Source organism: Pseudomonas sp. B21-053 (assembly GCF_026016365.1).
GTDB lineage: Bacteria > Pseudomonadota > Gammaproteobacteria > Pseudomonadales > Pseudomonadaceae > Aquipseudomonas > Aquipseudomonas nunensis.
Genome location: NZ_CP087205.1, coordinates 4,244,917 through 4,300,099, shown reverse-complemented (window position 1 = coordinate 4,300,099; position 55,183 = coordinate 4,244,917). Strand labels below are relative to the sequence as shown.

56 protein-coding genes and 1 pseudogene (2 of these 57 running past the window's edge) are annotated in these 55,183 nt (G+C 58.9%); 27 read left to right on the top strand and 30 right to left on the bottom strand.

Translation table 11 applies throughout. The features are described 5' to 3' along the window. From LOY68_RS19210 to LOY68_RS19200, 3 genes are all read right to left on the bottom strand, one after another. Window positions 1-707 carry the beginning of an amidase gene (locus LOY68_RS19210; protein WP_265039154.1) on the bottom strand. Its footprint begins 1,003 nt before the window's first position, so only the first 707 of its 1,710 coding nucleotides appear in the window; its start codon is at window positions 705-707; the stop codon falls past the left edge of the window. A 103-nt stretch (window positions 708-810) separates the two neighbouring features. After that, complete coding sequence (locus tag LOY68_RS19205) at window positions 811-1,305, bottom strand: PaaI family thioesterase (RefSeq protein ID WP_265039152.1); 495 nt, start codon at window positions 1,303-1,305, stop codon at window positions 811-813. Window positions 1,306-1,369: 64 nt separating this feature from the next. Further along, complete coding sequence (locus LOY68_RS19200) at window positions 1,370-2,521, bottom strand: GGDEF domain-containing protein (protein ID WP_265039150.1); 1,152 nt, start codon at window positions 2,519-2,521, stop codon at window positions 1,370-1,372. A 133-nt stretch (window positions 2,522-2,654) separates the two neighbouring features. Between LOY68_RS19200 and LOY68_RS19195 the strand changes: the two are divergent. Continuing rightward, window positions 2,655-3,089 (top strand): annotated as a pseudogene (locus LOY68_RS19195) (GNAT family N-acetyltransferase). A 20-nt stretch (window positions 3,090-3,109) separates the two neighbouring features. On the opposite strand, the gene LOY68_RS19190 reads toward LOY68_RS19195, so the two are convergent. Both LOY68_RS19190 and LOY68_RS19185 read right to left on the bottom strand, forming a co-directional pair. Continuing rightward, entirely contained in the window at window positions 3,110-3,595 is a 486-nt protein-coding gene (locus LOY68_RS19190; protein WP_265039148.1) for a GNAT family N-acetyltransferase, read from the bottom strand. A gap of 37 nt (window positions 3,596-3,632) precedes the next feature. Further along, window positions 3,633-4,013 carry a hypothetical protein gene (locus tag LOY68_RS19185; protein WP_265039147.1) on the bottom strand — a complete coding sequence of 127 codons (381 nt, stop codon included), beginning with the start codon at window positions 4,011-4,013 and terminating at the stop codon, window positions 3,633-3,635. Window positions 4,014-4,210: 197 nt separating this feature from the next. Here LOY68_RS19185 and LOY68_RS19180 point away from each other — a divergent pair, with 197 nt between their 5' ends. Further along, the gene (locus tag LOY68_RS19180) at window positions 4,211-4,570 is read left to right on the top strand and encodes a hypothetical protein (protein ID WP_239512085.1); all 360 of its coding nucleotides are present in this window, start codon (window positions 4,211-4,213) and stop codon (window positions 4,568-4,570) included. On the opposite strand, the gene LOY68_RS19175 is transcribed toward LOY68_RS19180, so the two are convergent. Then, window positions 4,565-5,500, bottom strand: a complete 936-nt coding sequence (locus tag LOY68_RS19175) for a DMT family transporter (protein WP_265039145.1) — start codon at window positions 5,498-5,500, stop codon at window positions 4,565-4,567. The genes LOY68_RS19180 and LOY68_RS19175 overlap by 6 nt on opposite strands. A gap of 74 nt (window positions 5,501-5,574) precedes the next feature. On the opposite strand from LOY68_RS19175, the gene LOY68_RS19170 reads away from it, so the two are divergent. Both LOY68_RS19170 and LOY68_RS19165 read left to right on the top strand, forming a co-directional pair. After that, window positions 5,575-6,423: a LysR family transcriptional regulator gene (locus LOY68_RS19170; protein WP_265039143.1), complete on the top strand. Its 849-nt coding sequence runs from the start codon at window positions 5,575-5,577 to the stop codon at window positions 6,421-6,423. 139 nt (window positions 6,424-6,562) lie between these two features. Next, complete coding sequence (locus LOY68_RS19165) at window positions 6,563-8,482, top strand: tyrosine-protein phosphatase (protein WP_265039142.1); 1,920 nt, start codon at window positions 6,563-6,565, stop codon at window positions 8,480-8,482. Window positions 8,483-9,039: 557 nt separating this feature from the next. Here LOY68_RS19165 and LOY68_RS19160 read toward each other — a convergent pair. Further along, entirely contained in the window at window positions 9,040-9,966 is a 927-nt protein-coding gene (locus LOY68_RS19160; RefSeq protein ID WP_413787202.1) for a helix-turn-helix transcriptional regulator, read from the bottom strand. A gap of 141 nt (window positions 9,967-10,107) precedes the next feature. After that, window positions 10,108-11,553, bottom strand: coding sequence for a transporter (locus LOY68_RS19155; protein WP_265039139.1), 1,446 nt, complete (start codon window positions 11,551-11,553; stop codon window positions 10,108-10,110). A 130-nt stretch (window positions 11,554-11,683) separates the two neighbouring features. Between LOY68_RS19155 and LOY68_RS19150 the strand changes: the two genes are divergently transcribed. Beyond that, window positions 11,684-12,163 (top strand): Lrp/AsnC family transcriptional regulator, encoded by a 480-nt coding sequence (locus tag LOY68_RS19150; protein WP_265039138.1) that lies wholly within the window; start codon window positions 11,684-11,686, stop codon window positions 12,161-12,163. On the opposite strand, the gene LOY68_RS19145 is transcribed toward LOY68_RS19150, so the two are convergent. Both LOY68_RS19145 and LOY68_RS19140 read right to left on the bottom strand, forming a co-directional pair. Next, entirely contained in the window at window positions 12,160-13,071 is a 912-nt protein-coding gene (locus LOY68_RS19145; RefSeq protein ID WP_265039136.1) for a hypothetical protein, read from the bottom strand. The genes LOY68_RS19150 and LOY68_RS19145 overlap by 4 nt on opposite strands. Window positions 13,072-13,074: 3 nt before the next feature. After that, window positions 13,075-13,236 (bottom strand): DUF2986 domain-containing protein, encoded by a 162-nt coding sequence (locus LOY68_RS19140; protein ID WP_082356710.1) that lies wholly within the window; start codon window positions 13,234-13,236, stop codon window positions 13,075-13,077. Between the two features lie 127 nt (window positions 13,237-13,363). Here LOY68_RS19140 and LOY68_RS19135 point away from each other — a divergent pair, with 127 nt between their 5' ends. Next, window positions 13,364-13,744: a hypothetical protein gene (locus tag LOY68_RS19135; RefSeq protein ID WP_265039134.1), complete on the top strand. Its 381-nt coding sequence runs from the start codon at window positions 13,364-13,366 to the stop codon at window positions 13,742-13,744. 401 nt (window positions 13,745-14,145) lie between these two features. On the opposite strand, the gene LOY68_RS19130 is transcribed toward LOY68_RS19135, so the two are convergent. After that, complete coding sequence (locus LOY68_RS19130; protein ID WP_265039132.1) at window positions 14,146-14,514, bottom strand: DUF6124 family protein; 369 nt, start codon at window positions 14,512-14,514, stop codon at window positions 14,146-14,148. A gap of 606 nt (window positions 14,515-15,120) precedes the next feature. On the opposite strand from LOY68_RS19130, the gene LOY68_RS19125 reads away from it, so the two are divergent. The 6 genes from LOY68_RS19125 (at window position 15,121) to LOY68_RS19100 (ending at window position 20,154) form a co-directional block, all read left to right on the top strand. After that, window positions 15,121-15,558: a DUF6130 family protein gene (locus LOY68_RS19125; protein ID WP_265045809.1), complete on the top strand. Its 438-nt coding sequence runs from the start codon at window positions 15,121-15,123 to the stop codon at window positions 15,556-15,558. 401 nt (window positions 15,559-15,959) lie between these two features. Further along, entirely contained in the window at window positions 15,960-16,187 is a 228-nt protein-coding gene (locus LOY68_RS19120; RefSeq protein ID WP_054051192.1) for a hypothetical protein, read from the top strand. Window positions 16,188-16,591: 404 nt separating this feature from the next. Next, window positions 16,592-17,605 (top strand): hypothetical protein, encoded by a 1,014-nt coding sequence (locus LOY68_RS19115; RefSeq protein WP_265039131.1) that lies wholly within the window; start codon window positions 16,592-16,594, stop codon window positions 17,603-17,605. Window positions 17,606-17,696: 91 nt separating this feature from the next. Then, on the top strand, window positions 17,697-18,572 hold the full coding sequence (locus tag LOY68_RS19110; protein ID WP_265039129.1) for a hypothetical protein: 876 nt from the start codon (window positions 17,697-17,699) through the stop codon (window positions 18,570-18,572). Next, entirely contained in the window at window positions 18,572-19,234 is a 663-nt protein-coding gene (locus tag LOY68_RS19105) for a hypothetical protein (protein WP_265039127.1), read from the top strand. The genes LOY68_RS19110 and LOY68_RS19105 overlap by 1 nt, the downstream gene beginning before the upstream one ends. A 53-nt stretch (window positions 19,235-19,287) precedes the next feature. Next, window positions 19,288-20,154, top strand: a complete 867-nt coding sequence (locus LOY68_RS19100) for a DUF5677 domain-containing protein (RefSeq protein ID WP_265039126.1) — start codon at window positions 19,288-19,290, stop codon at window positions 20,152-20,154. A gap of 298 nt (window positions 20,155-20,452) precedes the next feature. Here the strand turns inward: LOY68_RS19100 and LOY68_RS19095 are convergent, their stop codons facing one another. After that, complete coding sequence (locus LOY68_RS19095; RefSeq protein WP_265039125.1) at window positions 20,453-20,935, bottom strand: GNAT family N-acetyltransferase; 483 nt, start codon at window positions 20,933-20,935, stop codon at window positions 20,453-20,455. Window positions 20,936-21,116: 181 nt separating this feature from the next. Further along, window positions 21,117-21,479 (bottom strand): DUF6463 family protein, encoded by a 363-nt coding sequence (locus LOY68_RS19090; protein WP_265039124.1) that lies wholly within the window; start codon window positions 21,477-21,479, stop codon window positions 21,117-21,119. Between the two features lie 467 nt (window positions 21,480-21,946). Here LOY68_RS19090 and mqo point away from each other — a divergent pair, with 467 nt between their 5' ends. After that, window positions 21,947-23,593: a malate dehydrogenase (quinone) gene (gene mqo / locus LOY68_RS19085; protein ID WP_265045808.1), complete on the top strand. Its 1,647-nt coding sequence runs from the start codon at window positions 21,947-21,949 to the stop codon at window positions 23,591-23,593. A gap of 157 nt (window positions 23,594-23,750) precedes the next feature. Here the strand turns inward: mqo and LOY68_RS19080 are convergent, their stop codons facing one another. Then, window positions 23,751-24,308 (bottom strand): LysE family translocator, encoded by a 558-nt coding sequence (locus LOY68_RS19080; RefSeq protein ID WP_265039122.1) that lies wholly within the window; start codon window positions 24,306-24,308, stop codon window positions 23,751-23,753. A gap of 95 nt (window positions 24,309-24,403) precedes the next feature. Between LOY68_RS19080 and LOY68_RS19075 the strand changes: the two genes are divergently transcribed. The 3 genes from LOY68_RS19075 (at window position 24,404) to LOY68_RS19065 (ending at window position 26,382) form a co-directional block, all read left to right on the top strand. Beyond that, entirely contained in the window at window positions 24,404-25,294 is an 891-nt protein-coding gene (locus LOY68_RS19075) for a LysR family transcriptional regulator (RefSeq protein WP_265039120.1), read from the top strand. 124 nt (window positions 25,295-25,418) lie between these two features. Beyond that, window positions 25,419-25,811: a GFA family protein gene (locus LOY68_RS19070; protein WP_265039118.1), complete on the top strand. Its 393-nt coding sequence runs from the start codon at window positions 25,419-25,421 to the stop codon at window positions 25,809-25,811. A 157-nt stretch (window positions 25,812-25,968) separates the two neighbouring features. Beyond that, window positions 25,969-26,382, top strand: coding sequence for a hypothetical protein (locus LOY68_RS19065; protein WP_265039116.1), 414 nt, complete (start codon window positions 25,969-25,971; stop codon window positions 26,380-26,382). A gap of 62 nt (window positions 26,383-26,444) precedes the next feature. Here LOY68_RS19065 and LOY68_RS19060 read toward each other — a convergent pair whose 3' ends face one another. Beyond that, complete coding sequence (locus LOY68_RS19060) at window positions 26,445-27,860, bottom strand: purine-cytosine permease family protein (protein ID WP_265039114.1); 1,416 nt, start codon at window positions 27,858-27,860, stop codon at window positions 26,445-26,447. A 366-nt stretch (window positions 27,861-28,226) separates the two neighbouring features. Here LOY68_RS19060 and LOY68_RS19055 point away from each other — a divergent pair, with 366 nt between their 5' ends. Beyond that, entirely contained in the window at window positions 28,227-29,138 is a 912-nt protein-coding gene (locus tag LOY68_RS19055) for a LysR family transcriptional regulator (protein ID WP_054051212.1), read from the top strand. A 16-nt stretch (window positions 29,139-29,154) separates the two neighbouring features. On the opposite strand, the gene argE is transcribed toward LOY68_RS19055, so the two are convergent. The 4 genes from argE to LOY68_RS19035 form a co-directional block, all read right to left on the bottom strand. Next, entirely contained in the window at window positions 29,155-30,303 is a 1,149-nt protein-coding gene (gene argE, locus LOY68_RS19050; protein ID WP_265039111.1) for an acetylornithine deacetylase, read from the bottom strand. Further along, window positions 30,300-30,977, bottom strand: a complete 678-nt coding sequence (locus tag LOY68_RS19045; RefSeq protein ID WP_265039109.1) for a DUF1028 domain-containing protein — start codon at window positions 30,975-30,977, stop codon at window positions 30,300-30,302. Before LOY68_RS19045 ends, argE begins: the two co-directional genes overlap by 4 nt. A 139-nt stretch (window positions 30,978-31,116) precedes the next feature. Continuing rightward, entirely contained in the window at window positions 31,117-31,533 is a 417-nt protein-coding gene (locus LOY68_RS19040) for a RidA family protein (protein ID WP_054051217.1), read from the bottom strand. Between the two features lie 20 nt (window positions 31,534-31,553). After that, complete coding sequence (locus LOY68_RS19035; protein ID WP_413787201.1) at window positions 31,554-32,900, bottom strand: flavin-containing monooxygenase; 1,347 nt, start codon at window positions 32,898-32,900, stop codon at window positions 31,554-31,556. A gap of 138 nt (window positions 32,901-33,038) precedes the next feature. On the opposite strand from LOY68_RS19035, the gene LOY68_RS19030 reads away from it, so the two are divergent. Further along, entirely contained in the window at window positions 33,039-33,428 is a 390-nt protein-coding gene (locus LOY68_RS19030; protein WP_265039104.1) for an ester cyclase, read from the top strand. A gap of 148 nt (window positions 33,429-33,576) precedes the next feature. Here the strand turns inward: LOY68_RS19030 and LOY68_RS19020 are convergent, their stop codons facing one another. Next, window positions 33,577-34,005, bottom strand: a complete 429-nt coding sequence (locus LOY68_RS19020; RefSeq protein ID WP_163914230.1) for a nuclear transport factor 2 family protein — start codon at window positions 34,003-34,005, stop codon at window positions 33,577-33,579. A 100-nt stretch (window positions 34,006-34,105) separates the two neighbouring features. Here LOY68_RS19020 and LOY68_RS19015 point away from each other — a divergent pair, with 100 nt between their 5' ends. Both LOY68_RS19015 and LOY68_RS19010 read left to right on the top strand, forming a co-directional pair. After that, on the top strand, window positions 34,106-35,728 hold the full coding sequence (locus tag LOY68_RS19015) for a diguanylate cyclase domain-containing protein (protein WP_265039102.1): 1,623 nt from the start codon (window positions 34,106-34,108) through the stop codon (window positions 35,726-35,728). Window positions 35,729-35,756: 28 nt separating this feature from the next. After that, the gene (locus LOY68_RS19010) at window positions 35,757-36,179 is read left to right on the top strand and encodes an HD domain-containing protein (protein WP_163914244.1); all 423 of its coding nucleotides are present in this window, start codon (window positions 35,757-35,759) and stop codon (window positions 36,177-36,179) included. A gap of 448 nt (window positions 36,180-36,627) precedes the next feature. On the opposite strand, the gene LOY68_RS19000 is transcribed toward LOY68_RS19010, so the two are convergent. Together LOY68_RS19000 and LOY68_RS18995 are read right to left on the bottom strand one after the other, a co-directional pair. Beyond that, window positions 36,628-37,083: a GFA family protein gene (locus tag LOY68_RS19000; protein WP_265039100.1), complete on the bottom strand. Its 456-nt coding sequence runs from the start codon at window positions 37,081-37,083 to the stop codon at window positions 36,628-36,630. Continuing rightward, window positions 37,080-37,538 carry a GFA family protein gene (locus tag LOY68_RS18995; protein WP_265039098.1) on the bottom strand — a complete coding sequence of 153 codons (459 nt, stop codon included), beginning with the start codon at window positions 37,536-37,538 and terminating at the stop codon, window positions 37,080-37,082. The genes LOY68_RS19000 and LOY68_RS18995 overlap by 4 nt, the downstream gene beginning before the upstream one ends. A gap of 129 nt (window positions 37,539-37,667) precedes the next feature. Between LOY68_RS18995 and LOY68_RS18990 the strand changes: the two genes are divergently transcribed. Then, complete coding sequence (locus tag LOY68_RS18990) at window positions 37,668-38,570, top strand: LysR family transcriptional regulator (RefSeq protein ID WP_265039097.1); 903 nt, start codon at window positions 37,668-37,670, stop codon at window positions 38,568-38,570. Here the strand turns inward: LOY68_RS18990 and LOY68_RS18985 are convergent. Continuing rightward, window positions 38,564-42,625 (bottom strand): bifunctional nitrate reductase/sulfite reductase flavoprotein subunit alpha, encoded by a 4,062-nt coding sequence (locus tag LOY68_RS18985; RefSeq protein ID WP_265039095.1) that lies wholly within the window; start codon window positions 42,623-42,625, stop codon window positions 38,564-38,566. The two genes, LOY68_RS18990 and LOY68_RS18985, sit on opposite strands and share 7 nt — an antisense overlap. 572 nt (window positions 42,626-43,197) lie before the next feature. Between LOY68_RS18985 and nirB the strand changes: the two genes are divergently transcribed. Together nirB and nirD are read left to right on the top strand one after the other, a co-directional pair. Next, a complete protein-coding gene (gene nirB, locus LOY68_RS18980; RefSeq protein ID WP_265039094.1) occupies window positions 43,198-45,759 on the top strand; it encodes a nitrite reductase large subunit NirB in 2,562 nt (853 codons plus the stop codon). Continuing rightward, complete coding sequence (gene nirD / locus LOY68_RS18975; protein ID WP_265039093.1) at window positions 45,759-46,145, top strand: nitrite reductase small subunit NirD; 387 nt, start codon at window positions 45,759-45,761, stop codon at window positions 46,143-46,145. Before nirB ends, nirD begins: the two co-directional genes overlap by 1 nt. A gap of 269 nt (window positions 46,146-46,414) precedes the next feature. On the opposite strand, the gene arsH is transcribed toward nirD, so the two are convergent. The 4 genes from arsH to LOY68_RS18955 form a co-directional block, all read right to left on the bottom strand. Then, window positions 46,415-47,104 (bottom strand): arsenical resistance protein ArsH, encoded by a 690-nt coding sequence (gene arsH / locus LOY68_RS18970; protein WP_265039091.1) that lies wholly within the window; start codon window positions 47,102-47,104, stop codon window positions 46,415-46,417. Window positions 47,105-47,116: 12 nt separating this feature from the next. After that, on the bottom strand, window positions 47,117-47,587 hold the full coding sequence (locus LOY68_RS18965) for an arsenate reductase ArsC (protein ID WP_265039089.1): 471 nt from the start codon (window positions 47,585-47,587) through the stop codon (window positions 47,117-47,119). A 20-nt stretch (window positions 47,588-47,607) separates the two neighbouring features. After that, window positions 47,608-47,955 carry a metalloregulator ArsR/SmtB family transcription factor gene (locus LOY68_RS18960; protein WP_265039087.1) on the bottom strand — a complete coding sequence of 116 codons (348 nt, stop codon included), beginning with the start codon at window positions 47,953-47,955 and terminating at the stop codon, window positions 47,608-47,610. Between the two features lie 507 nt (window positions 47,956-48,462). Next, the gene (locus LOY68_RS18955; RefSeq protein WP_265039085.1) at window positions 48,463-49,095 is read right to left on the bottom strand and encodes a TetR family transcriptional regulator; all 633 of its coding nucleotides are present in this window, start codon (window positions 49,093-49,095) and stop codon (window positions 48,463-48,465) included. 131 nt (window positions 49,096-49,226) lie between these two features. On the opposite strand from LOY68_RS18955, the gene LOY68_RS18950 reads away from it, so the two are divergent. From LOY68_RS18950 to LOY68_RS18935, 4 genes are all read left to right on the top strand, one after another. Beyond that, a complete protein-coding gene (locus LOY68_RS18950) occupies window positions 49,227-49,883 on the top strand; it encodes an O-methyltransferase (protein ID WP_265039083.1) in 657 nt (218 codons plus the stop codon). Between the two features lie 135 nt (window positions 49,884-50,018). Then, window positions 50,019-50,363: a cupin domain-containing protein gene (locus LOY68_RS18945; protein ID WP_265039081.1), complete on the top strand. Its 345-nt coding sequence runs from the start codon at window positions 50,019-50,021 to the stop codon at window positions 50,361-50,363. A gap of 122 nt (window positions 50,364-50,485) precedes the next feature. Further along, on the top strand, window positions 50,486-51,157 hold the full coding sequence (locus LOY68_RS18940; protein WP_265039079.1) for an ATPase: 672 nt from the start codon (window positions 50,486-50,488) through the stop codon (window positions 51,155-51,157). A gap of 82 nt (window positions 51,158-51,239) precedes the next feature. Further along, on the top strand, window positions 51,240-52,031 hold the full coding sequence (locus tag LOY68_RS18935; protein WP_054614350.1) for a DeoR/GlpR family DNA-binding transcription regulator: 792 nt from the start codon (window positions 51,240-51,242) through the stop codon (window positions 52,029-52,031). Here LOY68_RS18935 and LOY68_RS18930 read toward each other — a convergent pair. The 3 genes in view from LOY68_RS18930 to LOY68_RS18920 are tightly spaced (each overlapping or abutting the next) and all read right to left on the bottom strand, a layout consistent with a single transcriptional unit that may run on beyond the window. Continuing rightward, window positions 52,028-52,474 (bottom strand): response regulator, encoded by a 447-nt coding sequence (locus LOY68_RS18930; protein ID WP_054050423.1) that lies wholly within the window; start codon window positions 52,472-52,474, stop codon window positions 52,028-52,030. The genes LOY68_RS18935 and LOY68_RS18930 overlap by 4 nt on opposite strands. Continuing rightward, a complete protein-coding gene (locus LOY68_RS18925; protein WP_265039077.1) occupies window positions 52,471-54,789 on the bottom strand; it encodes an ATP-binding protein in 2,319 nt (772 codons plus the stop codon). The genes LOY68_RS18930 and LOY68_RS18925 overlap by 4 nt, the downstream gene beginning before the upstream one ends. Beyond that, window positions 54,786-55,183: the 3' portion of a response regulator gene (locus LOY68_RS18920; RefSeq protein ID WP_265039075.1), read on the bottom strand. The gene runs 256 nt beyond the window's last position; only the last 398 of its 654 coding nucleotides appear in the window; the start codon falls outside the window, past its right edge; its stop codon occupies window positions 54,786-54,788. Before LOY68_RS18920 ends, LOY68_RS18925 begins: the two co-directional genes overlap by 4 nt.

Genomic DNA, 55,183 nt, shown 5'->3' with positions numbered 1-55,183 from the left:
TCGAGCACTTCGAGCAAGTCAGCCATGGTCCGCGCAAACGGCACGACCACGTCCATGGTTGGCGTCAGCGGCCAGTTGCCTCGCACCGAGATCACTCCGCGCGATGGCGTGTACGCGCACAAGCCATTGTTCGATGCCGGGCCGCGACCGCTGGACCAGGTTTCTTCCGCCAGGCCGAATGCCGCGAAACTGGAAGCGGTGGCCGTGCCGGCGCCGTTCGACGAGCCGGAGGCGAATGGTGCGGTGAGGTAGTCAGCGTTGTACGGGCTCTCGGCCCGGCCATAGACCCCGCGCTGCATCCCGCCGTTGGCCATCGGCGGCATGTTGGTCTTGCCCAGGCAGATCGCCCCGGCGCCACGCAGGCGTTCGATGGTGAAGGCATCGCGGTAGGCGATCAGGTTGGCGAACGCGGGACTGCCGGACGCGGCGGTCAGGCCTTTCACCAAGTAGCTGTCTTTGGCGGTGTAGGGAATGCCATCCAGCGGCCCCAGCGTCTGGCGTTTGGCCCGGCGGGCATCGGACGCTTGCGCTTCGTTCAGCGCTTCGGGGTTGCGCACCACCACGGCGTTGAGGGCGGTGGGCGTGTTCGGGCCGTCGTAGGCGTCGATGCGCGCGAGGTAGGCCTGGACCAGCTCAACCGCGGTGGTCTGGCCCGATTCGAGCGCAGCACGCAGCTCGGCAATGGAAACCTCGGTGACCTCGATCATGCTGTTCTCTCAAAATGGCTGTTCATGATTGTTCTCGTTGTACGGTGTTGCGAACTGGCGCTATTTAACACCAAGCGGCGAGGCGAGGCATGGGTGAAATGCTTCACCGACCGTGCGCCGCGTCCGCCAATTGCCCGGTGTCCACGCGCACGAAAGTCGAGTCACCAATCGCGGTGAGCACTTCGCCGGCGAAGACCTCGCAGACCACCCGGGTTTTGCGTCCGACTTCGCCCTCGACTTTCGCCCGCAGGGTCAGCGTCACGCCCATGGGTGTCGGTTTGATGAACTTGATCCCGAGGTTGCCCGTGACGCAGTCGATGCGCGGCAGGCTGCCCGGCTCACGCTGTTCCGCGCGGTAGTGATAGGCCATCGCCGTCCAGTTGGAATGGCAATCGACCAGCATCGCAATCAAGCCGCCGTAGACCAGGTCCGGCCAGCCGCAGTATTTGGCCTCCGGGATGTGCTCGGCGACAACATGCACGCCGTCCTCATGCCACACACTCTTGACGTGCAGCCCATGGGGATTGCGGCCGCCGCAGCCGTAGCACACACCTTCGGGGGCGGCGAGGTCTTGCAGGGGCGTTTCGGTATGAGGCATGACGATCATCCTGAACAATGTGAGCCTGACGTTGGCGGATTCTAACGCTGAATCCGCTCGGGAATTAAAGCGTCCGATCAACCAGCCGAATGCTGTTGCGCCCGCCACGCTTGGAAGCGTAGAGCGCGGCGTCGCCTTGTTCGATCAGCGCCGCAAGGCTGGCGGGTGGCTGGTTGAACAGGTCGGCGCCGATGCTCAGTGTTACCGGTTCGGGCGTGGCGAAGGTCTGTGTGGCGGTTTGCTGAAACTGTTCGCGCAGCGTGTTGCCGAGGCTGACGACTTGTTCGTTCGAGGCGTTACCCAGCAGGATCACGAACTCGTCACCGCCAAGCCGCGCCGCCAGTGACGCTTCGGGCAGCACCGCGCGAATCATCTCGCTCAGGGCGATGAGCAGCCGGTCGCCGGCGGTATGGCCGTACAAGTCGTTGACCAGTTTGAAGTTGTCGATGTCGATCAGCAGCAAGGCGCCGGGGCGAGTCGACGAGACGTCTTCCAACAGGCGCGGCGCCCGCACTTCGAGGGCGCGGCGGTTGTACAGGGCGGTCAGCGGGTCGCGGGCGGCGAGGTGCGCGATCTGTTTCTCCCGCCGATAACGCTCGGTGCCGGTCATCGACAAGGCGATCAGCATGATCGCCATCACGCCTTCGACCAAGGAAACCTGAATGATCGCGCCACGCAATGCGGCCAGGTCGATCAGCGTGCCCGGAATCACCGCCGTGAGTGCCTTGGCCACATAGAAAACCCCGTGGGCCAGCAGCACATAACGAAGCTGCACCGCGCCGACGCTCAACGACTTGCCGTGGGGGCGTAAAAGGAAACTGGCCCTGAGCGTCGACAGCGCCACCAGCAGCGAATTGACCAGCAGCATGACCTTCGACCAGATCGGCCCGTCCGGCACCAGCAGCATCGCCAGCCACGCGATAAAGATCAGCGCCCAGCCACGCGACAGACGCGTCTGCGTAAAGCGCGCGACACCGAGCAAGAACAGGAAATGCGCGGTCACCAGCAGGCCGTTGGCGAACCAGATACCGATCAGCAGAAAACCGCTGCTGCGCAACAGAGCGAGGGTCGAGCCCACGGTGATCGTGGCAAAACCCGCGCTCCAGAACAGCAGCGAAGGCTCGCGAATGCTGCGCCATTCGATCGCCAGGTACAGCGCAGCGGCCGCCGCAAGGGCGACCGAAATTGTCAACATCGTGAGCGGGTCGAGCGGCATTTCCTGGCGGGCCTGTGTTTTTGCGCTGTGGGACGGCGATTGTAAGCGTTTGGGGCTGTTTTTCGCAGAGGGCTTGTCGGCAAGCTTCTGCTAGTCTGCCAGACCCGCCGATGACCAAAGCAAGGCTCGATCTATGTTCACTCTCCGTGTCATGACCCTGGACGATTACGAGGCCGTGATCGACCTGATGAAACGCACGCCGGGCGTTTCCTTGCGGGATGCCGATTCTCGAGAATCGACTGCGAAGTATCTGGAACGCAATCCCGGGCTGAGCTTCGTGGCGGAGGTGGAGGGCGTTATCGGCGCTTGCGTCATGTGCGGGCACGATGGCCGCCGAGGGTATCTGCAGCATTTGGTGGTCCTGCCGTAGCATCGGCGGCAAGGCATCGCCAATGCGCTGGTGGCGCGCTGTCTATCGAGTCTTGAAGCGCTCGGAATTCTTAAATGTCATCTCGATGTTTTCAAGACCAACGCAGCAGCGGCCAAGTATTGGCATAGCCAGGGCTGGCAGCTCAGGACGGATATCGATCGGTATTCGTTTACCCGGTCGGGTGATGAGAATGCCTGACCGGGCGTTTTGAGGCGCAGTCAGTCTGGCGAAACCCAGAACATCGTCTGAACCCTGATATGCGGATGACTTTCCAGAGGTTCCCATTCATCCATGAACGTGAAGCCCTGCCTCAGATAGAAGTTCGCGGCCCTGGCATTGTCGGGAGAGACGTCCAGGAAAACCCGATCATACCCTCTGCTCATCGCGCGGGATTTCACCGCATCCACCAGTCGATCGGCCACGGAGGAGCCCCGGGCGGCGGGTTCAACCCACATGCCGATCAGGTTATAGCGATTCGCCTGGCTGACCGCGGCACCGATCATGCCTACCGGTTTATCGTCCTCGATGGCTAGCCAGAACTGCGTTCCGTTGCCTGACGAGGCGCGTTCTTTCCATTGTTCGTCAGTGTAATGGGCGGCGGTTTGGTAGCTCACACCAAACGCTGTCGGTGTGTCCAAAAGTGCGGCGAGGCGGATTTGCTTCAGTAGCTTCCAATCTTTTTCTTCCGTGAGTCGAATGTCCATGATTTTCCTGAGAGAGCTTGTTTACTGCGATAAGTAGTTACCGACCAACCAACGGGTAATGCTTGATACGACAAGCGTAATCATTGCCGTCGCCTTTACAGATGCCATCCAGATAACGGTAATCAATGCGCACCGACTGACCTTTTTTTGGCCACTGTCGGCGTGGCAATGTGGCTTGGTAGTCGGTCGTTTCCGGGGTGAAGGTGATCGTCGCCCCGACCTCCGGGCATTCGACCGAAGTCGATGCGGGGGTGGCTTTCAGGATCTGCGCCTGTAGTTGTGGATACGGGCGTTTCACTACCTCAGTGACACGAACTTCCATCCTGCAGATTTGCCACGTGGATGCCTGTGCTGGTTCGCACAACACGGCGAGCGGCAAAACAAATAGCACGTAGCGTGTTGCGCCAATTTTCATCATTGCGCTGGCCTGGGGTCGAGACGTCGAAGGCATGAATCGCCGTTCACTGTTTATGTTGGGCGGACGAGGTGTCAGGAGATTCTGGCAGCAACTCTTGATTAAGTGCTTTTATTTTGTGCCCTGATGACCGTGCGCTCGGTCTCAACGTGGTTCGACAAGGTCTGTCGACTGTCATTGCCCAACGATTGGATTTACGGATGAACCCAACCAAGCGACTCCCGTTCCATGCAAAGAAAATCTTCGCTATCGCCGTCACGTCTCTGTTGCTTAATGGTTGTGTCGGGGTAGTGGTTTCTGTACCGGATGAAGAGCAAAGAAGTCACGTTCCTTTGACCGAGCAGAAAACCGACAGCGACCTGACCACTCGGGCGTGGTGTGGTGTCACGCTTTGGGCAGTGGTTGTGCCGATCCCCTTGAAATTGCCGGTGTGCCAGCTTCATGTGGGGCAATCGTTGACCTCACCTTTTTATGCTTGCGGTCCGTTTATGTTCCTGGGAGGTATGTCTAACGGTTATGAGGGGCATTTCCTGTGCGGAAAGTTTCCCAAGGTGTCATGACGGGTTCTGCCGAGCCTCCGCGCGCACCACCAGCCAGATTCCAACCCCGGACACCAACATCCCGCACACCATCTGCCACGACAGGGGTTCGTTGAACATCGCCCACGCCCAAACCATCGTCACCGGCGGGCTCAGGTACAAAACGCTGGCAACCCGCGTGGCCGTCGCGCGGCGCAGGCATATCCAGTAAAGCCCATATCCGCCCACAGTCGACAATCCCACCGTCCACAGCACACTCAGTGCAAACCCGGTGCTGGGGATCGGCGCCAGGCTGCCTTGGGTTCCCTCGACGATGGCGAATGCGATGCTCGACACGAAACACTGCAGCCACAGGTTGGGCAGCAAATCCAGCGACTCCGAGGCGGGCAGATGCTTCTGCCAGAGTGTCGCGACGGCGAGGGACAGGATGCCGAGCAGCGGCAGGCCATACGCCCATAACGGCGCGTTGCCCCACGCCAGTGCGCCATGGGTCACCACGACCACGCCGATCATTCCGATGACCAGTCCGGCCCAGACTTGCCACGCCAATCGTTGCCCCAGTACCAGCGCGGCCAGCAGCGCCATGCCCATCGGCAACAGGTCGGCGAACAGTGCCGCCAGACCCGCCGGCACGCCGAGGGCGATGCCCTGAATGACGCCGGCCAGATAGCCCGCCATGGCCAGCAGGCCGATGCCGGCGTTTTTCAGCAAGACGGGCAGGGTGGTCCGGCGCAATGACCTGGCGACGAAGGGCAACAGGATGAGCGTAACCACCACGCAGCGCCAAAACACCACCAACAGGGCGGGCGCGTAATCAATCGAGAATCGTGCGCCGACAAACCCGGAACTCCAGGTCAGAATCAGCGCCGCCTCAAGTAACGGCAGTGGGATCGCCTGGCGCCAGGCTGGCGTGGCTTGCTGATGAGCGGTAAGCGGAGTGTGCTGGTTCATCACCACAGGCTACGAAACCGGCGTAGTCTAATAAATCAAAATAAAGTGCAGCAGTCATTCACGAAGGATGAACCATGACAGCGATCCTTGATATCGAGTTGGTCCGTACGTTTCACGCCGTGGCGCGGATCGGCAAATTCAGTGCGGCGGCTGAGCAACTGCATAAAAGCCCAGCGGCGGTGAGCGTGCATATCCAGCGGCTGGAGGCGGTGGCCGGAGGTCGTTTGCTGAACCGCGATAACCAGTCCGTCTCGCTAACCGCACTCGGCAAGCGGCTGCTGCTGTCTACTACCGAACTGCTGAGCACCCATGACCGGGTGCTCGCCGACCTGCACGGCACTCATTTGGCGGGACGCATTACGCTGGGTGTCCCCGATGAATATGCGGTCCATGTGATCCGCGACATCCTGCCGACCTTCGCAGCGGCGTGGCCCAATGTGGTGCTGGAACTGAAGACCGCGCCAAGCTATGCGCTGCGCGATCTGGTTCAGCGCGGCAAGCTTCAGGTGGCGGTGATTGCCCAGCCGAAGGGGCAACCGAGTGAGCAAGTGCTGGTCTTGACCACACCGGTCTGGGTCGGGCCGACTCACACCACGGTGGCCTCGATGGACCCATTGCCACTGGCCGTGCACGCGGCGCAATGCCCTTACCGGCAAGCCATGATCGAGTCGCTCAAGCACAGCGGCAGACGCTTGCGGGTGGTGCTGGAAAGTCCCTCCAATCAGGCGATCAAGGCGTGTGTCGAGGCGGGGCTGGCGATCAGTCTGATCGATCGCGCCATGGTCACGGACAACATGCAGATCCTCGACGGTTTGCCCGTGATTCCGGAGCATGAAATCGTGTTTGTGCGATCGCCATCCTCACACGACGATGAAGCGGTGAACCTGCTGGCTCAAGCCATGCAGCAACATTTTCGGCTCTGAAATTCCTCGGCGCACGGACAGAAAACGCACCCGGTGGACCAGTCGCGCACGGATTTTCATCCCACGGCAATTTGTCATATTCAGTCTTTTTTCATTGCAGATAGTGGGCAGCCCAACGCGATTTGAATGAGGCTGCACCGTGTTTCAACGTCTTCTGTGTTCGCTGTCCGTTTTGAGCCTGTCCATCGCCGCTGCCCAGGCCGCCGAAACCACCACCCTCGATACGCCGCACCTGCGCAGCATCGATAATTTCCGTGACCTCGCCGGCACCACCACCGCGTATTCCACCGCCAATGACGGCACGATGCGCGCCGGCGTGTTCTACCGCTCCAATGCGCTGACACCGTCGGCGGCGGATCTGGCGACGTTGAACGGCTTGGGGATCAAGGCTGTTTATGACCTTCGCACACCGACCGAAATTGCCGGCACCCCCGACACCATGCTCACGGGGGCGACCTACGAGAACATCGACATCATCGGCAGCACCACCTCCGGCGCGAACATCACCACGGTCTCGTTCAAGAGCGCCGCTGACGCCATCGCGATGATGCAGCAGACCAACCGCGCGTTCGTCAGCGATGCGGGGATGCGCGGCCAGTTCACCCGGTTGTTCAACGAACTCGCCAGTGTCGATGGCGCCGCGTTGTTCCATTGCACCGCCGGCAAGGACCGCACCGGTTGGACCGCTGCCGTGCTGCTGAGCATTGCCGGGGTCGACAGCGCCACGATCATGAGCAACTACCTGGCGACCAACGATTACACCGCCGCGCGCATGAAGGCGACACTGGCGGCGATGCCGGCGAGTATGGCGGCGATCTATGCGCCGTTGCTCGGGGTGGAGGCGAGTTTCCTGCAAGCGGGGCTGGATCAGGTCACCGCGCAGTACGGCAGCATGGACAACTACCTCAAGCAAGGGCTGGGTTTGTCCCAGGAAACCCTCTACGTGCTACGCGGCAAAATGGTCGAGTACAACAGCCTGCCGGGCCAGGCGGGCCTGATCGGCAACGCCGCCGCTGGTGCGCAACTGTTGCAGCAGTTGCAGGGTAGCCATCTGTCCGGCACTTACAGCGCCTATAACTATTACCTGCAATCGGCCATCGATGCCGGCAGCCTTGGCGGTGTCGAATCCACCGTCGGTGGCCAGGTGCATGCGGACGCCGCGAGTTACCTGCTGCGCCAAAGCGCGATGATCGACCAGGCAGCGGCGCCGTTCAGCAGCGGCACGGACCTCAAGGTCGGCCAATACCGTTTGTGGAGCACTGCGCTGGCGGGCTATCTGGGCACTGACGGTTCGTCCCATGTCGCCAGCAGCAATGAGCACAGCCAAGGCTTGATGATCGGCCTGACCCAGCGCTTTTCCGAACAACTCAGCGCGCATGGCGGATTCGGCTACAGCCGTGGCAACGTTGGCGGGGCGGGTGGTGAGGCCGACACCGACCTGACGTTTTTCTCCGTGGGCGCACGCTACGCGCCGGGTGGCCTGGAGCGCGGGGTGTTTGTCGATGCCGACCTCAACGCCGGTTGGCTCGACTACGACAGCAAGCGCGACCTCGGCGGCGGACTCGGTTCGGCCAAGGGCGACAGCCATGGCAATCTCTCCGGCGCCAGCCTGGCGCTGGGCTACCGTTTGCCGCTCAGCGTGATGACCCTCGAACCGAGCCTCGGGGTACGCGTCAGCCATCTGGATTTGTCGGGTTTCACAGAGAAGGGCAGCGAACTGGCTCTTGATGTCGATGGTATCCAGGCTACCCGGCGTAGTGCCGTGGCGAATCTCAAGGCTTCGTTCGCGCCGATTGGCATGGGCGCGTGGAACCTGGTGCCGGGTGTCGAAGTGGGCTACGAGCATGTGCTGGGCGATCACACGGTCGAGAGCGAAGGCCATTTGTTGGGTCTGGACATCGAACAGCGCGCCGCCTTCGACAATCGCGATCAGTTCACGGGCGGCGTCAACCTCATGGCCAATCTCGGTGCGCTGAGCGTGGGGGCTGAAGTTGGCGCCAGTGGCGGCGGCGACAGCCATGGCTTCAGCGGCGGCCTCAAAGCCAGCTACCTGTTCTGATCAGCCCAGCCAACACCACCCCCCTGTAGGAGCGAGGCTTGCCCGCGAAGAGGCCGGCACATTCAAAATGGATGTCGCCTGACCCACCGCCATCGCGAGCAAGCATCGCTCCTACATTGGATCTCCAGTGGACGCAGCATTTGTGGCCAACCCAGATCCCCTGTGGGAGCGAGCCTGCTCGCGAAGGCGGACTGCCAGCCAGCATCAATGTCGACTGACACGACGCCATCGCGAGCAAGCTCGCTCCCACATTGGATCTCCAGTGGACGCAGTATTTGTGGCCAACCCAAATCCCCTGTGGGAGCGAGCCTGCTCGCGAAGGCGATGGCACAGTCAAAAACAATATTGCCTGACACACTGCTTTCGCGAGCAGGCTCACTCCCACATGGATCTCCAGTGGACGCAGACATTTGTGACCAACCCTAATCCCCTGTGCGGGCTTGCTCGCGATGGCGATGGCACAGCCAAAAACTACATTGCCTGACACACCGCCATCGCGAGCAAGCCCGCTCCCACAATGGTTTTGTGGTGTGGCTTGGATTTTGTAAACGCTCCAATCAGCGCCGTCGGCTTTTCACTTCCGCCGGGCTGACGCCGTAGGCGTTCTGGAAGTACTGGCAGAACCTGCCGACATTGCTGAATCCATATCTCAAAGCCACATCAGTCACCGACATTGAAGCACCGCCCGCCAACGCATCGTAGGCCCGCTCCAATCGCACCTGCCGCTGATAGTCCACAATCGACATCCCCACAAACCGCCGAAACCCATCCTGCAACGCTCGCTGGCTGACGTTGCTCAGCCGCGCCAGATCCGTGCCGCTGATTAAATTATTGGGATGCTCCTGAATGTACTCGACCGCCAGCCTCACATGCCGTGGCGCGATCTGCGGGGCAGGGCGGCGAAGGGCTTGGGTGAAGTTGTGTGGCCAGGCCTCCAGCACCGCATCCACGAGCATTTCCCGCAGGCGCGAAGGCATCAGCGTGCCGGCGTTGATCAGCAGGTCGAACTCGGTCCCGGTCGCCAGATCGATCAACGCCTTGATGCCCTGGAAGGCCGCGGCATTCAAATCCACCTCCGGCTCGAAAACCAATTTTCTCAAGATCGGCTTGCCCAGCAGCGTCGACAGCCGCTCGGTAAGCAGCCCTCGCTTGATCGAAATCCCATGCTGAGCATGATTGTCGATAAAGCGCATCGAGCGCACATCGGCCTTGTCGATGGCCAGCCCGACATGCGCAACGCCCACGGACTCGACCGCGTGATTGAAGACAATCTTGCCGGCGGTAGGAATGACGAAGGTGATTTCATCCACGGGATCGGGAAACGCCACCGTGAAATCGCCCCGATAGTGCATGCGCCGAAAACTCACGCCTTCATGCCGGCCATAAACCCCGCCGATGATGATGTGCCCCGGCGGGGGCGGCGTGTCGGCGTAGCGGTTGCCGAACATCTTCGAGAACAGCGCGCCAAAGTCGTCACAGCGCATGTCGTTGGATCTAAGGATGATTTGCTGACGGGTCGAGGTTGTGAACACCTTGAGGGGCACCTTGGGTCGGGCAACGGGGGCAGGGCGTATCGCGCGGAGACGCTAGCAGCCGGGCATGACAGGTGTGTGACGGGGCGGTATTTACCACCCACTCAGCAACCCGGCGCCCAACGCGACCAACACCGTATTGAGACAGACCAGCGCGAAGCCAAACCGAACCAGTTCGCTGTCTTCCGTGGCCGTGGTTTTAGCCAGCCCCAGGATCAGCATGACGATCGACAGCGAGCCCAGCGCCGCATGTCCGGCCGAGCTGTTCTGCACCGCTGCCAGCAATAATCGAGAGGTCTCGGGGAGCATCGCGATGGCCGGCATGAAGATCGCGTTGCCGCCCACATTCGACCCGGTCATGTAGCCTGACAGCGCGCCGAGCAGGGTGACCAGCGACGTCGCGGCGCTGGGTGACAGGCCCGTCAGCAACTGCATCAAACCTGCCAGGAAACCGGCCTTCACCATCATCTGCGACATCGCGAGGAAGAAGAAAATGGTCAGCAGTGGCCGCTTCGCCCGCGCTGCCAACGCAGCAGGAACGCTGATGCCGGGCTCTGCTTGATGTCGTGGGCGGCGCGTGTGAAACCCCAACCCGATCAGCACCAGAATCAGCGCGATTCCAGGCGAGGCGAGTGGCTTCCAGCTGACCTGGGCGCCTTGAACGATCCAGAGATCCGGCCAAGCGGTGATCGTCCATAGCGTTTTCAACGCAACAATGCAGACAATCAACACCAGATACGGCCACGCCTGACGTGGCCATTGCACCGAACCGCGTTCACTGCGCCGCCGCCACTGCCCGACAGACAGCACCGCAACTGCCGTCACCAGTCCTGCCGCAACCCCGGCCACTTCCGGCCCGAGCCAGCGACTTGCACTGTAGAGCACCGCCACAAACAGCAGCCAGAAAACGCCGAGCCCGCGCCATTCCCGCGACTCACGAACACCAGCCAGGTACAGCGCCATCGCACTAAGGGCCAGAAAAACCGGTGCGCTGATCAGTGCCGAGGTTGAAGCCAGCGCAGTGGCGTCCAGATGAGCCAGCGAGGCACCAATCACCGAGGCCAGCCCCAGCGTTCCCCACGGCATGATCGCCATGCCGGTCAGCGCAATTCGCAGCGCGACCCGACGCTCGAACAGGCTAAGCAGCAGGGGCACCGTGGCGATCAATGACACACCGAAACCGGTCATCGCTTCCAGCAACGGCGCCAGCCCGAGGACGATGAACACCAGTTGATCACCGCGACTCAGGCCCAGTGAGCGCACCCATTGACTCAGCGCCAGATTGACGCCCAGGCGCTCGATAAAAATGACGAAGGCCAAACCCGGCACGATCACGAAAGCCGTACTGGCGAACAGCACCGCCGTATCTTGCGCGGCCGCCACCATGCTGCCCAGATGCCACGCATCAGCAGCGCCCGCGAGCCAGAGCAGCATGACGAGGAGAGTGCCGGCGATAGCGGCGTGAACGGGCGGCCGGCGCAGCACCACGAGCATGGCTGTGACCAACAAGACCGGGGAAAGATGAAACAAAGCGCCCATGCCAATAATATCCTTATGAATTCCCGACTCAGGCTGCGTGTGCAGACTGTGGGCAAGATAATATTTCGCATGACTGGATAAAGGGCCTCGGTTTTCTGGTAGTTTTCGAGAAAATTTCTCGCGGCCTACCATGACAAAAAACGACGCAGCATCAGACTCGCTGGACAAATTCGACCGCGCCATCCTCGACCTCGTGCAGCGCGACAACACCACGCCGCTGCGCCTGATGGCCGAGCAGGTCAACCTCTCCACGGCTGCCGTTCAGCGCCGGATCAAGCGCATGGAAGAGCGGGGTGTCATCACCGGCAATGTCACGATCGTTGACCCCACGGCGGTAGGACGGCCGATCACGATCATCGTGGAAGTCATGGCCGAGCGCACCAGCATCGAGGCGCTGGAGGCGATGAAGGCACACTTCGCGGTGCCCGAAGTTCAGCAGTGCTACTACGTCACCGGCGAAGTGGATTTCGTTCTGGTGCTGACGGTGGCCAGCATGCAGGAATACCAGGCGTTGGCGCGGCGACTGTTCGCTGAAAACGCCAACGTGACCTGGTTCAAGACCATCGTGGCGCTGGACCGGGTGAAAGTCGGGATGGCCGTGCCGAGCTAAACCAGCGTCGAAGTTTGACGTTCAGGAAGGGGCCCGACGCTGGCATGCGCCTTGTCCACCAGCCGTTGCAGCCATCCGGCGTCCTGCTGATTGACCACGGCGTAGCGATCGGGAGGGAAGAAGGTCCAGTGATGGGCGATCTCGACAAGGCGCTTGAGCTCATCGGCAGACAGCCAATACGGCGTGTTCACCAAGGGCAGCGGCGCACCGCTGAAACGCCGACCGAGAACGAGGTTAGTGCCGGGAGCAAAGGCGATTGCCAGTTCTTGGGCGGGTTGCAGGTGCTTGTCCGGCGCGGGCATTTCTCCCTCCCGTCCGTAGCTGAAATTGCCCGGAAATTGTTCCTTCAACACCAGCCAGTGGCCGGCAGCAGTCTTGGCCACAACCCATTGCGACACGCCGCTGTCTTGCACGGGTTCAAGCTTGCCGTTTTTCCACAGCATGAGGGTGTTGCAGTCCGGGTCGTAATCGGAGGACCACAGGTTGATGCCGGATTCCAGGGAATGACGCTCAAGCTCGACCAACCCTTCATCTGGCATGGACTGCCAGTAGCGTTTGGTCGGGTCGCGGGTATCGCGCAGATAGTTGCGTAACACCCAGGCTGCCATGAACAGCAACGTCGCCAACGCAAGCCAGCCGAAAGACGCGCCGATGATCTGGTCGATATCCAGGCGTGGGGCAAATAACGATTGATAGAGCAACAATCCCAACAGAAACGCGAGACCCGGCAGAACCGGGCCAAAACACAGCGGCGGCACCAACACCGTGATCCAACTGAAGCGATGCCCGCTAGCGTATACCCGCGCCCAGGCTTGTTCCTGGGCGAGCATCGGCGCCTGTTCCCGTGGGGCAATGCCGGGATCGGGCGTCTGAAAGCGAATGTACCGCGCGTAGGAATCGTCGCTCATGGATCAGCTTTCAGAGGAGCTGATGGCGTCCTGATCGGCTTCTGCCTCCAGCTTCAACCGGTCGGCCTTGCTGATGTACTTATCCTTTTTTTGCGGTGCCAGTTTGGCACTGGCCTTCTTGGCTTTAGCCTTGAACAGCTGCTGTAATTTTTTCTGACGATTCATCTCTTTCTACCGGGCTTGAAAACGCTCGAATGATAGCCGAAATAGGGGCGGATTTATTTAATGGGGCCTTTGCCAGTACTCTGAGGTCGCAGAGGTCATTTGCTGATAATCAAATGGAAGGCCACGGATGAGCACGTTTGTACGATCCCTTACTGTCGAGATTCACAATGCGAGTGATACTGAGATTGTGGTCAGCGGCTGCCTGCTGACGGGGGGAGAGTGGGCGACAGCGCCGATTCCCGGCGCGCCAATCTTCGCGACCCAAGCCTACGGCAACGGTGCATCCGATGCCCAATCGCTGCTTGGCGGTCAGATTGTGCTAATGCCCGCCTCTGGCGGCAGCATCACCTCTGCATGGAACTGGCCGTCGGGCTCCCCGGTTTTTGTCAGTGTGAGCACGGCTGCGACGAATCTCGCCGTTACCCACCAGATTTCAAACACCCAAACCAATAACCCCACGATACGGCTAGTGATCGCTAACGCGAGCAGCATCGCCAAGATCGTGTAACAACGCCAATCAAAATGTGGGAGCGGGCTTGCTCGCGAAAGCGGTGTGTCAGGCGACAGTGTCATTGACTGTGCCGACGCCTTCGCGAGCAAGCTTCGCTCCTACGGGGGATCTGTGTCGGCCATAAATTTTGCGAACGACACCCATCAAATGTAGGAGCGAGGCTTGCCCGCGAAGACAGTGTGTCAGCCAACATCAATTCAGCTGATACACCGCCTTCGCGAGCAAGCTCGCTCCCGCAGTTGATCTTGGGCGTTCACAAATACTGAGTTCGCAGCAAATCCCCATGTGGGAGCGGGCTTGCTCGCGAAGGGGCCGTCACATTCAACATCTCTGTTGGCTGGTAGACCGCTTTCGCGAGCAAGCCCGCTCCCACAGGGGATGTATATGACGGCTGGCTGCTACCCAGGCTTGTGGTTATCCAATACGCGATTGGCCGCCGCCTCTCCCATCAGGAGCGACCGATGCAACACCAACAACGTATGGCGTCGCGGGCCTTCCTCCAGCTCGACGAGATCGTTGACCATCTTGCAGGCGGTTGACAGCGACTCATAGACCTCAACCAGCAACGCTTCGTCATCCACCGCTGCGTCGATGGTGAAAATGGTGCCGGATCTGCGGGGCGGTATCTGCGCTTTCGTCGCCCCAGGGTTGAGGTAGATCTTGAGCGCGCGGTCGGCCGCCACTTTCATTTTATTGGGGTCAAGATCAAAAGAAGCGTCGTAGGGTACTGGATCAGTATTCGGGGGATTGGGCGTTACTTTGAACATAGATGAAACTCCCATTTTCGAAATTAAGATTGAGGAGCCATCACCTTCGCTACCAAACGAGGGGGTGGCGGCCATACGTGGGTTGGTAGACCGGTCGAAAACGGGAAACCCGGCGCTAACAAGGAGCCCCACGCATGACCACCATATAAAGCGGAGTCCCCAAAAGAGACTACATAAGGTGCCGCCATGCGAATGTTTTCAAGCGGGCTACCAAACCCGATCACTGTTTTGCAGTGACCCGGAAACGATATAGCCCACCCCATAGCCGCACAAGCCGGCGGATTCTGGCGTACGCGTAGGCAACGGCGCAAGGCGATGTAGCCGTTTATGACGTAACACTGAGTGTCTTTAAACACGCATCGTTAAACATGTTTATGTGGATCAAACGCTCCCCGTCGAATGGCTGAACCAAGCGCTGATTAATCAAGACGGGATTATTAACGGCACTTATTCCCTGACGAGCATCCACCACTGCAGCGAGTTGGCATGTGCGTCTTGGCGGTTTTGAATGACTGACTCTGCCTGTCGGTTCAACCGGTCGATGCGGCATAGACAATGGGTCGGTTTGATCTAGCCTTGAATAAGATCACGCTGGAGAAAAACTCCATGTCCCTCACGCTCAGAAATCTGTCTGTCTTTGCCTTCGCAAGCTTTGTTTGCATAGCTGCATTCGGTCAAGGAGAAGCAGATACCCATCACCCACCGGCAATACTCCCGCTGGAATCCGAGGCGCTGCCAACACTCACTGCCTATCCACCGCTTGCCGAGCCACTCGCCCGCGGTGTTGTCATCATCCAGTATCGAACAGAGCACGCCAGGATCATGCCGGTATTCGGCAAAGCGGCCGGTGACGTCTCACCACGTCTCGGCCACCTCCATGTGACAGTCGATGACTGGAAAGGAACATGGGCGCATACCAGTGAAGACCCGATCATCCTGGTTGGACTGACGCCCGGAACTCACAAAGTTCTTCTAGAAGTCGCCGACCCGACTCACAAAATCCTCACCAGTACGACAGTGAGTTTTATAGTGCCCGAGAAGTAACCACCGAACGCCCCCCACATCGACGACAGCCATGCGGTAAAACCATGACTGCTAAGTATCCATGGCTAACTGCTGAAGAGACGCAGCATGGACCGATTCACGAGTGGTTGCCTGTGTGGCAACTGTCCCGCTATCCAAAATTGTGTGTAGGAGCGAGGCTCGCCCGCGAAGAACGATGACGCGGTATATCAGGCCCGACGCTACTCATGCTTGTGGTTATCCAGCATGCGATTGACCGCCAGCTCACCCATCGTGATCACCCGGTGCAGCACCCACTTCATATTTCGATGGTGAAGAGGGTGCTGCGCTTGCGGGCGCTATCCCTGCCGAATAGTTGAACCAAGCACTGATGAATCAAGTCGGGATGGTTAACGGCACTTCTTCCCTGACGAGAATCAACCATGCGCTACTACACCCTGAAATACCTGTTCGACGGCGAGCCCCGCACCCACGTGTTCGATCTCAAGCAGCCTCAACTGCCCATTCACGAGGCGGCGATGCACCTGCTACAGCTGCATTTCGGGGATGGTGAGAATAGCCTGATCATGCCCAGCGCAGACGCAACGCCGGCGGAGGTTTTAGAGCAGGCTGAGCGGGTGGGGCTGACGCGGATTGTGGTGGTTGATTAATAGATCTGATGGCAGGTGCAGAGACCTGGTTTGCACCTTGTCAGCCAAGATTGTGGCGCTCCACGTTCCCTCTCACGAAACGATCTATCGCGACTCTTAAGGTGTGCGGCTTTGCGAACGCTTGACGCTATCGTTGACCGTTCGTTACTGGCTGATTGCTGTCGTTCACTTCTGGATGTTTTCGGCCAGAAGCAGTCGTCCAGAATCGCTTACGAAATCAGAACATTCAGTCGACGTCGCAGACGCACCGGGATCAAACTCGGGCAGATTGGTCTGCGGATCAGGGGGGCAAAAAGACCCGCTTGGCAAGATCTATTGCTAGGCTCTGTACGAAAAGATTTGTCGTGACATCGTGTCCGGATTTCTTGCGCGGATCCATATAATCATCGAGAGGAGATTTTCAGGTGACGCAGGACAGAGAGCATCCCCTAACTGAACTGATATCAATTGCGGCCAAAGCCGGTATAGGGCTTTTGCCTGGAGGCGGGCTGCTCACTGCTGGCTATGAAAGCTTGCAGCTTTTGAGTAAGCAGGCAGCGATTCAGATGGAGCGTCGAACTGAAAAACGCTACGAGGAGTTCATCAAGAATGTCTTTGAGGGTGAGGTCACACCAGAGGTGACCCAGCATCTCACTGCTGATGATTACACCGCGCTCCTTTCGGGCTGTATGAACGATATGGAGAACGAGAAAGCCAAATACTATGGCCGTTTGGCGGCTGCGATCGGTAGAGGTGAAATCAAGAGCAACAGCAGACGATTCATGATTATTACGCTCGGCCAACTGTCTGAGCTTCAGCTTCAAATGCTGCGAAAATCTGTCATAGCCTCCCAGTTTTCGTTACGCCCTAGCCGGGGCAGCGGGCAGTTGGATGCTATTCAGATTCTGCAGATCAGCGATCCGATTCAGCGTCATGAGTACAACGACCTCGTCAGCAGGTCACTCTACGTCACTGACAAGCTCTCAGATTTAGCAAAAGACCTAGTTAAGGCTTGTTTCGATCCGCAAGAGCTTCAGCCAGCAGCCATCGGTCATTTGGAGTGGTATTCCAGAACAGTGGATATTATTTTCGACTCGAATCAAACAGAGCTAGTCTTTTCGTTGACTAATGCTTGTTGGGCGTCAGCGATTCATTCGTCAAATCGGGGGGTTCAAATAATTGATCGACCAGTTCTAGCCAATTTCGCTAGTCCGCGCGTCATGATCATGGGGAGCGATGCTGAACCCGATTATTTACCGTCCTTGAAGGCACGAATGAAAGATAATGACATTCTTTTCGTGTGCTATAACAATCACGAACAGCTCATTCGAGCCTATTACCCCCACAGTACAGTCATCAATGCTGGTGGTTTGTCTACGGTCGAGATCACTGAGCAGGTGATGACGCGGATTAAAACGGCGAACGGTTTGGCCGTTTAACCGAAACAAGGATCGTTATGCGACGCATTTGGCGTAAAAATAACGCTACATGCGTCTCCTACATATAGTTGGCGTTTTTAAAGGATAAGTAATGAGCCTGGAAGATAAATTGTCCGGATGGACTGGCCCGTCGAGTGATACCGAGCAGGATAAGCAGGATAGAACGGAGCGGATGATTCGCCAAGCGATAGATTCACACGAACCATTTAATAATTGTTCGCTGAAGGTTTATGCAAAAGGATCTTACGCTAATAACACCAATGTGCGTTCAGATAGTGATGTCGATATATCTGTGAAATGTACAGAGGTTTTGTACTGGGAGGAGCATGAAAAAGGGATTTATACGCCAGGGAAACCATATGAGGGGATTTGGACCCCTGCAAAGCTGAGAGCCGAGCTTCTTTCTGCTATGAAGGCAAAATTTTCCGGCCATGTGGACTCCACGGGATCTACCGCAATTCAAATAAATTCCAACTCGGCGCGCGTAGATGCTGATGTCGTTCCATGTTTTAGCTATCAATATCACCTAAGCAATGGAACGAGGGATGGGACTAAAATTTTCAAGACGGATGGCAGCAGTATCGTTAACTATCCAGATCAGCAAATGGAAAACGGAATAGCTAAGAATAAACGAACTGGTAATGCCTATAAAAAAGGGGTGCGACTTTTAAAGCGCATTGAAAATGCTATGGCAGAAGATGGAGTATTTCGCGAATTGCCATCTTTCTTTATGGAGTGCCTAGCCTACAATTGTCCCGACGCTGTGTTTGCTCATTCGACATGGACAGAATGCCTCAGGGCCATGCTTATTCATATTTGGAATAATCTTCAAGGTGATGAGCCGGACGCCGAGCGCTGGGTAGAAGTGAATGAATGCTTTTACCTGTTTCATTTAAGTCAAAAATGGACTCGTGAAGATGGGCGCGAGTTCTCAAAAGCAGCTTGGAACTACTTTGGATACAGATAATGCGCAATGTGACACTTAAGAACTCGGTGTATCTGTTAGTCGGAACTTCAGCAGTTGCTTGGTTTTCGATCGCCTATTGTAGCGGGCTAGATCTATCGAAGGTGCGGAATTTTTTTGGGCTTATTCCAAAAGTGGTAAGTGCTGATCTTTTGGTGATAGCATTATTTATTAAGTGGGGATGGAAATTTAAAGTATTTAGAGGGTGGCTTGTTCCCTTTCCGAATTTAAACGGAAGCTGGGTGGGCTTTATTTATTCAGACTGGACGAATCCAGAGACTGGCGCAAAGCCACCTCCTATACCTGTAATGCTGACTGTTAATCAGTCTTTTTTCCACATTAGCTGCATGATGCGTACAAGTGAAATGGAAAGCTCTTCGTATTCTGAGGGCTTTATTATTGATCCTGATCGACAGATTAAAAGCGTAGCATATATTTTTACTAGCAAGCCCAGACTAAGTTTGAACGAGCGGAGTATTCCCCATGATGGAGCAGCCGTGTTCCAGATTATTGAGAAGCCGAAACAAAAACTAGTGGGTAGGTATTGGACGGAAAGATTAACAAAAGGTGAAATAATTCTTCAATATCACTCGAAAGAGCTGCTAGATGAGCTTCCAGGAGACCTGGGCGAGCATCCAGTAACAGAAAGTGAAAATCGACGCTAACAAGGCGCTACTATTGTGCTGGGCTAAATTGTCTCATGAAGGACTCTCAGATCTTGGTTAACATTGAACGTATTAATGATTATGCCCAGGAGCATGAAACCCACAAAGATCAACTGGAAGTATTGGTGGAGTGCCAGCGCGATATCTATAGAGTTTTAAAAACAATTGACCTCAAAGCTGCTGGAGAATATAAGTTCATCTCAAAAGTCGCGTGCTATGTCATGGCTGAAAATATCGATGACGTAAATCATGGGATGCTTAAAAGCTTAGAAATTAATTGTTATTCAGCAGTTGAGTCTTTGCCCCGAGTTTCCATTGAAAACTCAATAAATCTAATGTACGTCATAAAAGACAAGGACTCCCTCAAGCCTCGCTCACTTATTAAATCGTACCTCACGTCTTCAAGTAAACGATCAGCTCACTGGTTGAACTACGCAAAAACAATAGACGACGCCAAATATCTAGAACGAGCGAAAATCTTTTCCGCCCATATGGTGAATATTTCAGGTATATTCAAAGATATAAACAATAGCGATGCTTTTCCTCATTGGCCTGATGCCCGCAGTCGCTTCAGATCCGTTGGGTTAGAAGCTTTTTATCACATTCTGTTTGCACCGACTTCTGATTCTATTCACGGATTTTCAGAAGATATTTTTAATAGTCTTTTGATTGATCTGTCTCCTAACGAAATAGATGTCAAGCATGCGCTATTAAAAGCTCAAAAGGCTGAAAAATTATCCTTGGCTTACTATCTCACAACTAATGCGGTATTATTTTTTTGTGATGCTGCTCATAGAATTTGTTGCCGTTCGGAATGCGAGGCAGAGGCAGCAGAGTTGGATAGGATTGTGATAAAACTAAATAGTGTCATCGCCGTACACGAAAGTCTGATGGATAAATATTATGAGGATCGTGCTTAGTTAAAAAGGCAAAGCATTACTATTTTTTCAATTATAGTTTCTTGTGAGTTTCGGCGAATTATCTCGCGCGCTCTTAATGCCTAACAAATCTCGGCGAATAATAAAAAAGTCGGTAGGAGGCTTGATTGGTAAACGTTACTAAGCTTTCTCCGTTGACCGTACATTACTCATGTTAATGCGCTTGTGTCCTATTATTTTATAAAGCTCGCGACTGACAGTTATTGGCCGATAGTTGTCAGTTACGAATGACCCAGCAGAAGTCCTTCGAACCTCTTTTCACCTTTAAGGGGAGTCGCCTTTACAGACGCATTCCCATCTCGAAAGCACGAGTCTCAAACCCGAACTCTGTGTACATGCGAGCAGCACGTGCATTGAACGGCCAGACGGACAACCTCAAGTCCTGAGCGTCATTTTCGATTGCCCAGTTTTTAACGAGCTGAATAAGCCTTCGTCCAATACCTTTCCCCCAAAATTGCTCGGCAACACATATCGATCCGATGCGAACAACATTCAGCGGTTGCAACAGTGGCCCAGAGCTTGTCGACAGGCTGGCAGTAATGAAGGCTGCGGCTTGGTGACCGACATTCGCGATGAATACAACCTGACCCGGTTTCTCGAAAAGACCTGACCAGTGAGGAAGGTCGCGCGAAAAGTCTTGGGTGGAATCCGCGTAAATATCGGGACGGGCAGCGTGGTGCACGGCGTTAAGCAATTGTCCCAACTCACAAATGCTCAATGCGTCTTCTACCATTGCAGCTCGGTAAGTAATGGCTTCGTCCATGATGTGCAACTCTCCTTGATAGTGTGGCTGGCTCGCAGTGCTCCGGGTCTTTGTCTCATGGCAGAGAGGATATTCCAATCGCTTCTCCTGGACGATTTTGGCCAGTGGCGACCGGCTGACATCGACCCCGAGCGGGCGTTGAAGCCCGCGAGTGAGCGAAGCGAACGCCTTGAGCCGTTTGTCAGGCGTACAAACCATACCCTGCCGCGATGATCAGCGGAGAAACCAGCAGCGTTGCCCAGAACCCCGATTTTGGAACAGCAATGACGCAAATGATCGAGATCATAAACACATAGATGCCAACCATTTTAAGTAACGCGAGATCGCCAACGGCTACGGCGTGAATCGCTGTCTGCCCTGCGAGCATAAAAAGCGGCCCCAGCATGGTAAACCAGAGGGCAGTACGCCGACCTTCGTGCGCTTTGAATTGGTCAACGAAGCCAGAGTCTACAGCGGCTGCGAATGCTGTTTTGAATTTGATAATACCGAAAGGAATATGGAAGACGCCCAAGGCGAACAGGGTCCATGCGACGATGTTTGACATGTCTTACATGCTCCGTAACGGTAAGGTCTGGCTTAGAAGTGGTCACGGCAAATGCGACATTGCTCAGGGATAAACGCAACTTGGGTGACGGCAAGGACTGCTGCCCTCGAATGAAGCTACCCATTTGCCGTCATCGTGTCCACCGTCCACTTTTGGCCAATAAACGCCCCCCATGAAACGCTAATCTCAACCAAAACCGACGTCGCATCCGCCGACAGCCACATGAATTCAGAAATATGGCTGTAATTAAATTCAATTTGGCACAAAAAGCACGCAAACACCTGACCAGGACTCTTCGATCCTCGTTACCCTGATTCCATTGGGTGCCGAGCATGGAACCCAATAGGGATCCTGGATTCACGTGATGCTTGATCTTGAAGCTTCTCACCAGGTCTTTACCTCCTATCACCAACGATAGAGCCAACTGAGCGGTAAGGATGACCGTAAATTTGCGGGAGAAGCACAAGATGAACACGAAAAGACTGAGATACATTCTTGCCGGTTTAACGCTGTCTTTTGGCGCTGTGCATTCGCAGGCCGAAGAGGCCAAAAAGGTCGACGTACTGCTGATCGGTGGCGGCATCATGAGCGCAACCTTGGGCGTGTGGCTCAATGAATTGGAGCCGGGGCTCTCGATGGAGATGGTCGAGCGCCTCGAGGGTGTTGCCTTGGAAAGCTCCAATGGCTGGAACAACGCGGGCACAGGTCATTCGGCCTTGGCCGAGTTGAATTACACGCCGCAAGACGAGAACGGAAAAGTCACGATCTCGAAGGCCGTTGAGGTCAATGAAGGCTTCCAGTTGACCCGGCAGTTCTGGGCTTGGCAGGTCAGGCAAGGGGTGCTGAAGAACCCGCGTTCGTTCATTAATTCCACCCCGCACATGAGCTTCGTCTGGGGCGATGCCAACGCCAGCTTTCTGAAGAAGCGTTATGAGGCGTTGCAGGCTAGCCCGTTGTTTCGCGGAATGCAGTACTCCGAAGACCCGGCCGTGATCAAAAAATGGGTTCCGCTCATGATGGAAGGGCGTGATCCCAAGCAAAAAATCGCGGCCACGTGGAATCCCAATGGCACTGATGTCAATTTTGGAGAAGTGACCCGCCAACTGGTCGGTTACCTGCAAACCTCGCCGAAATTTGCCCTGAAGCTGTCAAGCGAAGTGCGCGACATCACCCGAAACGAGGACGGTAGTTGGCGCGTCAGCTACAAAAACCTCAAAGACGGAAGTGAAAACGTAACCGATGCCAAGTTCCTGTTCATTGGTGCGGGTGGTGGCGCGCTGAAGTTGTTGCAGAAATCGGGTATTCCCGAGGCCAGGGAATATGCGGGCTTTCCAGTGGGCGGCTCATTTCTGGTGACAGAAAACCCGGCCATTACAGTGCGGCATCTGGCCAAAGCCTACGGCCAGGCGTCGGTGGGGGCGCCGCCCATGTCGGTTCCGCATCTGGATACCCGTGTACTGGACGGCAAGCGCCTGATCCTGTTCGGACCATTCGCAACTTTCAGTACCAAGTTTCTCAAGCAGGGCTCCTTTCTGGACCTGCTGAGTACGACCACGGTAGACAATGTGTGGCCGATGACTCGCGTCGGCATCAAACAATATCCACTGGTCGAGTACCTGGCCGGCCAACTGATGCTGTCGGACGAGGATCGGCTCAATGCTTTGAAAGAATACTTCCCGAACGCCAAGGCCGAAGACTGGCATCTGTGGCAAGCGGGCCAGCGCGTGCAGGTGATCAAGCGTGACGAAGCTGCCGGTGGCGTTCTGAAACTGGGCACGGAGATTGTTACGTCCCAGGACGGCACGATTGCCGGTTTGCTAGGTGCCTCTCCAGGCGCGTCGACCGCGGTGCCGATCATGGTGAGCTTGCTGCAGAAGGTCTTCAAAGACAAAGTCGCGACGCCCGCCTGGCAGGAGAAACTACATCAGATTCTCCCGAGCTACGGTACCCAACTTAACGACGATCCGGCAAAAGTGGCGGAAGAGTGGGCCTATACCGCCAAGATTCTTGAGCTGATGCCGCCACCGGTGATCAGTCAAGTCGCTACGCCGAGTGCTGAAAAAGAGGAGGGCAAACCGATGGAAGAAAAGGCACCGGCTGACATGGCTCTCTGATTAACAAGACCACTCATTCGCAATGCCTGGTATCGCTGACTTAGAGAAAAAAGCCCGCTGGACGTTAACGGTCAGCGGGCTTTTTAATGGGTCGGGAGAAGCTAGCCTGAAACTTCTCAACGGTTTCCCGGCAGGGTGGCAAGTGCTGAACCAGAGGCTAAAGCCAGATTGGCACAATAGACACAGCCAGCAGCGCACCCAGCAGCATGTTTAAAAATCGCCATTGTCGTTCGCTCTTCAATTGCCGCGACAGGGCCAACCCGGCCCCGCACCACAGCGCCAGCGAACACATGCAAGACACGCCAAACACCAGGCTCAGCAGCAACGCAAGTGAAGCCGGCCCCGGTGTCAGCGAAGCGAATGATGCGGCGGCGCTGAGGGTCATCGCCCAGCCTTTGGGGTTTTGCAAAAGCATCCAGATGCCAGTGAGAAAACTCGCGGGTTTTTCGTTGACCGCGGCGTTACCGGGTTTTCCTCGCTTTGCGATCTGCCAGGCCAGCCACAGCAGATAAAGCGACCCCATCAGTTTCATCGCCAATTGCAGTGACGGCGCTGCCAGGATGAGGCTGCCCAGACCGCCAGCCGCCGCGACGGCCATCAGCGCCAAGCCAAACGAGATGCCCGCAAGCAATGGAAGTGAGCGCACCCAACCGAAATTTGCTCCGGAGGCTGTCGCCAAGGTGGTTGCGCCGCCCGGGCTGAACGTGGCGACCATAACGAAGAGTAGAAGCGGAAGTATTGAACCTGGCATGGCGAGTTTCCTTAAGTGGTCTCGACTTAATAGCCTGTTGCCAAGTAGTATTAAAGCTAATGTTTGTAATGCTCAATATTAGGAACCCTAATGCTATGCGGACTCTGGATCTGGTACTCCTGCGCAGCTTCGTCGTGGTCGCTGAAAAACGCAGCATGACGGTGGCTGCCCAGCATCTGCATGTGAGCCAAGGAGCGGTCAGTCAACAGATCAAACGGCTGGAGGACGTGCTGGGCGGGGCGTTGTTTTTACGTGATCGACGCGGCATTCGCCTCGCGCCACTTGGTGAGCGTTTGTTTACCAAGGCCCAGCAAATGCTCACGCTTAACCAGCAGATTTGGGCGGACGTGAAAGGGAGCACCCTCCAAGGGCGGGTGCGCCTGGGCGTACCTTACGACCTCGCCGGCGCGTGGATTGCGCCAATCCTCAAGGCGTTTGTCGAGGCGAATGCGCAGGTGGAGCTGTCACTCAAATGTGGCTCGTCGCTAGAGCTGAAAACTGAAGTCGACAAAGGCGCACTGGACCTGGCTATTATTGAGGAAGCGGCCGCGGGTGCTAACGGTGAATGCCTGATGATCGATCGTTTGGTATGGGTCGGCGCCAGCGGTGGAGCAGCCTTCCTGAACACACCATTGGCGGTATCCCTGGTTGCCGAGACTTGTGCGTTTCGTGAGCCAGTGATCGCTGCTCTGGAAGGCCAGGATCGACAATGGAAGATGGTCTTTGATAACGGCAACCTTGAGACAACGCGAGCGATGGTCGGCAGCGATCTGGCCGTGTCGGCGTGGTTGAAGTCGGCAGTGCCGCCAGGCCTGGAGATCTTATCTGCCGAGGCGAACTTACCGGATTTGCCGCCGTTTGCGATTTCCCTGGTGAGATCAAAAGGCACTGCGAGTGCGGCGGCTGTGGAGCTGGTCCGGCACATTCATGAGCATCTTGATCAATCCTGATTCGCCTTGATCTGCATCTGAGATCAAGGCCTCGCAGGACACTTTCTCGATACAGTGGGGCGTTCAATCTCCCCAACTGCTAGCGTTAAACATTCCAACGGTTCAACCTCCCAGGAGAAGCCCCATGAACCCATTCACCGGCGGCTGCCTATGCGGCAACGTTCGAATCGAGGCGACAGGCCAACCCTACCGCGTCGGCCTGTGCCATTGCCTCGATTGCCGCAAACACCATGGCGCGCTGTTTCACGCTTCCGCGATTTTCCCTCAGGATGCGGTGACCATCACTGGAGAAACACACGACTACGCTGGACGGTTTTTCTGCCCGCGTTGTGGCTCGTCGGTTTTCGCTCGCACTGGCGACGAAGTCGAAGTGAACCTGGGCTCTCTCGACACCCCGGATCAACTCAAACCCACCTACGAAAGCTGGATCGTCCGGCGCGAATCCTGGCTGCCAGCGTTTCCGCTCGCTAAACACTATGACCATGATCGTGAGGGGCCGGGACGGTTTGAGGAGTAAGGGCATCCAGGCGGATGCACTTCATTGATTGTGTGATGGCATATTAATATGAATACTGGCCGCCAAATGGGGCGACGCGTATAGCGACGATCCTGTGCTCACGAAAAAACAGGCGTCTGCATCTCAGGACGGCGACACACATTATGGAGACGTACAGATGGCCGAAGAGATTGTTAAGTCCAAATGGGTCAATTTTCTGGTGGCCGACGCTGAGGTGAATTACGGCCTGGCGGATGATGTTTATTCGATCGCCGGCAGCGGCAATGTCGGTGCGTTAAGCAGGGTGATGGAGGCTTTCAAGCAAGCCAACGGTGGGTTGTGGGTGGGCGGGAAGATGGCGCTGACCCGAACGTCGGTTCGCTTGAGCGCCAGTGCTTTGAACCGCCTGGTTCAGGAGGGGACCCTCGATATTGATCTGCCGCTGGCGATGATCCGCAAGGTGACCCTTGAGGGTGGGTTTGTGACCAAGATCGTTCGTCTGGATACCGACGCTGGCAGCGTTAAATTTCGCTGTTTTGGGGCAAGGGACGTCGCCGCACTGATAGAAAAGATGACCCTCTCGCAGTCCTGAACACAATAAAAAACCCGCATCACCGTGCGGGTTTTTTACGTTTGAACGTCGCGCGTTATCCCTTACACGGCGCTCGCCAGTTTCCCACTCGACAACCGACGCTTATAGGCACTGTCCCGATTCGCCAACCAGAAATACAACGGCGACGTCACCAACAACCCCACCAGCCAGGACAAATCCGCACCGTTGATGTGCTCGGAAATCGGCCCGACGTACAGCGGCGTGTTCATGAATGGAATCTGCACCGCAATCCCGATCGCATAGGCCAGCAACGCCTGCGGGTTGTAGCGACCGTAGATGCCGCCATCGACGTGAAAGATCGAGTCGATGTCGTACTGACCTTTGTGAATCGCGTAGAAGTCGATCAGGTTGATCGCGGTCCATGGCACCAGCACCACGAGCAGCACCAGCACCATGTCGACGAAGTGGCCGATGAAGTCCGCCGAGGCGCCGACGGCGGCGAAGCAGCAGGCGCCGAGGACGATGATCGAGAGCACGGCGCGGCTTTTCGCGGTGGGGATCCAGCGGTAGGCGAAGGTTTGCACCAGGGTGATCAGCGACAGCACGGCACCGTAGAGGTTGAGGGCGTTGTGGCTGATGACGCTGAGCAGGAACAGCACCAGCATCAACGGGCCGATGGAGCCGGTGGCGAGTTTGACCGCGTCCATGGTGTCCATGCCGACCGGCGTGGCGAGCACCGCGACGGCGCCGAAGATGAACGACAGGCTGGAGCCGAGCACGGTGCCCAGGTAGGTGGTCCAGAACGTCGACGCGACAGGCACGTCCGCCGGCAGGTAGCGTGAATAGTCGGAGACGTACGGCGCGAACGCAATTTGCCACAGCGCCGCCAACGATACCGTGGCCAACCAGCCGGAGATGTTGAAGCTGCCACGGGTGAGGAAGTCGGTGGTCTGCACGTGGGTGAAGATGTAGCCGAAGCCGAGCACGATGCCGGCGCCGAGCACCCAGGTGCCGATGCGATTGAGCACGTGGATGAAGCGGTAGCCGATGATGCCGATGATCCCCGAACCGAGGGCGCCGATGACGATGCCCACCGGCACCGGCACGCTGTCGACCACGCCGTGCAGCGACTTGCCGGCGAGGACGATGTTGGAGGCGAAGAAGCCGATGTACATGATGCCGGCGATCAGCACCACCAGCAGCGCGCCGAGGGAGCCGAACTGGGCGCGGCTCTGGATCATTTGCGGGATGCCCATTTGCGGGCCTTGCGCCGAGTGCAGCGCCATCAGCACGCCGCCGACCAGGTGCCCGACCAGAATGGCAATGACGCCCCACACCAGGTTCAGGTGAAACAGTTGCACGCCGAGGGCGCCGGTAACGATGGGCAACGGCGCGATGTTGCCGCCGAACCAGAGGGTGAACAAATCCCGGACCTTTCCATGGCGATCTTGCGGCGGGACGTAGCCGATCGTGTGCTTCTCGATCAGCGGAGCGGAGGTTGTTGCAGAGGTGACCATGACGAACTCCAAGGCAATGTGAGTACGTGGACGTACTTCGGTGAGCGCCGCGTGGGCGACGCTTTTCTTGTTGGAGTGATCATGTGCAAAGCCTCGGCATAGATAAATTAGTAAGTTTGTTGCTTCAAGCCTTAAAAAAAATATGCCCCGGGGTTGGGTGGGTCCGGTATGTTCTGGGTTGATCGCGGGGCGTTCAGATACCCCGCAGACTGGCGCAACCAGATCCCCGTAGGAGCTGTCGAGTGAAACGAGGCTGCGATCTTTTAATCTTGATCTTTAACATCAAAAGATCGCAGCCTCGTTTCACTCGACAGCTCCTACAGGGGAAGTGTGTGGCCATGGTTGATGTGTTTTCTGGAGGTCCGCATGGCCGCTTACAACTTGCGACAGCTGCGTTATTTCGTCACCACCGCCGAGTGCGGCAGCGTGGCGGAGGCTTCGCGCAAGCTCTATATCGCTCAGCCGTCGGTGTCGACGGCGATCAAGCACCTGGAAGAAAGCTTCGGCGTGCAGCTGTTTATCCGCCATCACGCCCAGGGTGTTTCGCTGACGCCTAGCGGCTCGCGGTTTTATCGCAAGGCGCTGGAGCTGCTGCGGGTCGCGCACGAATTTGAGCAGAACGCATTGGCGGATAATGACGTGGTGGCCGGGCAGATCGATATCGGCTGCTTTGAAACCGTCGCGCCGCTGTACCTGCCGCGTTTGATCGCCGGTTTCAAGGAGCGCTGGCCAGGCGTGGAAATCCGTATTCGCGACGGCGAACAACAGGAACTGGTGCAGGCCCTGACCGCTGGCAGCATTGATCTGGCGATGCTGTTTGAACACGATCTGGACAGCACGATTGAGACCGTTCCGCTGATGCCACCGCAGCAACCTTACGCCTTGCTGCCGGCGGACCATCGCTTCGCGCAACAGGCGAAGGTGTCGCTGGACGACCTGGTGCTGGAACCGATGATTCTGCTCGACGTGGTGCCGAGTCGCACTTACTTCGTCAGCATCTTCGAAGAGCGCGGATTGACCCCGCACATCGTCTTCAGCTCGCCTTCAATCGAGATGGTGCGTGGCATGGTCGGCCGTGGTTTTGGCTTTTCGATTCTGGTGACCAAACCCTTCTCGCCGTACACCTATGACGGGCAACAACTGGTGTGCATTCCGCTGGCGGAAACGGTGACGGGCTCGGGGTTATCGGCGGCGTGGCTCAAAAGGTCGCAACTGACCAAACCGGTGCAGTTGTTCGTGGATTATTGCCAGGAAGAACTGGCCCGACTCTACACCTGAGTGTCGGGCCTACCGCTCAACTGATCGATGCCAGCATCCGTTGCAGCAAGGCGTCGCAGCCGTCCAATTGCTCGATGCTGACAAACTCATCCGGCTTGTGGCCCTGGTCCATGCTGCCCGGACCGCAGACCACCGTCGGGATCCCCGCCGCGTCAAACAGACCGCCCTCGGTGCCAAATGCCACAGTGCCGAACTCCCGGGAACCGGAAAATGCCGCGATCAGTTCAGCGGCTTCGCTGTGGGCATCGGTGGCCAAACCGGGATAGGCCGACAACTCGCTGAAGCGGATGTCGCTCTGCTCACTCACGGCGCGCATGCGTGGCAAAACCTGTTTTTCGGCATAAGTCTTCAGTTCCTGCGCGACATCGCTTGGATCGAACGAGGGCAGGGCGCGGATTTCAAAGTCGAAACGGCAATCGGCGGGGACGATGTTCAACGCCTTGCCACCGGCAATCACCCCGGTTTGCACAGTGCTGAAGGGCGGATCGAAACGCTCGTCCTGATGCTCCGGTGCTTTGAGTCGTTGGCCAATTCGCCCGAGTTCACCGATCAGTTCGGCGGCGTATTCAATCGCGTTAACCCCGAGCGGCGCGTACGCCGAATGGCAGGCTTCACCGTGAATATCGCAACGCATCGCCAGTTTGCCTTTGTGGCCAAGCACGGGTTTGAGTTCGGTCGGTTCGCCAATGATGCACAGCATCGGTTTGACCGGGCGCTGCTCCAGCGCTTTGAGCAGCGAGCGCACGCCCAGGCAACCGACTTCTTCATCGTAGGACAACGCGATGTGCACCGGCCGCCGTAGCGTCGCCTTGACCAGCGACGGCACCAGCGCCAATACGCAGGCGATGTAGCCTTTCATGTCCGCCGTGCCACGGCCGTACAGCTTGCCGTCGCGCTCGGTCAGTTCGAACGGCGCAACGCTCCACGGTTGGCCGTCCACCGGCACCACATCGGTGTGCCCCGACAGCACAATGCCCGGCAGTTGCGCCGGGCCGATGGTTGCGAACAGATTAGCCTTGCTGCGTTGCTCGTTGTAGACCAGTTCGCACGGCACCTCGAAACCGGCGAGGTAGTCGCGAACAAACTCGATGAGCTGCAGGTTGGATTCGCGGCTCGTGGTGTCGAACGCCACCAACGCTTGAAGCAAATCGCGGCTGCTGCTCATCGGTCGTCTCCGGCAACGCCGTAGCCAGGGGCGCGATCGGGTGCCAGGGCGCGGTCGATGTAATCCTGAACCTGTGGGCGATAGGCGACCCATAGGTTTTCCAGTTCGCCGATCGGGTCTTCATCGGCCCAATCCACGCGCAGGTTGATGATCGGCCAGGTCAGTTCGCCGACCACCACCATCGCGGCAGAGTGCACCGGCCCGGCTTCACCGCCCGCGACCATCGCGGCTTGCATTGCGGCCAGCAAGCGGTCGGCCAGTTGACCCTCGCCCTGTTCGAACGCGCGGACCATGGCTTCAATCACCGAACGATCCGTGAGCATGTTGCCAGCGGCCACACACTGCTCGCCGGACACGGCGTTGTGATTGCCGAGGGTTTGCGAACCGCTGAAATGTGCGGTGCGGCCGAGGTGGTCAATCGCGGTGATCTGGCGATATTGGCTGTAGCCGTTGCGGGTCAGCACCTTGTCCAGCGCATCCGAGGGTGAAAGCCCTTGCTCCATGAGCGCGAGGGTTTCCGGGCCGAGGGAGGGCAGGGTGATGTTTTGCGTCGAGACCGCGCCGACACCTGGCAGCAACCATGGGCAGCGGGCGCCGACGGCGATGCTTGAGGAGCTGATTGCGATGCCGAACTGGCCGGTTTCGGGGCATCTTGCGGCGATGGAAAAGGTCATGGTTTTGCTCCTTGTTCAGCCTTGGAGAAAAGGGTGTCTGGGCGGGCGCCTTCGCGGGCAAGCCTCGCTCCTACATTTGGAATGCGTTCCCCTGTAGGAGCGAGGCTTGCCCGCGAAGGCCGCCCCTCGGTCTGTTTCCTTACTCAGGAATCACCGCAATCACATCAATCTCCATCAACCACTGCGGTTGTCCCAGCGCCGACACCACCAACCCGGTCGAAATCGGGAACACACCTTTAAGCCACTTGCCGACTTCCTGATACACCGGCTCGCGGTAGCGCGGGTCGATCAGGTACGTGGTGGTCTTGACGATGTGGCTCAGGTCGCTGCCGGCTTCTTCCAGCAGTTGTTTGACGTTGCGCATCGCTTGCTCGGCTTGGGCACGCGGGTCGCCGAGGCCGATCAGGTTGCCTTCGAAATCAGTACCGACCTGGCCACGAACATACACAGTGTTGCCGGCGCGGACGGCCTGGCACAGGTCGTTGTCCAGGCTCTGGTTCGGGTAGGTTTCCTTGGTGTTGAACATGCGAATACGGGTATGGGTTGGCGTGGACATGTGAAGCTCCTGAACAAGTATTAAGCGCTGACGCTGGTTTTATGGGCGACGGGGGCGGTCTCGGCTGCACGCTCGTCCGCATCGCGGTACTCGAGGTACGAACGCTGGATAGCGATGTGGTCCGCGACGTACTTGGCGTCGTGCCACACGCCCCAGATAAACGACGAGCCGCGACGGGACTGCCAAGGCAGGCCGAGGAAATACACGCCCGGCTCGCTCGACACACCGCGCTGATGCTGCGGCTTGCCGTTGTTGTCGAAGGCGTTGACCTTCAGCCAGCTGTAGTCCGTGGCAAAACCGGTGGCCCAGATGATCGAGGTCACGCCGGCCTTGACCAGGTCGAGCTCAAGAATCGGGTTGCTCACACACTCCGGCTCCGGGAAGGTGTGGCGCGCTTCGGGCTCTTCCGGCAGGTCCAGGCCATTGCGCTCGATGTAGGCGTCTGCGGCATCGAGCAGCGCGCGGTAGTTCTCGTCGCCACGGGCCAGGTTTTCCGCCAGGTTCGGCTCGAAAGACGCCACGGCGCCATTGAACGATTGAGTCAGGCCGACCAGCGTCATGCCTGCATGCGCCAGGCCCCGGAAGTCCACGGTGCGGCCGCCATGGGCACCGCTCACCGCGATGGTCACGTGTTCACGGCCAGGCTTCATCGCCGCTTGATCCCACTCGCCCAGCACACCCAGCCACCAGCAGAAATCACGGTTGCGATAGGCGCGAGGAGGGCGGTCGTGGGCGCCCACCGAGAGATAGACTTTCTTGCCGGCGCCCTGCAATTCATCGGCAATCTGCACCCCCGACGAGCCGGCGCCCACCACCAGCACCGCGCCTTCGGGCAACTGCTGCGGATTGCGGTATTCGGCGGAGTGAATCTGGGTGAACGGTGCGTCTTTCGGCGCAATCGGCGGGATCACCGGACGCTGGAATGGCCCGGTGGCAGCCACCACGCGGTTGGCTTCAATCACGCCTTCGGAGGTTTCGATGGTGAAGCCCGGGCGACCGACATTGCGCTCGACCTTCAGCACGTCCACGCCGGTACGGATCGGCGCGTTGAATTTCTTGGCGTAGGCTTCGAAATAATCCGCCACCCGCTCTTTCGGGGCAAAGCCGTCGGGGCTCAGGTCGTCGAATTCCATACCGGGAAAGCGATCGTGCCAGGCCGGACCATTGGCCACCAACGAATCCCAACGCCCGGTGCGCCAGCGTTCGGCAATGCGATTGCGCTCCAGCACCAGGTGTGGCACACCGAGTTTGCTAAGGTGTTCACTCATGGCCACGCCAGCCTGACCGGCGCCGACAATCAACGTATCTGTTTTTATTGTTTCTGTGGTCATTTCTCTACCCTTCGAAGTGGGAGTCAGGTCGGTTATGGCCTGCCATCTCTTGGGGTCAAGACTAGGGTTCACCCTGGTATCGGTAAAATATTATTAAGCTGGGAACTGAGCATAAATAACGGATGCAGAGGCTTTGACCCTGACTGAAAGGGCTCGCAAGGGAGAGATTAAGCAATGTACAAACAAGCACTCAGCGACACTTATCGCGCCTACATCGACTGCCTCAACCGTCAGGATTGGCCAACCCTGGGCCAACTGCTCGATGAAAACGTGCACTACAACGGCGAGCGCGTCGGGCTGGCCGGCTATCGGGCGATGCTGGAGCGCGACTTTCGCGCGATCCCAGACCTACGTTTCGTGATCGAACGGCTTATCGCCGACCCACCGCATATCGCCGCCAGGCTGTGTTTCGATTGCACGCCGGTGGAGGAATTGTTTGGCCTGCCAGTGAATGGGCGACGGGTGGCTTTTACCGAGAACGTGTTTTACGAGTTCAAGGACGGGAAGATTTGCGCTGTGTGGTCGGTGATCGACAAAGCGGCCGTCGCGGCACAGATTATTTGAAACATGCCAACTACATTTTTGACTTCACCTGGAAACCCTGTGGGAGCGAGCCTGCTCGCGAAGACGGTGGGTCAGCCGACATCAATGCGCAATGACACACCGCATTCGCGAGCAGGCTCGCTCCCACAGGGACAGCATTAAGGTTCGATCAGGCCTTGCTGGCCGCCAGATAAGCGCCCAGTCGGCTGCCCATCTCCGCCCCCAACGCCTGCAAACCGCTCAACGGACGCACCATCACTTCAAACTCGACGATTTTCCCTTGTTCGTCGAAGCGGATCATGTCGATGCCTTTCAGCGCTTTTCCGCCGACGTTGGCACTGAACTCCAGCACGACGTTCAACCCATCCGCCGTTGCCAGTTCGCGGTGGTATTCAAAGTTTTCGAAGACGTCGAACACGGTGTTGAGGATCATCGACACCACGGCCGCGCCTGGATAAGGCGTGTGCGCCATGGGCGAGCGGAAGACGGCTTGTGGGTCGAGCAATTCGGGCAAGGCTTGCAAGTTCCCGGTGCGGATCATCGCGTGCCACAGGGTCAGGGATTCTGCGGCTTTGGGATGCAGGTTCAGTTCAGACATTATCAACTCCTGTTTTTTGTTATTGGTCGAGCGCCGAGAGGGTAGATCAAAAGATCATAGCCTTCAGGATCATGCTGGCATATTCGGATACACTTCCGTGATGCCAAAACATCATCACTCGCCCCTGCGTCTAAGTCGAATCGCTCACAGCATCGTCACTCGACTGCTGTTGTTGGCGCTGTGCATGGTCATTTTTGGTGCCGTCGTGCGTTATTTCGTCTTGACCAATTTTTTGCGTGAAGATTTGAGCGCCGTGGTGGAAGGCCAGCAATTGACCTTGGCCACCTATGTTGCCCGGGATATCGACTACAAAATCGTCCAGCGCCAACTGATGCTGGATCGCCTGGCCGATTCCGTTCCGGTCGATCTCCTGACACAACCGCAGCAGTTGCAAGCCTGGCTGAAATCGCATTACGAGTATCAGACGCTGTTCACTGCGGACTTATTTATCGTCGGTCCAACGGGGCGTTTGCTCGGGAGTTATCCGGACCCCGTCGACACCGATTATGCCGAGCGTGATTACGTCCGGGCGGGACTGGCGGGGCGCTCCCTGATTGGTCAACCGGCGCTGGACAAGACCACCCAAGCGCCGATCCTGCCCATGTCCGCGCCCATCAAGAATGCCGCCGGTGAAGTCCAGGCCGTGCTGGTTGGCATCAGCGTGCTCGGTACGACAGGGCTTTTGGATGCACTGCTGCAAAGTCGGGTGGGCGATGCCACGGGGGATTTCCTGCTGGTGTTCCCCGACAGTCATTTGTTTGTCGAGTCGTCCAGCCGTGACGTGCAACTCAAGCCCACGTCGGCTCCCGGCGTCAACGCACTGCATGACCAGGCGGTGGCGGGGTTTCGCGGCACCGGGCTGACGCTCAATTCCCAAGGTGTCGAGGAAGTCGCCGCCATCGCCTCGGTCCCGAGCGCCAACTGGTTCATCGTCGCGCGCTTGCCGGCCAGCGAAGCGTTTGCCACGGTGACGCGCACCCAGCATTTCTTGCTGAAAGGCGCCGTGTTGTCGATTGTGTTTTTTGCCACGTTCGCCTCGATTGGTTTGTACTTTGTTTTCCGGCACCTGTTCCGTGCCGCCGAACAGGCCGACCGCATGACCCGCGATGAACTGCCCCACGCGCCCCTGGAAGTGGTGCGCGATGATGAAGTCGGGCATTTGATCTCGGCGTTCAATCGTTTGTTGGTCAAGTTGAATGACAAACAGGACGAACTGAAAAAGATCGCGCATCACGACACCCTCACGGGGCTGAGCAACCGGCATCATCTCTCCGGTCAGCTTCGGCAAGTGCTGGCGCAGGCGCGACGCACAGACACCCAAGTTGGTTTGCTGTTTATGGACCTCGACGGTTTCAAACACATCAACGACAGCCTCGGGCATGAGGCCGGTGATGAGGTTTTGCGTCAGGTGGCGCGGCGTTTTTCGTCGGTGGTGCGCGAGAGCGATACCTTGGCGCGCATCGGCGGTGACGAGTTTGTCGTGCTGCTGAGCGACCTTGGGAGTCATGCCGAAGAGACGCTGAGTACCGTGGCAACCCATTGCATCGAAGCCTTGAATGCGCCGTTTTTCATTTCCGGCACGGTGTGCATCGTCGGTGTTTCGATTGGCATCGCCTTGGGTAACGGGCAGAGCTCGGCCGATACGCTGCTGCTGGCCGCCGACCGTGTGATGTACCAAGCCAAGAAAACCGGGCGTGGGCGGTATGTGACGTACAAACTGTAGGCCGGCCTTTAACTCAAGGAGAACCGAAATGACCCAGTCACTCGAGCGTGCCATCGCCATCGCCGCTGCCGCCCACGAAGGGCAGGTCGACAAGGGCGGCGCGCCTTACATCCTGCATCCGCTGAAAGTCATGCTGCGCGTGACGACCCTGGAAGAACGCATCGTCGCCGTGCTGCATGACGTGGTGGAAGACACCGGCATCAGCCTCGAAGCCCTGCGTCAGGAAGGCTTCAGCGAAGCGGTGTTGGACGCCATTGCATCGGTGACCAAAGTGCCGGGTGAATCCTACGAAGCGTTCGTCGAGCGTGCAGCGCTGAACCCGATTGGGCGGGTGGTCAAGCTCGCGGATCTGGAAGAGAACAGCGACTTGTCGAGGATTGCCCAGCCGTCGTGGGAGGACCTTGAGCGGGTTGAGAAGTATCGGCGGGCGATTGGGGTGTTGCGCTCGTAAGGACAGCATTCCTCGAACACTGCAGGAGCAAAGCTTGCTCGCGATGGCTCAGGCACATCCAAGTTCAATGCCGACTGACACCTCGCCTTCGCGAGCAGGCTCGCTCCCACACTGGATTGAAGTCGCCCACAAAACCGGCGTCCGACGCAGATCCCTTGTGGGAGCGGGCTTGCTCGCGAAGGGGCCGGCACATCCAAGTTCAATGCCGACTGACACCCCGCCTTCGCGAGCAGGCTCGCTCCCACACTGGATTGAAGTCGCCCACTAAACCGGCTTCCGACGCAGATCCCCTGTGGGAGCGGGCTTGCTCGCGAAGAGGCCTGCTCATTCACCATCGACGGCGACTGACACTCCGCCTTCGCGAGCAAGCCCGCTCCCACAGGGGATCTGCGGAACACTGAACATTGTGGGAGCGAGCCTGCTCGCGAAGAGGCCAGCACTGCTTGCCTCAGTTCTGACCGCGCTGCGCGTATTGTTGCACCAGCGGTCCAAAGTCCTGCGGCGCAGGGAATTGCTCAAAGCCATGTTCTGCGCCGGTCGTGACCCACGGCAGTTTTTCACTCGTCCACGTTTCGATAAACGGGATGTAGCGTTGCGGGTTTTCGAGGAGGCTGGAGCGGACGCCGATCACCTGATCATTGCCTTCCGGCCGGGTAAACAACCAACTCAGGCAATGCGGGCAGAAGAAGTGTTGCGTCGGCCCATGCAAGCCACCGATGACGGGGTTGCCTTGTGTGACCACAAAGCTTTCCGCCGGCACCAGAACACTCAGGGAGAAAGCGCTGGACGCCATTTTCTGGCAACCCGTGCAGTGGCAGGCCGTGGTGATGAGCGGCGGGGCGCGCAGCTCAAAAGTAACCTGGCCGCAACGACAACTGCCTTTATCCATGACTGAGTGATTCATCGAACATCCGCTGCCGTTTCGGATGCCTGCAACGCTTGAGCGAACGCCTGAGGGGTCGGACTTTGCGGCCAGGTCGCAATACCCTCCGGCAACATCAGCCACGGTTGTTTGTGTTTGACCCAGATATGCGCGACCGGCTGCAGGGAGGGGCTGTGATCCAGTGTCCCGGCGCGCAGCACCAACATCCCCGGCGCCGCGCTGGTGGTGTTGTAGAGTCGGGTATGGCAGACGCTGCACAGCGTGTGAATGGAGTGCTGGCCGTCGGCGTCATAGGCATAGTGCGTCACCGGACCTTCATGACTGATGGCCTCCGATGGCATCAAGGCGTGGAGGGCGAAAGCGCTGCCACTCCAGGTCTGGCAATCCCTGCAATGACAGGCATAGACCGCCAGCGGCGCATCGGTTGCGAGGGTGTAGTGCACGGCGGTACAGCGGCATTGGCCGGTCAGCGTCATATGAAAAGCTCCTTTCAGCATCAGGGTCGCGGATAAAGCAGGGCGCCCGTGGGATATTCTTGGCCAGCATGACGTTGTGCTCCCAGAAAGAAAATCAGCCAAAGCTGCCCAACGGCTCATAGGAAATGTATGAACGCTCCTCAACTACAGTGGGAAACCCAGCGTGCCTTTTTGGCCGTACTGCGCACCGGCAGCCTGTCCGGCGCGGCACGTTTGTTGGGCATCGCGCAGGCGACGGCGCGACGGCGGATCGAGGCGTTGGAGCAAAGTGTCGGCGTCAGCCTGTTCATCCGTTCTCCCGCCGGATTGTTGCCGACGGAGATGGCCAAGGACCTGATCAGTCATGTCGAAGCCATGGCCATGGCAGCGAACGCATTCAATCGGGCTGCGTCAGCCGATGCGGGGCTGGCCAGTGGCACGGTTCGCCTGACCAGCAGCAAGCTGCTCGGGGTTGAAGTGCTGCCTCCGATGTTGCGCACATTGCGCCAGGCCTGTCCGCAATTGGCCATTGAACTCAGCGTGTCGAACCGTCTGCAAGCGCTGGCACGGCAAGAGGCAGACGTGGCAGTGCGCATCCGTCGGCCGACCGAGGCATCGGTGGTGACGCGCAAAGTGGGTGACTTGCGCGTCGGGCTGTACGCCACGCCTGATTTGCTGGCGGAGCAGGGCACGCCGGCTACTGCGGCGGAGTTGCATCGCTACCCGCTGATCGGACCGGATCGCAATCTGGTGGAAATAGAGTTTCTGCGCGAGAGAGGCTTCGACTGCGCGGCGGAGCCTGCACTCATTCGCACCGACGACCATCTCGCGCAACTGGCTGCACTGCGCGCAGGGCTGGGAATCGGCGTCTGTTCCAGTCAGTTGGCCCAGCGTTACGGGCTGGTTCGGGTGCTGCCTCGGCAGGTGGATTTCTCAGTCGATGTCTGGATTGCAATGCATCAAGACATGCGCCGGGTTCAACGGATTGCCCTGGTATTTGATGCACTGGGCGAAAGCCTGAGGGATTTTCTGGAGCAACCGCCCATTCAATAAACATCCCGCAAATAGCGCTTTTGCTCACTCATCTGCCGCCAATAATCCGCAGCACTTTCCTGACTCAACCCGCCATGCCGCTGCGCCACTTGGCGCAACGCCTGGTCGACATCCTTGGCCATGTGCCCGGCATCGCCGCAGATGTACACCTGCGCACCTTCCTGTAGCCAGCGCCACAGTTCGGCGCCTTGTTCGCGAATGCGGTCCTGCACGTAGATTTTCTCGGGTTGGTCCCGGGAAAACGCCAGGCTGAGTTGCGTGAGCAGGCCGTCGTGTTGCATGCCCTGGAGTTCATCGCGGTAGTAGAAATCGGTGGCGGCATGTTGCTCGCCGAAGAACAGCCAGTTGCGGCCCTGATCGCCCCGGGCGCGGCGTTCTTGCAGGAAGGCGCGGAACGGTGCGACGCCGGTGCCTGGGCCGATCATGATCATCGGCAGGTTGCCATCGGCGGGCGCGCGGAAGTACTTGGATGGCTGGACGAATATCGGGACTTCGCCGCTTTCCAAGCGGTCGGCGAGGAAGGTTGAGGACACGCCTTTGCGTTTGCCGTAGCGAACGGCGGCCACGGTGAGGTGGACTTCTTGCGGGTGCGCCTTGGAGCTTGAGGCAATCGAATACAGGCGCGGTTGCAGGCGTTTGAGCGTGCCCAGCAGCTCTTGCGCCGAGCAGTCGATCGGGAACTCCTGCAGCACGTCCGCCAATTGCCGGCCCCACAGCCAGTCTTTCAAGTCAGCTTTGCGTTCACTGCCCAGCAGGTGTTTCAACGCCGGGTTGGCACTGCGTTCGGCGATGAAAGCCAGGGTGTCGAGGTTGGGCCGGGCGATTTCCAGGTGTTCGGTCAGCGCCTGATGCAGCGCGACTTCACCGAGCTTGTCGAGGTTCACAGGCGTGTCAGCACCGAGTCGGGTCAGGTCGAGCAATTCATCGACCAGTTCCGGGCAGTTGCGCGGCATCACACCCAACGCATCGCCCGCTTCGTAGCTCAGCCCGGAATTCGCCAGGTCCAGGGAAAACATGCGGGTTTCCTTGTGGCGACTCTGTTGGTTCAGGTGACGGTTGATCAGCAGTCGTGACGCGTGTGGCTTGGCTTTGTCGGGCGTCTCGATGGGGCTGGCGGTGATGCTCGGTGCCGCCGGTTTCAGCGTTTGTTGGAATTGGCTGAGCCACGCCTCCGCACGTTCTTCGAATTCCGTGTCGCAATCGACCCGTTCCAGCAGTCGGGTCGCGCCCAATTCCTGCAAGCGTTGATCGAGTTGCTTGCCGTGTTTGCAGAACTGGTCGTAGTTGGGATCGCCCAGCGCCAGCACCGCAAATCGCAGCGACTCCAGACGGGTCTCGGCGGTCTTCAGGGTGTGCCAGAAACCTTCGCCGTTATCCGGCGGATCGCCGTCGCCGAAGGTGCTGCTGATCAGGGCCAGCGTGTGGGTGCTTGCCAGTTTGCTTGCCGGGAAATCCGCCATGGCGCTCAGTTCCACGGTGATCCCGCCGTCACGCAAACGCGCGGCAAAACGCTCGGCCAGGGCTTCGGCGTTGCCGGTTTGCGAGGCCCATAACAAGGTCACGCTGGGGCCGCTGTCAGTGTTCAGTTGTGGCGTGCTTGATTCGATACGGCTGAACAACCCGCCGAGCAAACCGTCCAGCCATAACCGCGAATCAGCGGCCAGCGGCGCATTGGCGGGCAGGGTAGGGACACCCACCGCCTGGCGCCCGGCCGGGGACTGCAAGCCGCTGAGAAAACCGGCGAGGTAGGTGCGTTCACTGTCGCTCAGTTGTGGAGAAGGCACGCGACTGATGCCGGCGAGATCGGCGAAGGCCTCGATACGCGACATGGGCAACTCCTCGGACAAGTGGGGGATTTCATTGGCAACCGGCGCCGGCACGTCGAGAAACGAATGCTCGATCAGTTCAACCCGTTGCAGGGCGACGGCGCAGAACTTGAATTCAGGCTGCAGCGAAATCGGGTCGACGGCATCGTTGGTGACCGCGTTGATCGCCAGGTTTGCACCAAACACGTCGTTCCAGTGAAAGGGCGCAAAACAGTTGCCCTGGCGCACCCGGTCGGTGACCACCGCCGGCAGCACCGCGCGGCCACGCACTGAGCGCACTTCAACGTGATCCTTGTCCTTGATCCCGAGGCTGGCGGCATCTTCCGGATGCAGCTCCACGAAGGGCCCAGGATTAAGTTTGTTCAGGGTCGCGACCTTGCCGGTCTTGGTCAGGGTGTGCCATTGGTGCTGCAAGCGACCGGTATTGAGCACAAAGGGAAAGTCCTCGCCCGGCATCTCCGCCGGTGGCATGTGCGGACGCGGGAGGAAGATGCCTTTGCCGTGCTCGGTAGCGAATACGATGGCGGGTTGGCGGCCATCGTTGTCGACCTTGAGCGTCTGGCTCACACCGTTGTTCAGGTAGCGAATCGGATTGCGATCCGCTGCCTCGCCTGTCGCGCAGGGCCATTGCAGCGGTTGGTCCCGCAGCCGCGCATAACTGGCACCGCGAATGTCATAACCGGTCTTCGGGTTCCAGGCCTGTTTGATCTCTTCGAATACCTGCGACGCACAGGTGTAGGTGAAGGCCTCGGCGAAGCCCATTTCGCAGGCGACCCGGGCGATGATCTGCCAGTCGGGCAGCGTTTCGCCGGGCGGCTCCACGGCTTTTTGCATCAGCGTCAGGTTGCGCTCGGAGTTGATCATCACGCCCTCGGCCTCGGCCCACAGCGCGCCGGGCAGGAGGATGTCGGCGTAGCGGTTGGTCTCGGTGTCGAGGAATGCATCCTGGGTGATCACCAGTTCGGCGGCTTGCAAGCCGTCGATGACTTTCTGCCGGTTGGGACCCGAGGCGACCGGGTTGGTGCAGATGATCCAGCAGGCTTTGATCTGGCCGGCGCGCATCTGCTCGAACATGTCCACGGTGCCGCCGCCGACCTTGCGCGGCAGGCTGTCGTGGGGGAGGCGCCACAGGTCTTCGATGAACTGCCGATCTGCCTCGACCAGCGCCGAGCGCTGTCCCGGCAAGCCTGGGCCCATGTAGCCCATTTCACGACCGCCCATGGCGTTCGGTTGTCCGGTCAGGGAAAACGGTCCGCTGCCCGGCCGGCAAATCGCCCCGGTGGCCAAGTGCAAATTGCACAGGGCATTGGTGTTCCAGGTGCCATGGGTGCTTTGGTTGAGGCCCATGGTCCAGCAGCTCATCCACTCGGCGGCCTGGCCGATCCATTCTGCGGCTTGGCGAATGTCGGCCTCGGGAATGCCGGTGGTTTCGGCGACGATGGCTGGCGGATAGTCTTCGAGGAACGCCGGCATGACGTCCCAGCCTTCGGTAAACGAGGCAATGAAATCCGGATCGGTGTGGCCGTTTTTCACCAGCAGATGCAGCAAGCCATTAAGCAACGCGAGGTCGGTGCCGGGTTTGATTTGCAGGAACAGGCCCGCCTTGTCCGCCGTGGCGCTGCGCCGTGGATCGACCACAACCAACTTCGCCCCGGCCTTGACCCGATCCATCATGCGCAGGAACAGAATCGGGTGACAGTCGGCCATGTTGGCACCGATCACGAAAAACAGATCCGCGTGATCAAAGTCCTCATAGGAACCTGGTGGTCCATCAGACCCGAGGGACAGCTTGTAACCGCTGCCCGCACTGGCCATGCACAGGCGCGAGTTGGACTCGATGTTGTTGGTGCGGACAAAGCCTTTGGCCAACTTGTTGATCAGGTACTGGGCCTCCAGCGACATCTGCCCCGACACATAGAACGCCAATGCATCCGGGCCGTGGGCATCGAGGATGGCGCGCAGTCGGCTGGCGGTTTCGCTGATCGCCTGGTCCATGGCGATTCGCACCGGATCACGATCGCGCTCGTGACGCAGATAAGCGTTTTCCATCCGCCCCGACTCGGCGATCGCCTGGCCGCAGGTGGTGCCCTTGGTGCAGAGTCGGCCGAAATTGGTCGGGTGCGCCTTGTCGCCGGTGACCTTGACGACCCGGTTGTCCGCGACCTGCATGACGATGCCGCAACCCACGCCACAATAAGGACAGACGCTGCGTACGCTGGTGTTTGTCATCCTCGCCCCTTGAACTCGTGCCTGCACTTGCCCGACCCGCAAGCAAAAAAAAGCGCCATGTGACCCTCCGTTAAAAAACGGGAGTTACACGGCGCCTTTGTCGTAGGTGGGCAATCTGCGTTGACTGCTTTGCTGGTGTTCCTAGCAAGTCACGCGCCAGAAGTATTGTTCAGGCTTGAGCGGCCGATAATCAGCGGGATTCGCGCTCCGGTCCGGCGAACCGCCATGCGTATTCGGTGCACTTTTATATGGCGCCGTGCACCAGTCGGAGGCGCGATATCCGCGTTTCCCATCGCTGTGACAACCTCCGAGCGCTGTAGCCACTGGCTTGCACTGGTTGGCACAATCGCTGCAAGCCCTTGTTCAAACCCACCGTCGATACACACGGTGGGTCGCCCCCTCGGTCAACGACGATCGAATGGCCAACAGGTCGTGGGCTACATCGGTGGATCAGGCATAGACGTCTGGTTTCAACACCGCAAAAGAACAGGCAAAGATGCCTGGAACCGCAAGGTTTCAGGCGTTTTTTTTTGCTTTTTGAACCGTGATTGGCCGTGCGAAGGGTGCTTCTTATGAATTCCAATGTTGCCGCGTTGAACAAATTGCAAACGCTGATCGTGATCGGCAATGGCATGGTCGGACATCATTGCGTCGAACAACTGATCGAGCGCGGGGCGCTGGACCATTACCGCCTGCACGTCTTCAGCGAAGAGCCGATGCGTGCCTACGACCGTGTGCACTTGTCCGAGTATTTCACCGGTCGTGATGCCGAGTCGCTGGCGCTGTCGGACGCGTCTTTGTACCAGACGCCCGGCGTCACTTTGCATCTGGGTGTGCCAGTGCTGGAAATCGACCGCGCTCGTTGCGAGGTGATTACCGCTCAAGGCTGCGTCGCTTACGACAAGTTGATCCTGGCCACCGGCTCCTATCCATTTGTACCGCCGATTGAGGGCGCCGAGGGCGATTCGCGACTGGTGTATCGCACGCTGGAAGACCTCGACGCGATTCGTGCCGCAGCGGCCAACGCCCGGCGCGGTGTGGTGGTCGGCGGTGGCTTGCTCGGTCTTGAAGCCGCCAACGCGCTGAAAAGCCTGGGGCTGGAAGCGCATGTCGTCGAGTTCGCCCCACGGCTGATGCCGGTGCAGCTGGATGACTTCGGTGGCCTGGCGCTGAAGGCGCAGATTGAACGGCTGGGTGTCGGTGTGCATTTATCCCGCGCCACGCAATCGATCAGCGCCGGCGCGGATTACCGCTACCGCATGAATTTTGCAAACGACGAATTCCTTGAAACCGACCTGATCGTGTTCTCCGCCGGTATCCGTGCGCAAGATGCGCTGGCTCGCCAATGCGCACTGGACATCGGCCCGCGCGGTGGCGTGGTGATCAACGACGAATGCCTGAGCAGCGACCCGAACATCTACGCCATCGGCGAGTGCGCGGCGTGGAATGGCAGCTTGTTCGGCCTGGTCGCGCCGGGTTACCAGATGGCCCGTGGGGTGGCCGCACAGGTGTGCAACCAGACCGCCGAGCCGTTCCTGGGCGCGGACATGTCGACCAAGCTCAAACTGCTGGGCGTGGACGTCGGTTCCATCGGCGATGCCCACGCCCATACGCCGGGCGCGCGCAGCTATCAGTTCATCGACGAAGCCACCGCCAGCTACCGGCGCCTGGTGGTGGACCCGACCGGCAAGTACGTGTTGGGCGCGGTGCTGGTCGGCGACAACAGCTACTACGACACGCTGCTGCAATACATGCAGAACGCCATCGCGTTGCCAGCGGAACCGGCCAGCCTGATCCTGCCCTCGTCCGAAGGCGCGCCGACCCTCGGCCCTGGCGCGTTGCCCGAATCGGCCACGGTGTGCTCGTGCCACAACGTCACCAAAGGCGCGATCTGCTCGGCCATCGACGGCGGCTGCACCGACCTCGGCCTGCTCAAGTCGCAGACCAAGGCCTGCACCGGTTGCGGTGGTTGCGCCGGGTTGCTCAAGCAAGTCTTCGAGCATGAGCTGATCGCCCGTGGTGTCAGCGTCGACAAGAGCCTGTGCGAACACTTCGCCTACACCCGTCAGGAACTCTATGCGCTGGTGCGGGTGGAAGGGGTGATCACCTTCGAAGAACTGCTGGCCAAGCATGGCCGAGGCCACACCGGTTGCGACGTGTGCAAACCGGCGGTGGGCTCGATCCTCGCCTCGTGCTGGAACCAGCCGATCATGGACCCTTCGCTGGTGCCGTTGCAGGACACCAACGACACCTTCATGGCCAACATGCAAAAGAACGGCACGTACTCCGTGGTGCCGCGTATCCCCGGTGGCGAAATCACCGCTGACAAGCTGATCGCGATTGGTGTGGTGGCGAAGAAATACGACCTCTACACCAAAATCACCGGCGGCCAGCGCATCGACCTGTTTGGCGCGCAGTTGCATGAGTTGCCGGACATCTGGAGCGAGCTGATCGAAGCCGGTTTCGAAACCGGCCACGCCTACGGCAAATCCACGCGCACGGTGAAGTCCTGCGTCGGCAGCACCTGGTGCCGTTACGGCGTGCAGGACAGCGTGAAAATGGCCCTGCTCATCGAGGACCGCTACAAGGGACTGCGCTCGCCGCACAAACTCAAATTCGCCGTGTCCGGTTGCACCCGCGAATGCGCCGAGGCCCAGAGCAAAGACGTCGGCGTGATCGCCACCGAGAAGGGCTGGAACCTTTACATCGCCGGCAATGGCGGCATGCGTCCGCGTCACGCCGAGTTGTTTGCGACCGACCTCGACGATGAAACCCTGATCCGTTACATCGACCGCTTCCTGATGTTTTACATCCGCACCGCCGACAAATTGCAGCGCACCTCGGTCTGGCGCGAGAGCCTGGAGGGCGGCCTCGACTTCCTCAAAGACGTGATCATCAGCGACAGCCTCGGGCTTGGTGCAGAGCTCGAAGCGCAGATGCAATTGGTGGTCGATCGCTACGAATGCGAATGGGCCAACGCTCTTAAAGACCCTGAAAAACTCAAACGCTTCCGCACCTTCGTCAACGACAAACGCCCGGACCCGGACATCCACTTCGTCCAGGAACGCGGCCAACGGCGCCCGATCATGGCCGCCGAACTCAACCTGATCCCGGTCACCGAGGAGATTGCCTGATGAGCCTTTCCAATACCCAACGCATGGCCGCTATGGAAAACAACGGGGCCTGGCAAACCGTGTGCGCGCAACAGGATCTGGTCGACAATTCCGGCGTGGTCGTGTGGCTCGACGGCGCGCAAGTGGCGCTGTTCTACCTGCCGCATGCCGAGGGCCAGACGTTGTTTGCCATCGACAACCACGACCCGCAATCCGGCGCGAATGTGATCGGTCGGGGGTTGATTGGCAGCATCAAGGGCGATCTGGTGGTCGCGTCGCCGATCTACAAGCAGCATTTCCGGCTGGAGGATGGTAGCTGCCTGGAGTATCCGCAACAGCGGTTGCGGGTGTGGCCGGTAAGGCTCAATGGCGGGGCGGTGGAAGTGGGAACGTTGAGTATTCGGTAAAACGAAGAACCTGTGGGAGCGAGCCTGCTCGCGAAGGCGATGTGTCAGTCAACATTGATGCTGGATGTGCCGGCCTCTTCGCGAGCAGGCTCGCTCCCACAGGGATCACCGTCGAACATAAATCCCGAGCCCACCGAAGATCCTCTGTAGGAGCGAAGCTTGCTCGCGAAGGCGGCGTGTCAGGCAACATCAATATTGACTGACCCACCGCTTTCGCGAGCAAGCTTTGCTCCTACAGGGTTTATGTGTGGCCTGAATGCCTGGTGCTATCAAATCGACCGCTGATTGACGCGCTGGGTCAGCGCTTCAGCCGACTCCTTGCGCTCCGAATAGCGGTCAACCAGATCCGGGCGCTCGCGAAGCAGGAGCGTGAATTTCACCAGTTCCTCCATCACGTCCACCACCCGGTCATACAGCGCCGAGGGCTTCATGCGGTTGTCCTCGTCGAACTCCAGAAAAGCCTTCGGCACCGAGGATTGATTGGGGATGGTGAACATGCGCATCCAGCGCCCCAGCACGCGCAGTTGATTGACCACGTTGAACGATTGCGAGCCGCCGCACACCTGCATCACCGCCAGGGTCTTGCCCTGGGTCGGGCGCACGGCGCCGATGGCCAGCGGCACCCAGTCGATCTGCGCCTTGAACACCGCCGACATCGAACCGTGGCGCTCCGGCGAGCACCAGACCTGGCCTTCCGACCATTGCATCAACTCCAGCAGTTCCTGGACTTTCGGATGATCGTTCGGCGCGTCGTCCGGCAGCGGCAAACCTGAGGGATTGAAAATCCGTGTTTCGGCGCCGAAGTGTTCGAGTAAACGGGCTGCTTCTTCTACCAGCAATCGACTGAAGGAGCGGGCGCGGGTCGAGCCGTACAACAGCAGGATTCGCGGTTTGTGCTGATCGCCATTTTCACGCTGTGCAATCAATGACGGGTCGAGGTTGGGCAGTGGATGAGTCATGGGCGGCTCCAGTTACAGCGTGCTGATGCGGTCGAGTTCACGCTTCAAGGCATCGCGATCAAGGTCGGCGAAGGGCAGGGCGAGAAAGGCAAGGCAACGGGTTTCGATACGCGCCAGGGTCGCGTGGAAAGCGGCGGATATCGCGGCTTCGTCACCCGACACATCTGACGGATCTTCCAGCCCCCAATGCGCCTTCAGCGCCGGGCCGAAGTACACGGGGCAGGTTTCACCGGCAGCCTTGTCGCAAACGGTGATGACGATGTCTGGCGGGTTGGCTTCGAAGGCGTCGTTACCTTTGCTGCTCAAGCCATCGGTGGCGATGCCGGCTGCCTGCAACGTGGTCAGGCTGCGAGGCAACACCTGGCCCTTGGGGAAACTGCCGGCACTGACCGCCTCGAAACCCGTCGGCGCCAGGTGATTGAACATCGCTTCGGAGAGGATGCTGCGGCAGCTGTTGGCCGTGCACATGAATAGAACTCGCATGGAAACTCCGTAGGGTCAGGTCAGCAGCAGGCTGCGGTATTGAGTGGGCGGTCGTGCATCTGTTTAAGCCGGGCGCTGTTTTCTTCGAGCCAATCGGCATTGGCGTGCAGGGTGGTTTCCAGCACGGCGCGCACCCAGGCCGGCAGTTCGGGGTTTAGCCGGTAATACACCCATTGGCCCTGGCGTCGATCAAGCAACAGACCGCATGCACGGAGCTGGGCCAGATGGCGGGAGATTTTCGGCTGACTGTCATCCAGCGCGCAGACCAATTCGCAGACGCATAACTCTCCTTCACGGGTGATCAGCAAAGTGGCCCGGGCGCGGGTTTCATCGGAGAGGCATTTGTAGATGGCTGGAGGACTTAGCATGGGGTGGCCGAAGATATGTGAAAGTCCGAATATACGGATATCAATATGTATTGAGCAACCCCAACTTCACATTCGATGACCGCTGAACACCGAGCGACCAACCCAATCCCCTGTAGGAGCGAGGCTTGCCCGCGAAGAGGCCGCTACATCCAAACTAATTATCGGCTGACACACCGCCTTCGCGAGCAAGCCCGCTCCCACAGGGACTATCGCCGATCACAGATTCTGAGCCCACCGAAGATCCTCTGTAGGAGCAAAGCTTGCTCGCGAAGGCGGTGTGTCAGATGACATGGTTTTTGGCTGTGACGACGCCTTCGCGAGCAAGCTTCGCTCCTACAGGGGCCTGTGTCGGCCACACATCTCGTAACCAACGCTGAACAAATGTGGGAGCGGGCTTGCTCGCGAAGGCGGTTTCACATTCAGCATTAATGCTGGCTGTCACACCGCCTTCGCGAGCAAGCTCGCTCCCACAGGTTATGCGGCGTTCAAATCATTAACCGATCAGCATCAGCGCCTGTTCAGCGCCGTGATGTAGGCACAAAACATATCCGCCATCCCATCGGAATACACCGCAATCTCATCGTGACTACGCGGGCTTCCCGAGAAAGACTTCCCCACCGAACTGAGCGTCGTGGAGACCAGATCGCAAGCCAGCGCGCGAGTTTCTTCGCAGGCCTCCGGCAACGCCTCACCCATGAAATCCTGAAAAATCTGCTGCCCCGCCGCCCGCACTTCATGAGCTTCCGGCGCATCGCGATAGAGCGGCGCGGCATCACTGAGCGCCACCCGCATCTGCGCCTCTTCGCACTCGGAACAAATAAACGCATGCACCAACGCCCGCAACCGCTCAAGCGGCGGCTTGTCCGCATCCTCCAGAATCCCGCGCAACATTTGCGTGGTCTGCTGCCACTCATCGCTCTGCAACCGGAACAGGATGGCGGCCTTGTTGGGGAAATATTGGTACACCGAGCCAATGCTGACACCGGCCTTTTCCGCCACGCGGGCGGTGGTGAAACGCGCAGCGCCTTCCTTGGCCAAAACCTGAGTAGCTGCTTGCAGAATGGCCGCCACCAACTCGGTTGAGCGGGCCTGCCGGGGCTGTTTGCGTGAGGAAATCTGCGAGGTCTGGCGGGTTGTCATGGGTGCTGCGGGCCTCGGGGCTAATGCGAATAGCGAATGTGACGAATTGTTCGCATAATTTTAATGCGACGAATTAGTCGCATCTTAGCCCCGGCGCCGACAGGCGCTCAACCTGTAAACGGGAAGCACCCATGACCACCATCACTTCGGCCCCTATGGCCTCGCTGATTGAACGCCTGTACGCAAAAGCCAATGCCGCCACCAGCCCGGTTTTCAACGACTTTTCCGCCGAGGACCGCGACCGCCTCATGCACAGCAAAACCGACTACCTCGAACTCTACGGGCTGCTCAAAGACCTGTGGCTGCCGGTCTCGCGGGACACCGGCAAACTGCTGTACACCCTGGCGCGCAGTTCAAAGGCGAGGGCTATCGTCGAATTCGGCACCTCGTTCGGCCTTTCAACCTTGCACCTCGCCGCCGCGCTGCGGGACAACGGTGGCGGTGTGCTGATCAGTAGTGAATTCGAGCCGTCGAAGATTGCCCTGGCGCGCCAACACCTCATCGAGGGCGGGGTCAGCGATCTGGTGGAGATTCGCGAGGGCGATGCGCTCGTCACACTCGCAACCGATCTGCCCGAGGCCATCGACTTGCTGCTGCTCGATGGCGCCAAAGCCCTCTACGGCGACGTCTTGGGTCTGGTAGAAAGTCGCCTCAAACACGGCGCCCTGGTGATTGCCGACAACTCCGATTACTGCCCGGAATACCTGGCCTACGTGCGCTCCCCGGCAAACGGCTACCTGTCCGTGCCTTTCGGTGAAGACGTTGAACTGTCGATACGGCTGGGTTAATCCCCCATCTGCTCAAAACCATCGCCGAGGTCATTGCTTGCAGCCCCGGCGTCACCTTTTGTCGCCTCACCGCCGATTACGTCTTTTAGGGTCTCTACTTGTAACTAGACCCTATAGGTCCACGTGGAGCGCGCAATGAGCATCGAACCGGCGGCACCCGAAACGAAAGGCGTGACGGTGATGTTGCTGGCAACGATTGACCTCGGTCCCGAGATCGAGGGCATGGCAGGGCGCCAACTCAGAATGCGCAAGGTGACCATCGAGCCCGGAGGCGTCTTCGGGCCGGTGCACAACCACATCGACAGGCCGGGAACCGTCTACATCCTGCAAGGGACCATCACCGACCATCGTAATGGCGTCGCTACGGATTACGGGCCCGGAGTGGGTTGGCCCGAGGATCGGAACACCACTCACTGGCTCGAAAACAGAGGCTCGGAAACGGCGGTGGAGATCTCGGTCGATATCGTCAGGCAAGCCTGAACGCAGGGCTTTCCTGACCATTCGTTCAATCGATAGTCATCATCAAAAAATGCGAGTTCTGTTTTTTCCTCAACGGAGGAGGATAGCGACATACCGATCTCGCTTCTGAAGGAATCTGCGCGATGAGAATTTCAACTGTTTTAGCCCTTGTCGCCGTCATCACCGGCGGTTTCGCTGCCACCGCACCGGCCTACGCCGCTGACCCGCAGGCCTGCCATTTCCTGCCAATGGGGGACAGCAGCGCCGAACTGAAGCATTCCCAATCGGTGGGCGTGCTCTACAGCGAAAACACCGTCAACACCCTCGAATACCTTGAGAACTATCACGCTGTCGCAGTCAACGGCGGCAAAAACGCCGCACTCGATTCGCGCATCAGCAACGCTTTTATCAAAAGCTCCGATCCAAAACTGGCGATCAACTGGTTGATGGGTTCGTTGCAGAAACAATTCGCTTCGGTGACCGTCTACGACAACCTCGATGCCTTGGTGCAAGCGAAGCCGGACGTGGTGGTGATGCTCGACACCTACAACCGCTTGGTGAGCAAGCGTAACAACCAGGTTGAAGCGCGGTTCCTCGCCAAGTTCTACGACTCGAACCTGCAATACATCGGCCAGGCCGAAGGTGCCCGCGCACAGCAAATGCCTTCGGTATGGGTGCAAGGCAAAGCTGCGCCGGAGATTGCCGCGCAAATCGACCAGCAGACCGAACTGCAAGTGAATGCGTTGAAGCAGTTTGATGCCTCGTTGAATGCGCTGGTGAAGTCGGGGACTGCGGCACGGATGGCGACCAACTGAGGAGGAGGTTCCTGACCTCCTCGATTGTGTTTGCGCGGTGCTTTGGCTAATCTCGCACAAACCCGCAAAAACAGGCATTACCATGCAAGACCATTCCATTGCCGAACTGCCTTCCCTGCGCCGACAAAAAATCCTGTTGATCCTCGAACGTGACGGCAAAGTCATGGCGTCCGAGCTCAGCCAGCATTTCGCCGTGTCCGAAGACACCATCCGCCGCGATCTGGCCGAGCTGGACGGCGCCGGCCTGGTCCAGCGTGTGCACGGCGGGGCGTTGCCGCGTCCCAAGGATACCGGCAAGGATTTCTTCACCCGGGTCAGCGAAACCGATGAGGTGAAAACCCACCTGGCGCAACTCGCGGCAGGGTACGTGAAGGATGGCCAGATCGTGATTTTCGACTCGGGCTCGACGACGTTGCAGGTCGCCCGTTCGCTGCCCTCCGACATCAGCATCACCGCTGTCACCGCCTCGCCGATCATCGCGATCGCGTTGGCCGAGTTCAAGGGCATCAAGGTGATTCTGGCCGGTGGTCAACTCAATCCGGCGACGATGTGCGCCAGCGGGCAAGAAACGTTGCGCCTGCTTCAGGGGATCAAGGCGGATCTGTTGTTTACCGGGGTTTGTGCGATTCACCCCGAGGTTGGCATCAGCTCTTTGCATTTCGACGAGGTGCCGGTGAAACAGGCGATGCTCGACAGCGCCGCGCATGTGGTGGCCGTGAGCATGGCGGACAAACTGGGCGCGGTAGAGCCGTTTGTCGTGGCGCCTTGCCGGCGCATCCAGACGCTGATCACCGAGCGGCATCTGGCCTCGGGCAATGTCGAGGATTACCAGCGACTGGGCATCGAAGTGGTGCAGGTCGACGCGGCAGTTTAGCGCTGGCGCAGCAGGTCGATTTGCTCGGCCGGTATCAGCGTCCTCAAGGTTTTATACAGGGCCCGGGTTTCCAACAGGTTCCACACCCGCAGCATGGTTTCCAGTGCGTCCAGCGGTTTGCTGATGAAGTCCTTGGCTCCGAGTGCCAAGGCGCGCAGGCGGGTGTCGCGAGTGGCGTCGGCGGTGAGCACCAGGATTGGCAGGTATTCGCCGCTCGGAATGCGCCGGTTGAGTTGTTCCAGCACGGCAAAGCCGTCGAACTCCGGCATGTGCAGGTCGAGAATCACCAGGTCCGGCTCGAAGCTGTTGAACAGGTCCAGGGTGCGCAGCGGCTGGGTGCTGCTCAGGACATTGGTCAGCCCTTCGCGCACCAGTAATTGCTCTACCAGATCGAGATTGGGGCGTTGGTCGTCGATGATCAGAATGCGCAGGTCAGTGTTCACGCGGGCTCCGGGAAATACTGGTCGAGGTGGGCGAGGAACGAAGGGATGTGAATCGGTTTGGTGAGTACCGCTGTCGCGCCCGCGTCGCACAAGGCCAGACGGGTGAGGTCGCTGGCGTCGGCGGTGATCATCAGCACCGGAGTGGTCCGGGTGATCGCGGACTGACGCAGGCGCTGCAACACGTTCAGCCCGTCGATGTCCGGCAGCGAAACGTCCAGCAGAATCAGTTGCGGAGCATGTTGTGCGGCGAGGTCCAGCCCCAGTTGTCCTTGCATGCTCGACAACAGTTTTATCCCGGGTCGGCGTTGCAGCAAGGTTTCGATCAGCGCCAGGCTGGAGAGGTTGTCTTCGATGCACAGCACCTTGCCCCGGACCTGAGGGCCGGGGAGCAGCGGCCGGTTATCGATGGGCGCAACCACGGCATCGACGGTTTCCTGCAACTGCGCAAATGGCAGCTCCAGGGTAAATCGCGAGCCGGCGCCGGGTTGGCTTTGCACGGTCAGGCTGCCACTCATCATTTCCAGCAGGCTCTTGCTCAGCGCCAGGCCGAGGCCGCTGCCTTCCACGTTCGGGTCGGCCTCCAGGCGCTCGAACGGCTTGAACAATTGACCCAGGCGATCCGCCGCAATGCCCTTGCCGGTGTCGCAAACCGTCACGGCAATACGCTGTTGATCAACCTCGACCTCAATGCTCACCTGACCCTCGGGCCGGTTGTACTTGATCGCGTTGGACAGCAAGTTCAACAGCACTTGGGTCAGGCGCTGCCGATCAGCGACGATCCCGCAGTCAGCGGCCAGCGTCGGCAAAGGCGCCAGGTGGATGCCGGCGTCGGTGGCCATCGGCGAGACCAGCGTCAGGGCTTCTTGCAGGGCGATCGCCAAAGGCACCGATTCGATGTTCAGCGGCAGGCGTCCGGCTTCGATCTTGGCGATGTCCAGCACTTCGTTGATCAGGGTCAGCAGGTGTTGACCCGCGCGCAGGATGTGCCCGATCTGGGCCTTTTGCCCGGCGGGCGAGTCCATGTCCAATAGTTGCGCAAAGCCCAGGATCGAGTTCAGCGGCGTGCGCAGTTCGTGGCTCATGCGCGACAGGAATTCGCTTTTGGCCCGGCTGGCACGTTCGGCTTCTTCGCGTGCGGTGCGCAGCGCAATCTCGGCCACGCGGCGGTCAGTAATGTCGCGGGTGATTTTCGAGAAGCCGCGCAGGGCGCCGGTGCTGTCGTACTGCGCGGTGATCACCACGCTGGCCCAAAAGCGTGTGCCATCCTGGCGGCAGCGCCAGCCTTCTTCCATGTAATGGCCGTCGCGGGTGGCCTCGTGCAGCGCCATGGCCGGGTGTTGCGGGCATTCTTGCGGCAGGTAGAACACCGAGAAATGCTGGCCGATAATCTCCTGCTCGGTGTAGCCCTTGATCCGCTCCGCGCCCGCGTTCCAACTGGTGACATAGCCGGCCGTATCGAGGGCGAAAATCCCGTAGTCTTTCACCCCATCGATGATCAGCCGCAGCCGTTCTTCATTGTCGCGCAATGCCCGTTCGCGCTCAGCCAGCAGCACCCCTGCTTCCACCAGACGAGTGCCCAACTGACCGATTTCATCTTGCTCCGGCGGTTGCGGCAGCAATGGTTGTCCGAGGGCAAGTCGCTGGGCATTGCCCTGGACTTGCTGCACCCGGGCGACGATGCCCTTGGACAAAAACAGCACGGCCACGATGGCGCCAAACAGCCCGCAGATGGCAGCCAGCCACGTGGACAGTAACAGCCGCTGGCGATTCTCGGACGCGGCCGCGGTGCGCTCGGCCAGCAGCGAATCCTCCAGGGTGAGCATGGTGCTGATGTGCTGACGCAACTCGTCGAGGGTGTGTTTGTTGTTGATCAGGATGGGGGTAATCGAATCGGTAGTCGTCGCCGGGTCGTTGAGCATTTCCTCCAGGCCATCGATTTTGGAGTTGATCAGCGGCGTCATGGCGGTGAGCTGTTCGCGCACGCGTTCATCGCGAACATTACTGTCCAGCCGGCGCAGCGCCGATTCAATCAACGGCTTGGCGTTCAGGTAGCCCGGCAGGAAGTCCTCACGGCGTGTCAGCAAGTAACCGCGTACGCTGGCGGCCGCCTCGGCAAGCAGAGTGTGGACGGTCTGGATGTCGCCTTGCACGCGCAATACCCGGCGCACGTCTTCTTCGGCGCGAGCGGTCTGGCGTTCGGTGATGTAAATCAGCACCAGGGACAACAACAGCACCACCAATGGCAGCGAGATCACCACCAGGGCCTTGCCTCGCAGAGGCAGGTCGGCCCAGCGTCGGGCGTAAAACACCTTCATGGTTGAGTGACCAGGCCGAGTGCAATGCCACGGACTGCGGCCTGGGTTCTATCCGCCGCGCCGAGTTTGCCGATGACCCGTTCGACATGGGCCTTGGCCGTACCGGTGGTGATGCCCAGTTGCTCGCCGATTGCGCGGTTGCTGCAACCGTTGGCTACCAGGCTGAGTACCTGGCGTTCACGTGGCGTCAGGTTTTCGGTCGGTGGGGCACCGCTGGCACTGCGCGTGGTCATGCGCCGCAGCAGGCGGGCGCTAACCGCACCATTGAGGACTTCCTCGCCAGCGGCGACCCTTTGCAACGCGTCGATCACTTCATCACGACTGGCGTCTTTGAGCAGGTAGCCGACGGCACCGGCATTCATCGCCGCTTCCAGGTGATCGGGGCTGTCGTCCA

What these genes read in the sequence shown, in the direction of transcription:
- LOY68_RS19110 (WP_265039129.1), top strand. Translation starts at nt 17,697, where the DNA reads ATGAGCCTGGAAGATAAATTGTCCGGATGGACTGGCCCGTCGAGTGAT.
- LOY68_RS19205 (WP_265039152.1), bottom strand. Translation starts at nt 1,305, where the DNA reads ATGCCTCATACCGAAACGCCCCTGCAAGACCTCGCCGCCCCCGAAGGT.
- LOY68_RS19135 (WP_265039134.1), top strand. Translation starts at nt 13,364, where the DNA reads ATGAGCACGTTTGTACGATCCCTTACTGTCGAGATTCACAATGCGAGT.
- LOY68_RS19075 (WP_265039120.1), top strand. Translation starts at nt 24,404, where the DNA reads ATGTTTGTAATGCTCAATATTAGGAACCCTAATGCTATGCGGACTCTG.
- LOY68_RS19060 (WP_265039114.1), bottom strand. Translation starts at nt 27,860, where the DNA reads ATGGTCACCTCTGCAACAACCTCCGCTCCGCTGATCGAGAAGCACACG.
- mqo (WP_265045808.1), top strand. Translation starts at nt 21,947, where the DNA reads ATGAACACGAAAAGACTGAGATACATTCTTGCCGGTTTAACGCTGTCT.
- LOY68_RS19155 (WP_265039139.1), bottom strand. Translation starts at nt 11,553, where the DNA reads ATGGGCGCTTTGTTTCATCTTTCCCCGGTCTTGTTGGTCACAGCCATG.
- LOY68_RS19000 (WP_265039100.1), bottom strand. Translation starts at nt 37,083, where the DNA reads ATGAATCACTCAGTCATGGATAAAGGCAGTTGTCGTTGCGGCCAGGTT.
- LOY68_RS19190 (WP_265039148.1), bottom strand. Translation starts at nt 3,595, where the DNA reads ATGGACATTCGACTCACGGAAGAAAAAGATTGGAAGCTACTGAAGCAA.
- LOY68_RS19105 (WP_265039127.1), top strand. Translation starts at nt 18,572, where the DNA reads ATGCGCAATGTGACACTTAAGAACTCGGTGTATCTGTTAGTCGGAACT.
- LOY68_RS19200 (WP_265039150.1), bottom strand. Translation starts at nt 2,521, where the DNA reads ATGCCGCTCGACCCGCTCACGATGTTGACAATTTCGGTCGCCCTTGCG.
- LOY68_RS18940 (WP_265039079.1), top strand. Translation starts at nt 50,486, where the DNA reads ATGAGAATTTCAACTGTTTTAGCCCTTGTCGCCGTCATCACCGGCGGT.
- nirD (WP_265039093.1), top strand. Translation starts at nt 45,759, where the DNA reads ATGAGCCTTTCCAATACCCAACGCATGGCCGCTATGGAAAACAACGGG.
- LOY68_RS19125 (WP_265045809.1), top strand. Translation starts at nt 15,121, where the DNA reads ATGTCCCTCACGCTCAGAAATCTGTCTGTCTTTGCCTTCGCAAGCTTT.
- LOY68_RS19160 (WP_413787202.1), bottom strand. Translation starts at nt 9,966, where the DNA reads ATGCGCTGTGACGACTTTGGCGCGCTGTTCTCGAAGATGTTCGGCAAC.
- LOY68_RS19170 (WP_265039143.1), top strand. Translation starts at nt 5,575, where the DNA reads ATGACAGCGATCCTTGATATCGAGTTGGTCCGTACGTTTCACGCCGTG.
- LOY68_RS18955 (WP_265039085.1), bottom strand. Translation starts at nt 49,095, where the DNA reads ATGACAACCCGCCAGACCTCGCAGATTTCCTCACGCAAACAGCCCCGG.
- LOY68_RS18995 (WP_265039098.1), bottom strand. Translation starts at nt 37,538, where the DNA reads ATGACGCTGACCGGCCAATGCCGCTGTACCGCCGTGCACTACACCCTC.
- LOY68_RS19185 (WP_265039147.1), bottom strand. Translation starts at nt 4,013, where the DNA reads ATGATGAAAATTGGCGCAACACGCTACGTGCTATTTGTTTTGCCGCTC.
- LOY68_RS19040 (WP_054051217.1), bottom strand. Translation starts at nt 31,533, where the DNA reads ATGTCCACGCCAACCCATACCCGTATTCGCATGTTCAACACCAAGGAA.
- LOY68_RS18985 (WP_265039095.1), bottom strand. Translation starts at nt 42,625, where the DNA reads ATGACAAACACCAGCGTACGCAGCGTCTGTCCTTATTGTGGCGTGGGT.
- LOY68_RS18950 (WP_265039083.1), top strand. Translation starts at nt 49,227, where the DNA reads ATGACCACCATCACTTCGGCCCCTATGGCCTCGCTGATTGAACGCCTG.
- LOY68_RS19175 (WP_265039145.1), bottom strand. Translation starts at nt 5,500, where the DNA reads ATGAACCAGCACACTCCGCTTACCGCTCATCAGCAAGCCACGCCAGCC.
- LOY68_RS19045 (WP_265039109.1), bottom strand. Translation starts at nt 30,977, where the DNA reads ATGACCTTTTCCATCGCCGCAAGATGCCCCGAAACCGGCCAGTTCGGC.
- LOY68_RS18925 (WP_265039077.1), bottom strand. Translation starts at nt 54,789, where the DNA reads ATGAAGGTGTTTTACGCCCGACGCTGGGCCGACCTGCCTCTGCGAGGC.
- LOY68_RS19180 (WP_239512085.1), top strand. Translation starts at nt 4,211, where the DNA reads ATGAACCCAACCAAGCGACTCCCGTTCCATGCAAAGAAAATCTTCGCT.
- LOY68_RS18960 (WP_265039087.1), bottom strand. Translation starts at nt 47,955, where the DNA reads ATGCTAAGTCCTCCAGCCATCTACAAATGCCTCTCCGATGAAACCCGC.
- LOY68_RS19010 (WP_163914244.1), top strand. Translation starts at nt 35,757, where the DNA reads ATGACCCAGTCACTCGAGCGTGCCATCGCCATCGCCGCTGCCGCCCAC.
- LOY68_RS18935 (WP_054614350.1), top strand. Translation starts at nt 51,240, where the DNA reads ATGCAAGACCATTCCATTGCCGAACTGCCTTCCCTGCGCCGACAAAAA.
- nirB (WP_265039094.1), top strand. Translation starts at nt 43,198, where the DNA reads ATGAATTCCAATGTTGCCGCGTTGAACAAATTGCAAACGCTGATCGTG.
- LOY68_RS19065 (WP_265039116.1), top strand. Translation starts at nt 25,969, where the DNA reads ATGGCCGAAGAGATTGTTAAGTCCAAATGGGTCAATTTTCTGGTGGCC.
- LOY68_RS18965 (WP_265039089.1), bottom strand. Translation starts at nt 47,587, where the DNA reads ATGCGAGTTCTATTCATGTGCACGGCCAACAGCTGCCGCAGCATCCTC.
- LOY68_RS19020 (WP_163914230.1), bottom strand. Translation starts at nt 34,005, where the DNA reads ATGTCTGAACTGAACCTGCATCCCAAAGCCGCAGAATCCCTGACCCTG.
- LOY68_RS18990 (WP_265039097.1), top strand. Translation starts at nt 37,668, where the DNA reads ATGAACGCTCCTCAACTACAGTGGGAAACCCAGCGTGCCTTTTTGGCC.
- arsH (WP_265039091.1), bottom strand. Translation starts at nt 47,104, where the DNA reads ATGACTCATCCACTGCCCAACCTCGACCCGTCATTGATTGCACAGCGT.
- LOY68_RS19080 (WP_265039122.1), bottom strand. Translation starts at nt 24,308, where the DNA reads ATGGTCGCCACGTTCAGCCCGGGCGGCGCAACCACCTTGGCGACAGCC.
- LOY68_RS18945 (WP_265039081.1), top strand. Translation starts at nt 50,019, where the DNA reads ATGAGCATCGAACCGGCGGCACCCGAAACGAAAGGCGTGACGGTGATG.
- LOY68_RS19055 (WP_054051212.1), top strand. Translation starts at nt 28,227, where the DNA reads ATGGCCGCTTACAACTTGCGACAGCTGCGTTATTTCGTCACCACCGCC.
- LOY68_RS19140 (WP_082356710.1), bottom strand. Translation starts at nt 13,236, where the DNA reads ATGAATCGTCAGAAAAAATTACAGCAGCTGTTCAAGGCTAAAGCCAAG.
- argE (WP_265039111.1), bottom strand. Translation starts at nt 30,303, where the DNA reads ATGAGCAGCAGCCGCGATTTGCTTCAAGCGTTGGTGGCGTTCGACACC.
- LOY68_RS19145 (WP_265039136.1), bottom strand. Translation starts at nt 13,071, where the DNA reads ATGAGCGACGATTCCTACGCGCGGTACATTCGCTTTCAGACGCCCGAT.
- LOY68_RS19090 (WP_265039124.1), bottom strand. Translation starts at nt 21,479, where the DNA reads ATGTCAAACATCGTCGCATGGACCCTGTTCGCCTTGGGCGTCTTCCAT.
- LOY68_RS19150 (WP_265039138.1), top strand. Translation starts at nt 11,684, where the DNA reads ATGACAAAAAACGACGCAGCATCAGACTCGCTGGACAAATTCGACCGC.
- LOY68_RS19015 (WP_265039102.1), top strand. Translation starts at nt 34,106, where the DNA reads ATGCCAAAACATCATCACTCGCCCCTGCGTCTAAGTCGAATCGCTCAC.
- LOY68_RS19095 (WP_265039125.1), bottom strand. Translation starts at nt 20,935, where the DNA reads ATGGACGAAGCCATTACTTACCGAGCTGCAATGGTAGAAGACGCATTG.
- LOY68_RS19030 (WP_265039104.1), top strand. Translation starts at nt 33,039, where the DNA reads ATGTACAAACAAGCACTCAGCGACACTTATCGCGCCTACATCGACTGC.
- LOY68_RS19130 (WP_265039132.1), bottom strand. Translation starts at nt 14,514, where the DNA reads ATGTTCAAAGTAACGCCCAATCCCCCGAATACTGATCCAGTACCCTAC.
- LOY68_RS19070 (WP_265039118.1), top strand. Translation starts at nt 25,419, where the DNA reads ATGAACCCATTCACCGGCGGCTGCCTATGCGGCAACGTTCGAATCGAG.
- LOY68_RS19120 (WP_054051192.1), top strand. Translation starts at nt 15,960, where the DNA reads ATGCGCTACTACACCCTGAAATACCTGTTCGACGGCGAGCCCCGCACC.